Source organism: Endozoicomonas sp. Mp262, from assembly GCF_025643335.1.
In the GTDB taxonomy this organism is placed as follows: domain Bacteria; phylum Pseudomonadota; class Gammaproteobacteria; order Pseudomonadales; family Endozoicomonadaceae; genus Endonucleibacter.
The window spans coordinates 3,971,404-4,029,074 of sequence record NZ_CP092489.1; the positions used below are offsets into that span (position 1 = coordinate 3,971,404).

At 46.3% G+C, this 57,671-nt stretch carries 56 protein-coding genes (1 of these 56 running past the window's edge); 32 read left to right on the forward strand and 24 right to left on the reverse strand.

The window, feature by feature from the left end; genetic code table 11:
* From MJ595_RS17345 to MJ595_RS17365, 5 genes are all read left to right on the forward strand, one after another.
* Positions 1-365, forward strand: the 3' end of a protein-coding gene (locus MJ595_RS17345; RefSeq protein ID WP_263079297.1) for an extracellular solute-binding protein. 1,447 nt of this gene lie to the left of the window's left edge; 365 of the gene's 1,812 nt are visible here — the last part of the coding sequence; its start codon lies beyond the left edge, outside the window; its stop codon occupies positions 363-365.
* Positions 366-573: 208 nt separating this feature from the next.
* Positions 574-2,529, forward strand: coding sequence for an extracellular solute-binding protein (locus MJ595_RS17350; RefSeq protein ID WP_263079298.1), 1,956 nt, complete (start codon positions 574-576; stop codon positions 2,527-2,529).
* Positions 2,526-3,614: a microcin C ABC transporter permease YejB gene (locus MJ595_RS17355; RefSeq protein WP_263079299.1), complete on the forward strand. Its 1,089-nt coding sequence runs from the start codon at positions 2,526-2,528 to the stop codon at positions 3,612-3,614. Before MJ595_RS17350 ends, MJ595_RS17355 begins: the two co-directional genes overlap by 4 nt.
* Positions 3,615-3,616: 2 nt before the next feature.
* On the forward strand, positions 3,617-4,654 hold the full coding sequence (locus tag MJ595_RS17360; protein WP_263079300.1) for an ABC transporter permease: 1,038 nt from the start codon (positions 3,617-3,619) through the stop codon (positions 4,652-4,654).
* A 13-nt stretch (positions 4,655-4,667) separates the two neighbouring features.
* Positions 4,668-6,254, forward strand: a complete 1,587-nt coding sequence (locus MJ595_RS17365) for an ABC transporter ATP-binding protein (RefSeq protein ID WP_263079303.1) — start codon at positions 4,668-4,670, stop codon at positions 6,252-6,254.
* A 279-nt stretch (positions 6,255-6,533) separates the two neighbouring features.
* On the opposite strand, the gene MJ595_RS17370 is transcribed toward MJ595_RS17365, so the two are convergent.
* Both MJ595_RS17370 and MJ595_RS17375 read right to left on the reverse strand, forming a co-directional pair.
* Positions 6,534-6,827, reverse strand: coding sequence for an RNA-binding protein (locus tag MJ595_RS17370; RefSeq protein WP_263079304.1), 294 nt, complete (start codon positions 6,825-6,827; stop codon positions 6,534-6,536).
* Between the two features lie 242 nt (positions 6,828-7,069).
* Positions 7,070-8,455 carry a hypothetical protein gene (locus MJ595_RS17375; protein WP_263079305.1) on the reverse strand — a complete coding sequence of 462 codons (1,386 nt, stop codon included), beginning with the start codon at positions 8,453-8,455 and terminating at the stop codon, positions 7,070-7,072.
* 83 nt (positions 8,456-8,538) lie between these two features.
* On the opposite strand from MJ595_RS17375, the gene MJ595_RS17380 reads away from it, so the two are divergent.
* Positions 8,539-11,349: a hypothetical protein gene (locus MJ595_RS17380; protein WP_263079306.1), complete on the forward strand. Its 2,811-nt coding sequence runs from the start codon at positions 8,539-8,541 to the stop codon at positions 11,347-11,349.
* A gap of 41 nt (positions 11,350-11,390) precedes the next feature.
* On the opposite strand, the gene MJ595_RS17385 is transcribed toward MJ595_RS17380, so the two are convergent.
* Positions 11,391-13,229 carry a beta-ketoacyl synthase gene (locus MJ595_RS17385; RefSeq protein ID WP_263079307.1) on the reverse strand — a complete coding sequence of 613 codons (1,839 nt, stop codon included), beginning with the start codon at positions 13,227-13,229 and terminating at the stop codon, positions 11,391-11,393.
* 123 nt (positions 13,230-13,352) lie between these two features.
* Between MJ595_RS17385 and MJ595_RS17390 the strand changes: the two genes are divergently transcribed.
* The 6 genes from MJ595_RS17390 (at position 13,353) to MJ595_RS17415 (ending at position 19,548) form a co-directional block, all read left to right on the forward strand.
* Positions 13,353-14,366, forward strand: coding sequence for a helix-turn-helix domain-containing protein (locus tag MJ595_RS17390; protein WP_263079308.1), 1,014 nt, complete (start codon positions 13,353-13,355; stop codon positions 14,364-14,366).
* Between the two features lie 254 nt (positions 14,367-14,620).
* Positions 14,621-15,067 (forward strand): DUF2147 domain-containing protein, encoded by a 447-nt coding sequence (locus MJ595_RS17395; protein ID WP_263079309.1) that lies wholly within the window; start codon positions 14,621-14,623, stop codon positions 15,065-15,067.
* A gap of 758 nt (positions 15,068-15,825) precedes the next feature.
* Positions 15,826-16,233 (forward strand): helix-turn-helix domain-containing protein, encoded by a 408-nt coding sequence (locus tag MJ595_RS17400; protein WP_263078176.1) that lies wholly within the window; start codon positions 15,826-15,828, stop codon positions 16,231-16,233.
* Positions 16,217-16,855 (forward strand): IS630 family transposase, encoded by a 639-nt coding sequence (locus tag MJ595_RS17405; protein WP_263322441.1) that lies wholly within the window; start codon positions 16,217-16,219, stop codon positions 16,853-16,855. The genes MJ595_RS17400 and MJ595_RS17405 overlap by 17 nt, the downstream gene beginning before the upstream one ends.
* A gap of 32 nt (positions 16,856-16,887) precedes the next feature.
* Positions 16,888-18,858 (forward strand): hypothetical protein, encoded by a 1,971-nt coding sequence (locus MJ595_RS17410; protein WP_263079310.1) that lies wholly within the window; start codon positions 16,888-16,890, stop codon positions 18,856-18,858.
* A gap of 135 nt (positions 18,859-18,993) precedes the next feature.
* The gene (locus MJ595_RS17415) at positions 18,994-19,548 is read left to right on the forward strand and encodes a hypothetical protein (protein WP_263079311.1); all 555 of its coding nucleotides are present in this window, start codon (positions 18,994-18,996) and stop codon (positions 19,546-19,548) included.
* A gap of 7 nt (positions 19,549-19,555) precedes the next feature.
* On the opposite strand, the gene MJ595_RS17420 is transcribed toward MJ595_RS17415, so the two are convergent.
* From MJ595_RS17420 to sctW, 14 genes are all read right to left on the reverse strand, one after another.
* Positions 19,556-21,607, reverse strand: coding sequence for a hypothetical protein (locus MJ595_RS17420; protein ID WP_263079312.1), 2,052 nt, complete (start codon positions 21,605-21,607; stop codon positions 19,556-19,558).
* A gap of 201 nt (positions 21,608-21,808) precedes the next feature.
* The gene (locus MJ595_RS17425; protein WP_263079314.1) at positions 21,809-23,953 is read right to left on the reverse strand and encodes a hypothetical protein; all 2,145 of its coding nucleotides are present in this window, start codon (positions 23,951-23,953) and stop codon (positions 21,809-21,811) included.
* Between the two features lie 150 nt (positions 23,954-24,103).
* Positions 24,104-24,556 carry a type III secretion system chaperone gene (locus MJ595_RS17430; protein WP_263079316.1) on the reverse strand — a complete coding sequence of 151 codons (453 nt, stop codon included), beginning with the start codon at positions 24,554-24,556 and terminating at the stop codon, positions 24,104-24,106.
* Between the two features lie 38 nt (positions 24,557-24,594).
* Entirely contained in the window at positions 24,595-26,133 is a 1,539-nt protein-coding gene (locus MJ595_RS17435; protein WP_263079317.1) for a hypothetical protein, read from the reverse strand.
* Between the two features lie 217 nt (positions 26,134-26,350).
* Complete coding sequence (sctB, locus tag MJ595_RS17440; RefSeq protein WP_263079318.1) at positions 26,351-27,136, reverse strand: type III secretion system translocon subunit SctB; 786 nt, start codon at positions 27,134-27,136, stop codon at positions 26,351-26,353.
* A gap of 10 nt (positions 27,137-27,146) precedes the next feature.
* Complete coding sequence (gene sctE / locus MJ595_RS17445; protein ID WP_263079319.1) at positions 27,147-28,157, reverse strand: type III secretion system translocon subunit SctE; 1,011 nt, start codon at positions 28,155-28,157, stop codon at positions 27,147-27,149.
* Positions 28,158-28,246: 89 nt separating this feature from the next.
* Complete coding sequence (locus tag MJ595_RS17450; protein ID WP_263079321.1) at positions 28,247-28,759, reverse strand: SycD/LcrH family type III secretion system chaperone; 513 nt, start codon at positions 28,757-28,759, stop codon at positions 28,247-28,249.
* A 51-nt stretch (positions 28,760-28,810) separates the two neighbouring features.
* The gene (locus MJ595_RS17455) at positions 28,811-30,058 is read right to left on the reverse strand and encodes a virulence-associated V antigen (protein ID WP_263079323.1); all 1,248 of its coding nucleotides are present in this window, start codon (positions 30,056-30,058) and stop codon (positions 28,811-28,813) included.
* Between the two features lie 255 nt (positions 30,059-30,313).
* Positions 30,314-30,820 carry a hypothetical protein gene (locus MJ595_RS17460; protein WP_263079325.1) on the reverse strand — a complete coding sequence of 169 codons (507 nt, stop codon included), beginning with the start codon at positions 30,818-30,820 and terminating at the stop codon, positions 30,314-30,316.
* Entirely contained in the window at positions 30,817-32,934 is a 2,118-nt protein-coding gene (gene sctV, locus MJ595_RS17465) for a type III secretion system export apparatus subunit SctV (protein ID WP_263079326.1), read from the reverse strand. The genes MJ595_RS17460 and sctV overlap by 4 nt, the downstream gene beginning before the upstream one ends.
* Positions 32,918-33,262 (reverse strand): hypothetical protein, encoded by a 345-nt coding sequence (locus MJ595_RS17470; RefSeq protein WP_263079327.1) that lies wholly within the window; start codon positions 33,260-33,262, stop codon positions 32,918-32,920. The genes sctV and MJ595_RS17470 overlap by 17 nt, the downstream gene beginning before the upstream one ends.
* A 52-nt stretch (positions 33,263-33,314) precedes the next feature.
* Complete coding sequence (locus MJ595_RS17475) at positions 33,315-33,680, reverse strand: hypothetical protein (protein WP_263079328.1); 366 nt, start codon at positions 33,678-33,680, stop codon at positions 33,315-33,317.
* Entirely contained in the window at positions 33,677-34,039 is a 363-nt protein-coding gene (locus MJ595_RS17480; RefSeq protein ID WP_263079329.1) for a hypothetical protein, read from the reverse strand. The genes MJ595_RS17475 and MJ595_RS17480 overlap by 4 nt, the downstream gene beginning before the upstream one ends.
* Positions 34,032-35,159 carry a type III secretion system gatekeeper subunit SctW gene (gene sctW, locus MJ595_RS17485; protein WP_263079330.1) on the reverse strand — a complete coding sequence of 376 codons (1,128 nt, stop codon included), beginning with the start codon at positions 35,157-35,159 and terminating at the stop codon, positions 34,032-34,034. Before sctW ends, MJ595_RS17480 begins: the two co-directional genes overlap by 8 nt.
* A gap of 267 nt (positions 35,160-35,426) precedes the next feature.
* Between sctW and sctN the strand changes: the two genes are divergently transcribed.
* Genes sctN through sctU form a run of 8 tightly spaced genes read left to right on the forward strand, consistent with a single transcriptional unit; the run spans position 35,427 to position 42,515 of the window.
* A complete protein-coding gene (sctN, locus tag MJ595_RS17490) occupies positions 35,427-36,725 on the forward strand; it encodes a type III secretion system ATPase SctN (protein WP_263322533.1) in 1,299 nt (432 codons plus the stop codon).
* Positions 36,725-37,204, forward strand: a complete 480-nt coding sequence (locus tag MJ595_RS17495) for a type III secretion protein (RefSeq protein WP_263079331.1) — start codon at positions 36,725-36,727, stop codon at positions 37,202-37,204. The genes sctN and MJ595_RS17495 overlap by 1 nt, the downstream gene beginning before the upstream one ends.
* Positions 37,201-38,664: a hypothetical protein gene (locus tag MJ595_RS17500; RefSeq protein ID WP_263079332.1), complete on the forward strand. Its 1,464-nt coding sequence runs from the start codon at positions 37,201-37,203 to the stop codon at positions 38,662-38,664. Before MJ595_RS17495 ends, MJ595_RS17500 begins: the two co-directional genes overlap by 4 nt.
* A complete protein-coding gene (gene sctQ / locus MJ595_RS17505; RefSeq protein WP_263079333.1) occupies positions 38,661-39,704 on the forward strand; it encodes a type III secretion system cytoplasmic ring protein SctQ in 1,044 nt (347 codons plus the stop codon). The genes MJ595_RS17500 and sctQ overlap by 4 nt, the downstream gene beginning before the upstream one ends.
* On the forward strand, positions 39,704-40,354 hold the full coding sequence (sctR, locus tag MJ595_RS17510; protein ID WP_263079334.1) for a type III secretion system export apparatus subunit SctR: 651 nt from the start codon (positions 39,704-39,706) through the stop codon (positions 40,352-40,354). Before sctQ ends, sctR begins: the two co-directional genes overlap by 1 nt.
* A gap of 36 nt (positions 40,355-40,390) precedes the next feature.
* Positions 40,391-40,657 carry a type III secretion system export apparatus subunit SctS gene (gene sctS, locus MJ595_RS17515; protein ID WP_263079335.1) on the forward strand — a complete coding sequence of 89 codons (267 nt, stop codon included), beginning with the start codon at positions 40,391-40,393 and terminating at the stop codon, positions 40,655-40,657.
* Entirely contained in the window at positions 40,654-41,445 is a 792-nt protein-coding gene (gene sctT, locus MJ595_RS17520) for a type III secretion system export apparatus subunit SctT (RefSeq protein WP_263079336.1), read from the forward strand. The genes sctS and sctT overlap by 4 nt, the downstream gene beginning before the upstream one ends.
* Before the next feature lie 5 nt (positions 41,446-41,450).
* Positions 41,451-42,515, forward strand: coding sequence for a type III secretion system export apparatus subunit SctU (gene sctU / locus MJ595_RS17525; protein WP_263079338.1), 1,065 nt, complete (start codon positions 41,451-41,453; stop codon positions 42,513-42,515).
* Positions 42,516-42,561: 46 nt separating this feature from the next.
* Here sctU and cysK read toward each other — a convergent pair whose 3' ends face one another.
* The 4 genes from cysK to MJ595_RS17545 all read right to left on the reverse strand — a co-directional run bounded on the left by cysK (position 42,562) and on the right by MJ595_RS17545 (position 46,304).
* Positions 42,562-43,533 (reverse strand): cysteine synthase A, encoded by a 972-nt coding sequence (gene cysK / locus MJ595_RS17530; RefSeq protein WP_263079339.1) that lies wholly within the window; start codon positions 43,531-43,533, stop codon positions 42,562-42,564.
* A 110-nt stretch (positions 43,534-43,643) separates the two neighbouring features.
* Entirely contained in the window at positions 43,644-44,831 is a 1,188-nt protein-coding gene (gene nhaA, locus MJ595_RS17535) for a Na+/H+ antiporter NhaA (RefSeq protein WP_263079340.1), read from the reverse strand.
* 77 nt (positions 44,832-44,908) lie between these two features.
* Positions 44,909-45,565 (reverse strand): hypothetical protein, encoded by a 657-nt coding sequence (locus MJ595_RS17540; RefSeq protein WP_263079341.1) that lies wholly within the window; start codon positions 45,563-45,565, stop codon positions 44,909-44,911.
* Between the two features lie 7 nt (positions 45,566-45,572).
* Positions 45,573-46,304, reverse strand: coding sequence for a capsular biosynthesis protein (locus MJ595_RS17545; RefSeq protein ID WP_263079342.1), 732 nt, complete (start codon positions 46,302-46,304; stop codon positions 45,573-45,575).
* Between the two features lie 118 nt (positions 46,305-46,422).
* On the opposite strand from MJ595_RS17545, the gene MJ595_RS17550 reads away from it, so the two are divergent.
* From MJ595_RS17550 to MJ595_RS17565, 4 genes are all read left to right on the forward strand, one after another.
* Complete coding sequence (locus tag MJ595_RS17550; RefSeq protein ID WP_263079343.1) at positions 46,423-46,914, forward strand: RimK/LysX family protein; 492 nt, start codon at positions 46,423-46,425, stop codon at positions 46,912-46,914.
* Between the two features lie 2 nt (positions 46,915-46,916).
* Positions 46,917-47,426 (forward strand): hypothetical protein, encoded by a 510-nt coding sequence (locus tag MJ595_RS17555; protein ID WP_263079344.1) that lies wholly within the window; start codon positions 46,917-46,919, stop codon positions 47,424-47,426.
* Positions 47,427-47,565: 139 nt separating this feature from the next.
* Positions 47,566-48,279, forward strand: coding sequence for an ATP-binding cassette domain-containing protein (locus tag MJ595_RS17560; protein WP_263079345.1), 714 nt, complete (start codon positions 47,566-47,568; stop codon positions 48,277-48,279).
* Positions 48,273-49,460: an ABC transporter permease gene (locus MJ595_RS17565; RefSeq protein ID WP_263079346.1), complete on the forward strand. Its 1,188-nt coding sequence runs from the start codon at positions 48,273-48,275 to the stop codon at positions 49,458-49,460. The genes MJ595_RS17560 and MJ595_RS17565 overlap by 7 nt, the downstream gene beginning before the upstream one ends.
* Here the strand turns inward: MJ595_RS17565 and MJ595_RS17570 are convergent.
* Both MJ595_RS17570 and MJ595_RS17575 read right to left on the reverse strand, forming a co-directional pair.
* The gene (locus MJ595_RS17570) at positions 49,453-50,913 is read right to left on the reverse strand and encodes an O-antigen ligase family protein (protein WP_263079347.1); all 1,461 of its coding nucleotides are present in this window, start codon (positions 50,911-50,913) and stop codon (positions 49,453-49,455) included. The two genes, MJ595_RS17565 and MJ595_RS17570, sit on opposite strands and share 8 nt — an antisense overlap.
* The gene (locus MJ595_RS17575) at positions 50,903-52,165 is read right to left on the reverse strand and encodes an undecaprenyl-phosphate glucose phosphotransferase (RefSeq protein WP_263322534.1); all 1,263 of its coding nucleotides are present in this window, start codon (positions 52,163-52,165) and stop codon (positions 50,903-50,905) included. Before MJ595_RS17575 ends, MJ595_RS17570 begins: the two co-directional genes overlap by 11 nt.
* Positions 52,166-52,488: 323 nt before the next feature.
* Here MJ595_RS17575 and MJ595_RS17580 point away from each other — a divergent pair, with 323 nt between their 5' ends.
* Positions 52,489-52,740, forward strand: coding sequence for a DUF6364 family protein (locus MJ595_RS17580; RefSeq protein ID WP_263079348.1), 252 nt, complete (start codon positions 52,489-52,491; stop codon positions 52,738-52,740).
* Positions 52,737-52,916, forward strand: coding sequence for a hypothetical protein (locus MJ595_RS17585; RefSeq protein WP_263079350.1), 180 nt, complete (start codon positions 52,737-52,739; stop codon positions 52,914-52,916). The genes MJ595_RS17580 and MJ595_RS17585 overlap by 4 nt, the downstream gene beginning before the upstream one ends.
* Before the next feature lie 156 nt (positions 52,917-53,072).
* Here the strand turns inward: MJ595_RS17585 and MJ595_RS17590 are convergent, their stop codons facing one another.
* On the reverse strand, positions 53,073-54,221 hold the full coding sequence (locus MJ595_RS17590) for an IS4 family transposase (RefSeq protein WP_263079026.1): 1,149 nt from the start codon (positions 54,219-54,221) through the stop codon (positions 53,073-53,075).
* 162 nt (positions 54,222-54,383) lie between these two features.
* Between MJ595_RS17590 and MJ595_RS17595 the strand changes: the two genes are divergently transcribed.
* From MJ595_RS17595 to MJ595_RS17620, 6 genes are all read left to right on the forward strand, one after another.
* Entirely contained in the window at positions 54,384-54,605 is a 222-nt protein-coding gene (locus MJ595_RS17595; RefSeq protein ID WP_263079352.1) for an AbrB/MazE/SpoVT family DNA-binding domain-containing protein, read from the forward strand.
* Positions 54,602-55,033, forward strand: a complete 432-nt coding sequence (locus MJ595_RS17600; RefSeq protein ID WP_263079353.1) for a type II toxin-antitoxin system VapC family toxin — start codon at positions 54,602-54,604, stop codon at positions 55,031-55,033. Before MJ595_RS17595 ends, MJ595_RS17600 begins: the two co-directional genes overlap by 4 nt.
* Before the next feature lie 145 nt (positions 55,034-55,178).
* Complete coding sequence (locus MJ595_RS17605) at positions 55,179-55,409, forward strand: type II toxin-antitoxin system prevent-host-death family antitoxin (RefSeq protein WP_263079354.1); 231 nt, start codon at positions 55,179-55,181, stop codon at positions 55,407-55,409.
* Positions 55,406-55,801: a type II toxin-antitoxin system VapC family toxin gene (locus MJ595_RS17610; RefSeq protein ID WP_263079355.1), complete on the forward strand. Its 396-nt coding sequence runs from the start codon at positions 55,406-55,408 to the stop codon at positions 55,799-55,801. Before MJ595_RS17605 ends, MJ595_RS17610 begins: the two co-directional genes overlap by 4 nt.
* A 53-nt stretch (positions 55,802-55,854) precedes the next feature.
* Positions 55,855-56,067: an AbrB/MazE/SpoVT family DNA-binding domain-containing protein gene (locus MJ595_RS17615; RefSeq protein WP_263079356.1), complete on the forward strand. Its 213-nt coding sequence runs from the start codon at positions 55,855-55,857 to the stop codon at positions 56,065-56,067.
* Positions 56,068-56,178: 111 nt separating this feature from the next.
* Positions 56,179-57,546, forward strand: coding sequence for a transposase (locus tag MJ595_RS17620; RefSeq protein ID WP_263078002.1), 1,368 nt, complete (start codon positions 56,179-56,181; stop codon positions 57,544-57,546).
* The last annotated feature ends 125 nt before the right edge of the window (positions 57,547-57,671 follow it).

The window sequence follows — 57,671 nt, forward strand, 5'->3', positions numbered from 1 at the left end:
GAAACCAGGACTTTGACCTGGTTATGCATGTTTATCCCCACACCCCCAGCCCCGGTACTGAACAGTCAAGCCACTGGGGTTCCAGGGCAGCTAACCAGCACGGCAGCAAAAATCTTACAGGAGCCAGCCTACCCGCCATTGATGCCATCATTGGGCAAATCCCCAAGGCAAAAAACGTGACTGAGCTGGAAGCAGCCGTCAAGTCCATGGATCGAATTCTACTCTGGCAACAATATACCCTGCCACTCTGGTATCTACCCACATGGCCTGTTATCAAAAGAGACACCCTGCAGACACCTGCACATCCTGCACCCTACGCACTGGATATCATGACCTGGTGGATCGAGACTCCGGGTAAAAAGTGATTTAACAGGTCAGCTACCGACTTGGGCCGGTAGCTGACCTTACGGTTTACAACTTATCCCCTTGACGAATCCCCCCAAAAGCAAGTACTTATTAATCACTAAAATAAAAAAGTGCCAAGTCCCCTACCAAGAATTAAATAACAGCCCCTAACAGGGGGGACTATATTTAAGCACTGATAATTAATAAACCACTCACGTCAGACCCACTATGGCATTAATGATTGTATCAACGATAAAACGCGCACTCCTGACAGTCATACTTACCCCCCTGGTTTTCGCCGCCCATGGCAGCAATAAAGAACCCACCACTCACGCAATGAGTCTTTATGACTTACCAAAGTATGGCCTTGATTTTACCCATTTTGATTACGTCAATCCTGATGCGCCAAAAGGCGGAACAGTGAAAATGCCTGCAACGGGAACCTTTGATAGCCTCAACCCGTACATTGAAAAAGGAACCTCCGCCTATGGCCTCTCCCTTATTTACGACACGTTAATGGTTCCGAGTAAGGACGAGGCTTTCTCTGTCTACCCTCTTATAGCCCAATCCTATGAGCTGGACAGGGAAAAAAGCAGTATCACTTTCCACTTGAACCCTGATGCCCGCTTTCATGATGGAAAAAAAATAACCGCAGAGGATATTGACTTTACCTTTAGCACTTTGATGGAAAAAGGCTCCCCTTTCTATCAGGCCTACTATGGTGGGGTAAAAAATGTAGAGGTACTGAGCCCGCAGACTATCCGGTTTAATTTCAAAAATACCGGCAACAGGGAGTTGCCTTTAATCTTGACTCAACTGCCCGTATTTCCAAAACACTTTTGGGAAAAACCGGAAAATGACTTTGCAACCGCCAACCTCAACCTTCCCCTTGGCAGCGGCCCCTACCAGATAGATACCGTAGATGCCGGCAAACAAATAACCTATAAGCGGGTAAAGGATTACTGGGCTGCCAATCTCCCGGTTAACAAGGGTCGTTATAATTTTGATACCCGCCAGTATCATTATTACCGGGACCAGAATATTTCCATAGAGGCATTCAAGGCAAGAGCTTACGATATCCGCTTTGAAAATGTCGCAAAAAACTGGGCAACAGCCTATGACATTGATGCCGTAACATCGGGGGAACTCATAAAAGAGTCTATCCCCACCCGATCACCCGCCGGCATGCAAGGGTATACATTCAATCTCAGAAACCCGTTATTCCAGGATATCAATGTTCGGAAAGCCATCAGCTATGCCATGGATTTTGAGTGGCTGAACCGCAACCTTTTTTACGGAAGCTATCATAGAACCTCAAGCTACTTTGCTAACTCGGAGATGGCATCAACAGGCCTTCCTTCAAAGGAAGAGCTGGAACTTCTGGAACCTTTCCGCCACCAGCTTCCCTCCGAACTGTTTACCAAACCCTATGAATTACCTGTAACAGATGGCTCTGGCAATATCCGGTCGCAACTGGGCAAGGCCCTGGCCCTGCTCAATGATGCCGGATGGAAAATGACCAACGGCAAGCTCCTGGATAGCAACAACAAACCCTTTGAGTTCGAGCTTTTAATAGAATCCCCTGCCATAGAGCGCGTTGCCCTTCCCTTTAAAAAAAACCTCGAACTTATGGGAATTACCATGACCATTCGTCATGTGGATATTTCACAGTACATCAACCGGCTAAGAAAATTCGATTTTGATATGCTGGTTTCTGTGTTCCCCCAGTCAAACTCACCTGGCAATGAACAAAAGGAGTTCTGGGGTTCTGACACGGCCGATATTCCCGGCACCAGAAATATCATTGGTATCAAATCACCAGTTATTGATGCACTGATCAATCATATTATCAAGGCACCTTCACGACAGGCGCTGGTAACCGCAACAAGAGCCCTGGACCGTGTATTACTAAGGGGCGAGTACAGTATTCCACAATGGCACCTGCCCGGAATACGGGTCGCCTACTGGCAGACACTCCAGCACCCTGCTACAGAGCCTCTATACTCCATGGACTTTGAATCATGGTGGTACCAGCAACCAACCCTCAAAACAACGGACATCACAGAAACGACATCTGCTAGTGAGCAACCCTCCGGTCAAACAATGACTATTATTACAGTGCTAATAAGCTTACTGATTATTATTGGCCTTATCGCCTCAAGACGGCAGAAAAAAATACCATGATGGATTACATATTACGCCGGGCGTTTCTGATGATCCCCACCCTTTTCGGCATCATGCTGCTGAATTTTATTATTATCCAGGCTGCTCCCGGCGGTCCCGTCGAACAAATGATCGCCAAGCTGGAAGGTTTTGATACCAGTGCTATCAGCCGAATCAGCGGTTCCAGCAACGCTGAAATGCAGCAGCTCTCCTTTGATGAATCAGGGGAATACCGGGGACGCCGGGGGCTTGATCCCGAGTTAATCAAGGAAATCGAAACTCTTTATGGCTTTGATAAGCCTGCCCATGAACGCTTTATCCAAATGATAGGCAATTATTTATCCCTGGAGTTTGGCGATTCTTTTTTCCGGGATGCCAAAGTCCTCGATCTTATCAAGGAAAAACTGCCTGTCTCTATCTCATTAGGATTATGGAGCACTTTACTTATCTACTTAATATCCATCCCCCTGGGAATCAGAAAGGCGATCCGTCATGGCAGTCGCTTCGATATCTGGTCCAGTGCCATAGTCACCACCGGGTATGCCATCCCCAGCTTCCTCTTAGCCATACTCCTTATCGTACTTCTGGCGGGAGGGAGTTACTGGAATATATTTCCCCTCAGGGGATTAACCTCTGATCACTTTGACAGCCTTTCCTGGCCCGGGAAAATAACCGACTATCTATGGCATATGGTACTGCCTATCTTTTGCATGGTTATCAGCGGCTTTGCCACCTTGACCATGCTCACTAAAAATGCCTTTCTTGATGAAATCCACCGACAATATGTGCAAACTGCCAGAGCCAAGGGGCTGGATGATAAGGGCGTTTTATACGGTCATATTTTCAGGAATGCCATGCTCATTGTTATCTCCGGCTTTCCTGCGGCACTGGTGGGCATTCTGCTCACCAGCTCTTTGCTGATAGAAATCATATTCTCCCTGGACGGTTTAGGGTTACTCAGTTATGAGGCGGCCATTAATCGCGACTACCCTGTGGTGTTTGGATCGCTTTTTATTTTCACACTCATTGGCATGATTGTTAAATTGCTGGGCGACCTTGCTTACATGCTGGTTGATCCTCGCATCGATTTTGACGCTAGGGACTAATAATGAAAGGTCTGCTGACTTTAACCCCACTTAACAGACGTCGCTGGCATAATTTTAAAAGCAACCGACGAGGCTATTATTCACTATGGATTTTTTCCTTTCTTTTTATCCTGACCCTCTGTGCAGAACTGATTGCCAATGATAAGCCGCTACTGGTCTATTTTGACGGTGGTTTTTATACCCCGGTGCTCAAGATTTACCCTGAAACCACCTTTGGCGGGGATTTTGAACTGGAGACAGACTATCGACAGGAATACGCAAAGGAACTCATTGCAGAACAGGGCTGGATGCTATGGCCCCCCATTCGCTACAGCTACGACACCATCAACTACGCAAGAATGGCACCTGCCCCACCCTCAACAGATAACTGGCTAGGTACTGATGACCAGGGGCGGGATGTGATGGCCCGGGTTATCTATGGTTTTCGGGTATCTGTATTATTTGGGTTAATTCTGACATTGGTCAGCAGTGTCATTGGCATCTTTGCCGGGGCCATCCAGGGCTTCTATGGCGGCAAGACTGACCTGATCGGCCAACGGTTTATAGAAATCTGGTCAGGTATGCCCAGTCTTTATTTATTAATCATTCTTTCCAGCTTTATTGAACCCGGTTTCTGGTGGTTACTGGGCATTATGCTGCTGTTTCAATGGATGACCCTGGTGGATGTTGTCCGGGCTGAATTCTTGCGGGGCAGAAACCTGGAATATGTTCGTGCCGCCCAGGCTCTGGGGATGGACAATTTCCGGCTGATGTTCCGGCATATTTTGCCCAACGCCATGGTGGCCACCGTCACCTTTATGCCTTTTATCCTTACCGGAGCCATTACCACATTGACCTCCCTGGATTTTCTGGGATTTGGTCTCCCGGCTGGTTCTCCCTCCCTGGGTGAATTGATAGCCCAGGGAAAAAATAATCTTCAGGCACCCTGGCTGGGAATCACCGCATTTCTGGTTATGTCCATCATGCTTACCCTGCTGGTTTTTATTGGCGAAGCAACCCGCGATGCCCTGGATCCCAGAAAATACTATCAAATTAACTAAAAACGCATATGCTATGGATAACCCATTACTCACCATTGAAGACCTGCATGTCAGCTTCCATCAGGATCACTCCATTGTCCGGGCCGTCCGGGGCATTAACCTATCCCTGCAGGCAGGAAAAACCCTGGGACTGGTGGGTGAATCCGGTTCCGGAAAATCCATAACGGCGTTAACCACCCTGAAACTGCTGCCAGAAAATGCCCGGATTAACGGCCGTATTCACTTTGATGGCCAGGAACTACTGGGATTATCAACGGAGGGTATAAGACAAATCAGGGGACATCAAATCAGTATGGTATTCCAGGAACCCATGTCCTCACTTAACCCCCTCCATACCATTGAAAAACAGATCAATGAAGTTGTTATGCTTCACTTGGGACTGCCCGCTGCCCAGGCCACCAGCAGAACCCTGGAGCTGCTGGAACTGGTTGGTATAAAAAATGCCCGATCACGCCTGAGGTCATATCCCCATGAACTGTCTGGAGGCCAGAGACAACGGGTTATGATTGCCATGGCCCTTGCCTGTGAGCCAAGGCTGTTAATTGCTGATGAGCCTACCACTGCCCTGGATGTCACCGTTCAGCGGGAAATCCTGAAGCTACTGAAAAACCTGCAAAATAAATTAGGAATGGCCATACTCTTTATCAGCCATGACCTTAATCTGATCAAACATGTCTCAGATGACATCTGTGTCATGAAAGACGGGTTTCTGGTAGAACAGGGTTCAACGCAAGCCCTCTTTTCAAACCCCCGGCATCCCTATACAAGACAATTATTGAATGCTGAGCCGTCCGGTCAACCTGCCCCACTGCCAGAGTCCCCTGCTAACCTGCTGGACTGCCAAAACATCCGGGTCTGGTTTCCCATAAAACGGGGCTTTTTCAAACGGACAGTGGACCATATCAAGGCCGTGACAGACCTCAGTATCTCAGTTAGACAAGGGGAAACCCTGGGCATCGTTGGCGAATCAGGATCGGGCAAAACAACCCTCGGGCTAGCTATTTTGAAGCTGATAAAGTCTGAAGGACGGATCTGCTTTCTGGGGAATACCCTGAATACCCTCAGTCAAAAATACTATCGCCCCTATAGAAAAGCCATGCAAATTGTCTTTCAGGATCCCTATGGTAGCCTCAGCCCACGAATGACTATAACTGACATTATTGGGGAAGGACTTGATATCCATAAATTAGCCGATGGCTTAGACAGAGAGGCCGCTATAACAGAGGCATTAAACGACGTGGGTATTGATCCAGCCAGCAAAAACCGTTACCCCCATGAGTTTTCAGGAGGACAACGGCAGCGGATTGCCATTGCCCGGGCCATTGTTCTTAAGCCCAAACTGATTATCCTCGATGAACCCACCTCGGCACTTGACCGAACCGTTCAATCCCAAGTTATTGAACTGTTGAGAACGCTTCAAAAGAAATACGCCCTGACCTATCTCTTTATCAGTCATGACTTGGCCGTGGTTAAAGCCATGAGCCATAGAATACTGGTGATGAAGTCCGGAAGGGTTGTTGAGGAAGGAGAAACTGATTCGATTTTTACATCACCCAAAAACGAATATACAAAAGAACTGATAAAAGCCGCATTTACCTGAATTGCACCCGATTGGAAAACCGTCATTTGATAAACCCGGGCAAAACACGCTTTAGAAGCAGCTGCGATGACTGGGCATAGCACAAAAATCCGGTTTTCAGACTGGTTATGGTTTAGCACGAATACATTCCCAGCGGGGAGAGATTGTTGCGACATCCTCGGGACGCTGGGAATGAGGCATTTATCTTGTACAGATATTAATGCTTGGGGTACATAGGAAGAATAATCATCTTCCTCCTGAACAACACCGGGGAGCCAACAGAAAGGCGATTGCTATTTATCAGAACCGTCTCTGCTGATGGTTATTATAATTGGGACGAGCAGGCTTCTCACGGGCCAGGTTTACCCGTAGTGGTCGACCGGCAATATCTTTACCATTCATATCCAGTGCTGCGCTGGCCTCGGAACCCGTGGCAAAGGTAACAAAGGCAAATCCCCTGGATCGGCCCGTTTCCCGGTCTCTCATCAATTTAATGTCATCAACGGAGCCATACCCGGAAAAGGCGTTTTCCAGATCATGCTCATCCGCACTATAAGCCAGGTTACCGACATATAATGTCTTATTTTCTTCCATCGAAAGAGAACTCTGATTAGACAGTTTTATTAGTAGCTATGCCTTTGCATAAATTCCCCTGACTGGACAAACAACCCATAGTTATCACAGTTATTTACGTTGACATCAGCTTTATAAACTGATTACCCAGCCAAGTTCACACACAGCCTCGCATAAAAGCACAATTTTGTCCATCAGTGACTCATGAAAATTACAAAGTCTGGCAGAGAACCTGCCAGACCCAGGATGCATCACTCTATCTTTTACCGCCCATAGACAGCAGAGTAGGTGATTTTTTTCTTACTATTGGCAGGCACTGAGACTTGAATGGTTGAGGTATCCCGCAGCTTGCCACCCTGTACATCAGACAGTTTCAAAAGACTTCTGTCCCGGTCTGAAAGCCGGAATGTAATCATGTCATTACCACCATTGTGAATGGTAGCTTGCCATCGAATATGAAGCTCATCCCCCTTTTGCTGGCTATCGATTTTATTCCGTTCAACCCTTACTGCCAGCGCTTCCCCCATGGTCAGTTTAGCCCAGTCACCCTTGATGGTTTCTGGTAGCCATGCACCACCGGTTTGCAGGGCAAATCCCTCCTTGTCTTTTTCATACATTTCCACTCGTCCTGAGGCCAGGTCAGCCTCAGCCTTGAAAGCCAATACCAACCTGGGACGCTCCATTGAGGGAGCCCTGCCCCCGTATGACCGACCGTAAATATCCAGCATATAAAATTTTTCAAAATCTATATCCTGCTTATAATGCGTCAATTGCAAGCTTGAATGACGCTTTAAACGTACAGGCTCAGGCAATTTGGTAACCAGTATCTCCCCCACTCTTTGCTCTGATGACTCTTCGGCCTGTGCTGGTGCGGCAGCATCAAGCATCATATGCTTTCTGGAGTGGGAGGCCATTGTTGTATTCATATCTCCAGCCACCAGCCTGACTGTTGATTTTTTATAATCTACGTTGGAGTCATTCATCAAAATAATATGGCGCTCAAGCCTCGCCATTCCCCCAGCCTCCCGGGTTAACCGATACTGACTGGAATACCTTAAGGAAGGGGTCAGATAAGACATTTGCAACGAGCCTTTAGTCGCCTGCTTGCCAAAGTCTGCAGTGAGCCGGGCAATATAATCCTTTTCTGTAAACACCGGTTCTTTTGAAGCCAGCCTTATACCCTGGCTATCATTCCAATCCACCACATATTGACGGCCATTATGTCCCTGAACCAGGGCAACCCCATTATCATAAACCAGCAACTCGCCCTGGACTGGCACATTCAGCCCTCCACCCACTAACTCAACGGCTTTCCCTACCAGCTTGCTATAAAGGCTATCCCGATCCAGCCCCCCTCGCCGCCACCAAATCTTTTCAGGGAAAACTGGCTGATGATCATCGCTATACTCCAGTTCCAGGCTATCTTCACGCCAGTTCGAACCAATACCTTCCAGTGTCAAAATACCATCGGCATTAGGCTTTGCATTAAAGACCTGACGCACCAGTGCCTTATCGGTATAAAGGGTAATATCACTGCGAACCGCTTTATCTAACTCCAGCACCCCTGGTTCCACAGGAGCACTCGCAGTGGCATTTAAACTCACTGTAGAAAGAAAAACCGCTCCAAAAAGCCATGATCTGCTTATCATTAATCTGTTCTCCTGACTGATTCCAACAATTTACCAGCCCTATGTTAGCTATAATAAATTAATAACCGACAGGGAAGGTTTCAATGAACTCAGGCGCCGGGGGCGCAGGATCTACACCTGGTGGAACCCCAAACTATCCACAAAACTCAGGCACCCCAGCCACTAAGGGTTCGCCGGATTCATCCCAAGTACCTGCCACTCCCGTTACTGCCCATAAAAATATTCCTGTTGCAGACAAAAAATTCCAGGATACACCGCCACTGAATCAACGCTCTACAGAAACGAGTCCCCCCAGATCCCAACTCAATCCCCAGCCTCAACTTCAGCACCTGGATCGGCAGGCAGAGCAGACCCAACATCAGCTGAATAGAGCCAGTAGCCTGATTAACTACAGGATGGGTCAGCAGAACCTGATCAACAACTTTGGCAATATTAATTTCACGCCCCAAACACCACAAAACCTGGGTTTTTCTATCGGCTATACAGGACAACCACAACCTGCTGATTTATCACAGGGGCTGGCCCAACAGCTTAGCATTTACCCCCAATCCTTTGGAATTCCAGCCCTTCCCATCATTCAACAGCAACTTTGGTTTGCCTGCAGTCAAATGCTGGATCAGCTGAATAAAATCAACCAGCTACAAGCCCAATACGCAGCGCTCAGTCAATCAATGCCGCCATTACTGGCAACACCAACAATGATGCCGCTGCACAATGTCCTGCAAGATATCCAGAGCCTTTCCGGGGTGGGCATACCACCTTCACCCATCATGGCCTATCCCCGGAACTGGGCCGGGAGTATGGGCCAATATCTTTTCATACCCGCCTTTCAACCATGTTTTAACCCTGAGTGGCTGCTGGCCCAGTGCCCCGGTTATGGAACCATGCCCTTGCCTGCCATGACCGGCTGGTACCAATATTCTAACTGCTACAACACCATGCAAGGTAGCGGGGGAATGTTCGGTTCACCGGCGGAACATTCAGGTGACCATAAGCAGCAAAAAGAATCCCGGACTCCACCTCCGGATAAACCACCTGTCAATGATGTCAAACCCGGGGAAAAACCCGGAAAAGACCATCAACCCACACCAGAAAACCACCCACCAGAACCTGACACCAGGAATCGTTTAAATGCCGCAGACTATCCCATTAAAGAAGGGAGTGCCCCCATTGCTCCGGAAATCATCATTGGTACCACCGCAGGAGCAGGGTTAGCTGCAGATATAGGAGTGACAGGTGCCGCCGCCTATCATCAGCTGGCTCCGTCAGCCACCGCCTCTCTCACAACAGAACCCATAGAAACCCTTACAGATCACCTGACACCCGAACAGGGTGCCCAGGCCTTTTATAATCACCTGGGGATACAGGACACCCACTCCAACCCTTTAATTGATGCCCTGTCAGATCAGGGTAGTTCTCCCCCTCCCCCTGAAACGGCTGGCGCACTGGATGCCATGGGATTTGACCTTAGTAATGCCATAGATCCTCTAACCCTCGGCATTGACGCTGGAGCATCGGTTGTAGAAAACGCCTTTATTTTCGGCTCGTCCCAACGGAAGTTCATGAAAGTCAGAAGGCGCCGGAATAATATCATCAAGTCTCACCAGATAAGGGAGTCATGGACCAGCGGTGCCGCTGATTTTCAACCGGGAACCCCTGTAAACCGGAAACAATTTAAAGATCTGTGCCACCTCTGCTTTCTGGAAGATGAACTGGGGAATCAACAAGACAGTAAAAGCAGCCTGGATAAAAACATAAAAGCCATTCTGAAAAATGATGATTCTTATGTTACAGCTGGCGAATTCAAGGCCACACGTGATGCATTATTTAATTTGGTTGAGGAATATGAAACTAAACTGGCCGTAGAAAAAGGTGAAACAATAGACAAAGCAAAATTAAAGCAAGAACTGGAAAGTTTTATCCCCTCCATGCAAGAGGCAGACTTTAATAAAAAGGAGCAGGTGAAGCACTTTAACCAGATTTTTGAGAGCCTGGATATCGGGATAAAAATCTCCTATAAAAAACAATTAGGACTGTGGGGTAAATTTAAAGATAAAATAGGTAGACAAAAAGATGTTAAAGTCTTTGATCATAAAATTAAAATAAATAAAGAAAAATTTCATGCCTTCCTTGCAGGCATTAATAAACAACCTCCCACAGATGCCGTGGTTGAAATTCTACAAAACCACTCTGAAAATATAGATGCCCTTTACCAACTTAAAGATTATGACAAATGGAAGCTCTACCAACACAAACGGGATGCTTCCCTGAAGGCAGCTGCACTAGCCGTTAGCCCTGTACCCCTTCCCATTGATGAAGTACTAAAAAGTGTTGCTTTTGGAAAGGAAGCAAAATATCGAGTCAAGAATAAACAGCGCATGGAGAGCCGAATCACCCAGACGGAAAAAGCACTTGATGAATCGGGCCTGTCTGAGGAGGAAAAAGCCACTTTAACCCAACTTCTGGAGAATGCCCGGGACGTCAAAAATGCCCATATAGGCATTAAATCCAAAAGTAATACCGCCAATAGTGTCATTCATGGCACCTCTGCCGCGCTATCTATCCCTTCAAAATTGCTGGGTCCTGTTGGGGTTGGCGTGAAGGCGGGTGTTAAAACGGCTGCCAAGGTATCAACGGCAGTGGGCGCATCCGTTGACCGCTTCAGAAAAGATAAGGCACTAAAAGAACAGCAAGGCGGTTCCCTCACAGGGGCAAAAGATATCTATCAATTCTACAAGCAGCTGTACTTACAGCACGAAAAGAAGCGGGACGCCGTAGCACAGCTTGCAAACATTACCTTTGGCCTCCCCCCCGAATCCTTTGAAACACTGGTTAAAACCAAATTAGTGGAAGACAACAAATTCAAGCTCAGTTTCTCCCAAAAAACCAAATAGAACAGGGAGTGATTATTACCACTCCCCTTCCCTGGTTTCTATTAAAATTTCCAGAAAGGATTATCCAGCTCAAGATCCACCGGCTTGCCATAACCGGGAACCGTTATCCGCTGATGATCCATCTCCAAGTCCTGTTCAGATAGAACCCCACTGCCAAACTGATAAATAGGATCAGGAATCTCCTGACGGCAGCGATCCAGATAATCTCCCTGAACCACCAAGGTTTTTTCCCTTTCCTGCTGCCACTGCATCATGGTACGGGAGCCATGCTTGGCCTTCAGCATTTTTTCAGTGAGCTGGGGACTTAGCATCAGGGCTGTTGCATTGTTTCCCCCAAATCCCTTGGAGTTCACCAGTGCCAGATTCATATCCGCTGGATCAATCTGAAGATGACTCAACAAAATATTCAGCTGATTGGCGTGAACATCATCGGCCAGGCCATCAATGGTATTTATTCCGGGAATCAAGCCATAGCGCCAGACACCCAGGGTAGACATCAGCTGGTCTCCTGCGGCTGCACCTAAAGAGTGTCCTACATAGCTCTTCACGGCAGAAACAGGCCAGTTCTTAATGCCGAATACCCGGGCCACCTCATCCAGAATATGAGACTCTGTCACCCGATTTTGAGGGGTTCCCGTACCATGGGCCTGCACAAAGCTTTCAAACCTGAGCGCCTCTTCACCGGCAATAGCCCTGCCCAATGCCGCGGCCCTGGCCACGGTTAAATAATTACCAGCCCCTGGCGCGGATATGGACTTTTTATAACCATCGGCATTGATAAAAACATCACCCACAGCACCCAGAATCTCGGCACCACATTCCAATGCCAGCTCATCATCCATCAGCACAAAGTATTGGGCTGATTCAGCCAGGGTAAAGCCACAATTATTGCCAAAAGGACGGCAGGCTTTACGCCAGTCCGGACAACTCTCCGACCCCAGTTGATCCAACGCTCGCAGGGCCTGGTCACTGGCCAGGGCCCCCATGGTGGCATATCCGTCAATAATCTCGGGGGTTATTGGTGCCTCACTGTTACCTACAACAACAAGCCGGTGTTTACCACTACGAATATCCGCCACACCCTGCTGCAAGTTATAAAGCAGGGTCGCGCAAGCCCCCATACTGGTGCCTGTTGTTCCCAGGGAACCCAGAATATAGGCATTAATAAAATCAGCTGACATTTCTGCAAACCCGAGGGGACATTGCTTGGATGTCACCCTTTTGCCTAACAGGCGGGCTTGCAGCATTCCACCATTGCCGTTGTAATCCAGTTGACTCATGGCGCTGCCAGCATAGACCGCTATCTGTTCAGGAGATAACCGCTTTTTTAGCAGGCTCCAGTCAAGCCCTGATGAACCAATGGCATCAGAGGCACCAAAGACAGTCATTGCCAGAGCCTTTGGATGATGACGGGACTGATACAGTTTTTCCGGTTTGAACCCTGTAGGAAGTTGTCCTGCAGCATTCACAGGAGAGGGACGGGATGATGGCAGCATCAGTGGCTGGTTAGCCGAGATGCCAATGGTCACTCTGCCATTTTCCCGGTGTTTAATTTCCCAGCCTTCCGGCAGTGGATCAGGTAATCTTCGGCCCGCAAGTACTATCTCTGAATCTTGCTGCAAAGTCACCGGGTGATGATAATAAATAGCATCACTATTAAACGATTGATTATCGAGGCGACGAATCAGGCTGTTAGCAAGAATACTTTGCTCACCGGCTTCGGGATCCCCCTCAAAAAGGCTTGCCAGAGCTTCCAGTGTTTCTACTCGATCAGCCCTGCCAAGCTTATCAATCACCAATCTCCGGTAACCATAGAATCCGGATGTTCTTCCAGCAGAGCTAATACCACCCTGAGCGACAATAACAGGCAATCTGGACAAGTGATCTGCTCCCTGTAACCGTATTTCAACAAAATAAATACTATTTTACCGTCGAAACAGGGAACCAAACCCTATAAAACTGTCAAAATACCTAATTATTTAGCCATAATGTCAATTAGTTGTATGACTCGACTGGAAACACGCACCTCTTTTATAAAAGTCATGGTGCCACTGCTTGACCACATGATTGCCACCAGCATCACCCTCCCCCTGGAAATGCTTGAGGCTGCTTCAACCTATAGCCATCTTGAAGGGAAAAAAAAGACATTTCAGATCCACTTTTGCTCTCCCCACCAAAGACCCATAAAAGCCATCGGAGGACTGATACTCCACCCAGAGTTAACCCTCAACCAAACGGGACAGGCTGACCTGGTTATTATTCCTGCCCTTTGGCGAAACCCTATGCCTATGGTCAAAAAGCATCACCAACTTGTTAACTGGATAAGAAAACAGCATGATGGCCATGCGATTTTTGCCGTAGGGGGAACCGGTGTTGCCTTTCTGGCAGAATCCGGTTTACTGGATGGAGAACCTGCCGCCACCCACTGGTATTATCTGGAACGATTGCAACACCGCTACCCTGCCGTGGATTTCAAGCCTCACCATTTAATCACCCGTGCAGGACACATCTATTGTGCCGGAAGCGTCAACTCCGTGGCTGATCTCATGGTGCACTTGATAAAAATTGCCGTAGGGCAATCAGTGGCCCTGAAAGTAGAACAGCAGTTTTCCCACGAAATCCGTAAATCCTATGATGAAACCTATTTCGCCAATGACCAGGTCACCCCTCATCGAGATGAAGCTATTGTGCTATTACAGGAGTGGTTACAAAGCCACTATCAGGAAGAGGTTACCCTAGCTGATATGGAACGGGCATCGGGTCTTAAAGGTCGTACTTTAAACCGGCGCTTCAAACAAGCTACCAATATGCCTCCTGTAAATTACCTAAAGAAGCTCAGACTTCGCCAGGCAAGAGAGCTTCTAAAGAGTACAAACCTGAACATCGCCGAAATTACATTACAGGTAGGCTATAACAGTCCCGACTACTTCAGTCGTTTATTCCTGGAACAATATCAACTCAGCCCAACAGATTTCAGAAAAAGCGTGAGAGAAAAGTTGTTTCAACTAAACGACTAACTGAATAACCGGTTAATAGGGGTAATAATTCATTCCCAGCGTCCCGAGATGAGGCAAAGCTGAAATAGACCCCACTGCATCATTCTGTGCAAGAATTGTACAGAATGACCGCAGAGAACACTCAGGGTTTTTATTAGAAACATTGAGTTACATAAATTTTACTGGATAATAGCTTTACCCGATAAATCAATCATCATATGCTTCTTTCGCTATTAAACTATGTTCTACTAATAACTATTATGGGGATTTCCATCGTGCTGATAAAAACAGCCAGAATGTTGTTGGCTTCTGCTGCACTTGCCCTTCCACTTAGCGCCCTGGCATCAACACCCGTAGGAATCTGGAAAACTATTGACGATGCCACAGGTGAAGCCAAAAGCCTGGTAACCATTCGGGAAGAGAATGGCCAACTAACAGGGGCTGTCACCAAAATTCTTAATGAAGCCAAACGGGATGCTGTTTGTGAAAAATGCGATGATGCACGTAAAGGACAAAAGGTAGAGGGAATGACCATTCTTTGGGGGATGGAAAAGGATGGAGATAAATACGATGACGGTAAAATCCTTGATCCGGAGTCAGGTAAAATTTATAGCGCTAATATGAAACTGCTGGACAAGGGGGAGAAACTGGAAGTTCGTGGCTATATTGGTTTTTCCCTGATCGGCCGCTCCCAGGTTTGGGAAAGGGTTGATAAGATTTGATGTCCTCCTCCAGCCAGGTTGCTGGAGGACTCCTGTTTCAATACATCTGAAAATATGGTTTGATCTGCCCTCCCAATACCGTGCAAAAAAGCAGCAGGGATGCAGTTAAACCATACTAAAAAATACCCCTCTTCGACCAAACGAGCAGAATTAGAGATGACTATTCCCAGGTGAAGCAGTCATCAATCTCTGGTACTGCGAATAAACTAATTTTGAGAATTTACAAAGATTGCTAAAAAAAATAGTGAACAAGCAATCATATCCAATGGTTACGGATATAGTTCAGTGCACAGTTTTTTACACCCAATTCTAAAACAGCAGTGCTTCCATCAATATAACAGACCTTTCACTTAATTTTAGCGATAGCCCAATTTATACGACAATAATTCAACACTTAACCTGATATTTCCCTGGAATTTATTATTCGGAACGCATTGATATATTATTAATTTTGACGATACTTTTCCTTATAATCTATACTCTATCCACCATAGAGCTTATATTGAATTAAAAAGAAAAAGCAACTAACAACCCTACAGACAGATAAGAAGTTAATTTGTGATTTGGAATAACAAATGATGGCTCCTTCGTTACTCACTCTATTAAAAAAAACATCCAACATGATGCATTGGTAACCTGGTCACTAAGTACTCACGCAACCGCTAATAGATAAAAATAACTGTACGACCGTTTAATAACTCCCCATTCCAATTTGGCTATACTCATTGCCTAATATCGTTAATTTCGCTGTTGTCACGATGAAAACTGTTGATCCAGTAACCGATGTCGCTGTCATAAAAACATTGAGAGAAGCTATTCGACATGGGCCATATCCGTACCTAAGGGAAAGGGCTCATGCTATTTTACTCAGCATACGTGGTTATTCTATGAGCGAGATTGCTGCAATATTTGAAGTTCGATATCAGACAGTCTCTGACTGGATTGATGCCTGGGATGATTATGGCCTTCGCGGCTTGTACAAAAAACATGAAGGTGGAAAACCACCTATCTATACTGACCAGGAAGCACAACGCATTAGAGAGATTGTCTCCGAGGAACCTCGCAGGCTGTCTTATGTTCAAACAAAGATTGCAGAGGAAACCGGTAAGGTTGCCTCAAAGCAAACCCTGTCGAGACTTTTAAAAAAAGCTGGGACTTGTTTATAAGCGGTTTCGTAAAGCTTGCAGCCATAAGCGCGATGAGGAGCAATTCAGATGTTGCCAGTCTGCCTTGAAAGAGGCCCAATATGCTGAGGATAAAGGGCTTGTCAATCTGTTTTACTTTGATGAATCTGGTTTTAGTCAAGAGCCTTGTGTCCCCTATGGCTGGCAAGAAAAAGGCTCACAGCTAAAAATACCCTCTGTAAAAAGTAAGCGTATCAATGTGCTGGGATTTATGAATCGTGCCAATGACCTTTTCTACTACCCAGTAACAGGTTGTGTTAACAGCGAAACAGTTATCAGTGTCTTTGATGATTTTGCCGCCAGGATGGAAGAACCCAAGTACAGCTCTAATGAGCGCTATACCATCGTCATGGTGGATAATGCCAGCATTCATACCAGCAAACTTTTCAGAGAAAGAGTAATAGACTGGGCAATTGAGAAAAAGCTCTTAGTCTGTTTTTTACCAACCTATTCACCTGAGCTAAACCTGATAGAAATATTGTGGAGAAAAGTGAAGTATGAATGGCTGAACCTGCTGTCAATAATGGATTTCAAGGAATTCGAACAAGAGGTCAAACGTATATTTGATCTATTTGGTCAAAAATATCTGATTTCGTTTGAGTGACTACTTATTTATAACTTACTTACGGAGTACTTATGTTTATAAATTATAGATACGCTTTTATTGCTTTTATTACGTGTTTTATAAATGCAGTAGTTGCTGCCCCTCCTAAGTATCCTCCCTTTTTTTTCCACATGACGGATTCTCCAACCATAAACCAAGTAACATCATGGAATAAATTTTGTACTGGACAGGATTCTTGGGGAAACCCAGCAGGACTTAATAAAAAAGACCACTGGGATTTGGGGGTGCGTTTTAATATGAATGCCAGAGAAGATGAAAAAGCATTATTCCCCTCTGTTTGCAAAGAACACTCCCCGGAAAGTTATTACAGTTTTGATGATGCAGCTAAATTTAAAGATATTTTCTTTGCAGATGAAAACAATGCTTATCTGTTTTTTCTTTTGATGCTTAAAATAGATCATACTCTGGCATTATTGGTTAGTCAGCACCCTGGTTTGGCATCTGGAGAAACTGGTTTTGTGCAGGTTTTAGGTAGCACACAATTGACTTATACTGCGCCAGCTCGACCTTATAACAGGGGAATAAGTAAAACATTGGCAGAGTCTTTTGCCTTTCCCGCTGACACACTGGAAATTAAAATCGATATTACTCAAACTGATATGGGAGCCTTATTATTATTGGCTCCCAGGTATTTTGTTATGAAACTGAATAATGAACCCTATGGACTGGATAAAATATGGCAGGTTATGGAAAAAATTAGTGAAATGTTTGTTGAAAAAGCAATTTTCAATAACCTGGTTAAATATTTTAAAAATGAAGACCCATACAGAAATACATTCGTTCTGATTCCTTCCAGCCAGGAGATGCGCTTTTTGATATCACAATATACTAGTGTGTTATGGTTAAGAGATTTATTATCTGTGCAATCCAGGGGAAGAGAAGTACCTGCGTTTTCTACATTCCCGAGAAAAATGAAAGATTTAGCCATGGGAGGAATGAAAGGGACTGTATTAAAAGCTGGTGACAATCTATTTAAAAAACAATCATTGACAGATGATATTAAAAAAAGAATGTTCAGATTAAATCCATGCTGCCATATTTCTGAGGAAGAAATAACTTCGCTCCATGAGGAATTCCACAAACAAGTTGAAGACTACGATTTATTCAAAAAGAATCGTTTTGAGCAGATGATGATTTTATTTGGTAATGAAATGAAAAACTTATGGTCAACATTTAGTTCCGATAATGATCATGAATTAATAGAAGCCCTGTCACTGACCAGCGTGCTACAAAGTAAACTTAATGAAGCAGAAAATCAGATTGCTCAGCTAGAACAGGATAAGAAAAAGCTTCAGCTTGAAAAAGAGCTCATAGAAAGTGAAAAAAAACGATTGAGAATAACCCATGATCATCAGATGGCCATTAAACTGCAAGCAGATGAAAAAGCTAAAGAATTTGAAATAAAAGAACAAATACAAAAAGATCAAGCGATGTCATTGCAGCTTGCTGAAGATGATCATAAAGATCTATTAAAACAGTTACAAACATCACGGGATTCTGAACTTTCTGCTCTTGAAAAATTAAAGCAAGCAGATAGAGAGATTAGAAATGAGAAGAATAGAAGCCAAACCTTACAGAGAAATATTGATAAGCTTGAAGAAGAAAAAAAGGTCTTGGAAAAACGTGTTACAGAATTGAATGAGCATCTGAAAATAATAATGACCCAGCAGAAAAATACTGTGACTGCTGATGAATCAGGAGAAGATTGCATGGTATGTCTGGATACATTAGAAGAAAATAAAACTAAAATGATACGGTTCAAAACCTGTACTCATTACTTAGATGAAAAGTGTTGGGATTCATTGAATGCACATCAAGTGGGTACAGTAAAATGTCCTATGTGCAGAACACCTGTTTCAAAGGGTGTTATTCAGTATACTTATGGACAAAGTCCAGCGATAAGTTCCGGGAATACGAGTGGCACAAAATCATTACCAGAGCATGAACACCAAAATACACGGGTTCAATGCTCTCAACAGTGATTCATATGTATTAATCACTACCCGATGTGATAGCACCCCTAAAAACTCAGGAGGCACTTTCTTAAGTGCCTCTGTTACACTGCCAGAGGCCACCACTCCCTTTTATCAGACGGGGCCAGGCGTTATAGTCGTTAGATGAATTTAACGACTGTGCTTACCTTTATTATTATTAGCTGCCTGGCATTGCTCACTATTTCCCTGATTTACTGGAGCCTTCGCCTGGGCATCACCCCAACCCCCACATCCCCCAAAGTCAAACAGTCCCTGAAATCTATATTACCCACCCCGGTTCATGGGGAAATACATGAACTGGGCTGTGGCTGGGGGACATTGCTGCCATTACTCCTTAAAACCTATCCCAACAATAACATTCTGGCTTATGAGCGTTCTTTTTTACCTCGAAGTATCGCTAAACTGATAGGGCATTTTTATTACCCATCAATAAAGATAACAAAGCAAGACTTCTTTCAGGCCGACCTGTCTAAAGCGGGACTCATCGTTTGCTACCTCTACCCCAAAGCCATGGAGAAACTAGCCAGCCACTTCAAAAACACACTGCCTGATGACTGCTGGGTCATAAGCCATACTTTCAGAATCCCGGGCTGGCACCCTGTCAAGACACTAAAGGCCAATGATCTTTATAAAACACCATTATACCTTTATCGAACCCCTTCCTGCCCAAAAGAATGATGATGCATTACTCATTATTCTCATCTACGGTTTCAACGGTAGCCCAATCATCATCGTCGTCGTCACTCTTATCCTCTTGATCTTCAGGCATCCTGCTATTTTCAAAGTCATTGCTATCGGGTTTTGAAGCAAAAGACTGATCATCTTCGGTGTTGGAAGATTCGTTATTTAAAGGCTGATCAGCATCTTCCCGTTCCTGTTGAAAGACGTTTTTTATAGTGCTCCAAACTGCATTAGCTGGCCATTCAACAGTGCTTTTTATTACATTTTTAACAGGGTCATGAATAGAAGACTTTTGCCAGTCCCTAAACGGCTGTATGGACTGATCTGTCCACTGTAGCCCCTGATATGCATAATAAGGTGAACTGATTGTCCAGGTTATCGCCGGAGCAATCATATTTTTCGCAGCCCACAAACCAGCATGAACTGGAAGTTCCACGCCAGTTTTAACCACATATTTCAACGGATCAAAAACATAAGCCTTCTGGGCATCCCTGAAGGACTGCATGGACTGATTAAGCTTAACTGCTCCCGTATAAGGCGATACCAGCCAGGAAAGAATTGCTGATACTCCCTGCCCAGTGCCATTTTCCTCTTCTTTTGTCTCCGCCTGTCTCTTTTTATTGATGAAAACCTGTTCCCACTGGCTATCATAGTGCTCCAAACCCTGTTCCAGTGCCTGTTTCCTTTTCATTTTTTGATCTCTATATTCCAGTGCAGCTTGCCTCGAATAATAGCGATAATGCCAATCAGGATTTTCAAGTGCACAACGAACGTGCGTTAACCCAGGGAGGTGATAACAATTGAGTCCACCAATCCCAAAAAGCTGAACATACTTACTTTCCGTTATTTCAACTCTTTCTAATGGTAAGATATAAGTATGAACAGCTCCATCATCTACCTCTGCTACTAACTGGTCATCTCCCTTGTCAAAATCATATTCAGTATTGTTGTTATCAGCCCGATATTTTTTTATGGCCTCTGAAATATTACCCATTTCATTAAATACTGAAATCACATGTTTGCCTGGCTCGGGTTTTTCAGCTCTTTTATTATCCCTAAACCAACCATACCATGAGTTTCCTTTTTGAAATTGTTGCTCTTTAAAAAGTGCAAAACAGTTTTTATGTTGACCTTCTGATGATTGATCATGATTTTCTTTCGTTAAAAAGGAACATGGCCACTCCTGGCGTTCTTCATCAAAAACAGGCAGCCCATTTTCAGCCAAAAAACTTTCCCAGATAATACTATTTTCCTTCCAGTCCCTTTTCATTGCTAACAGAGGGCTACTCCTGACAACACCTGATTCGGAGTTTTTATCCACAATGGCAAACCTCAACCGGATAACATCATCATCCCCTTTATCAAATAAAATATATAACTTCTCATTGGCATTAATGGATTTAAGTAAAAATCCAAGCCTTTTAATAAAACAGTTTTCCTTATTACGCACACTGCAGAAATTTTCTCTATTCTCCATTGTTAGCTCGTCAGCTTGCTCCGAACCAGCGTTACGATTTAGCGCCTCACTGGCATGCTCTACAGTAATATAGTTTTTTTTGCCTTTAAGATAACAATTCGTAAGCCACTCCCCCATGGATTCCTGATCACCTGATTCAGGAGCCGATTGCTCACAGAGGGTAGGACTATAGTTAACCACCAACTGAATATGTGCTTTTTTACTGATTACTTGATTTTTATCATCAACAATCAAGCTAAATCCTGCCGTTCCATTTTCTATTTTTTCCCACTCATTATGAGAAAAAGAGGAGGAGTTGCTGTTATTAGCCTTACCAAAAAACTTTGATTGATAATAATAGTCACTGGTTACTCCCATCAATACAACAGCGCCAGTAGCTACAAGCCACTGGTAATAATCATAAAGATAGTTAAATTTATAATGATGTTTACCATATACAGAATACCCTTCTATCGGGCACAGACTGGCAAAAGCCACAAGTATTAAACATATTAGCTTTTTTTTAATATTTTCCAAAACATCGCCCTCATAATAAACATCTCTTAAAACAAAAAAGAAATGAATAGAAAACTCAGACAATAAAAAATATTAAAAATTCCACACATCTTAATAAAAATTATTTTATATATTATCAATACTGTTAGCATCAAAAAACGATTAAATAACAATATGATATCTTATATAATCATACAATCCTGATAATAACTAAATGATATTTTATATAAATCACATACTATGAGATAAGAAGTTCAAGAGAACATCCTTGTTCTCCTCCCCTATTTAAACTGAAACAACAGTATCCTTTGATAAGTTATTTAGTCTATCCTGATCCATAAAGTTAAATACATGATCTCGACGATCCAGTTTTGGATTACTGGCCTTCTCACTATTTTGCTGATCAAGCTCCTGCTCGGACATTGCTAACAGCTTACTCTGGAGTCCAGCCTGATCAAGTTTTCCCAGTTTATCCAGGCCAGCATCTGCGGTGACATCACGGAGTTCATCATGTAAACGAATATCGCCATTCAGCGCTGAATCCACCTCTTTTTCATAACTGGCAAAATAGCGTTCTACTTTATTATTGAGTTCTTTTAGCAATAAAGTATTCTGCTGTTTTATTGCTTTCTCATCAAAAACATTACTTAGCTCATGGTCAAACCGACTAAAGGCCTTGGCCAGTGCAGCATTACCACAGGCCAGCATCGCCAGGGGGTTCACGGCAGTACCAAAACCCGCTCCACCACCGACCCCAATAGCTCCTGAAGCGGATGCGCCTATTTCAATATTTTCAGTGGTAAATTCAGCCTTGGCAGAGGCTGACCCACCGACACCCGCCATTCCTTTTGCTTCCACATGGAGTTTCAGGGCATGACCGATAAATTCAGTGTTAAAGAACTGAGCCATAAATTTGGCACTTCCCTCAACCCCGGCAAAACCAGAGGCCTTGACCTCAGCCTTCACACCCGCCGGACCGCCCGCATTTAATCCGGTGATACCAGCGGATGCTTTAGCTTCACCCCTGACCCCGGCAAACCCTTCAGCACTGGCTTCCAGATTCAGGTAATTACCAACATCCAGAGAAGCGGAATCTTTTACATAGAAACCGGCCTTGAATGCGGCCTGGGCTTCAACCCCCGTGGTAAACCCTTGCGCACCAGCATCTCCGAATTTATAGCTAAATTTTTCAGGATTAGTAACGGATGAGCCCGCTGATGCACTGGACTTAAATAATGTCGTACCTCCTTTGGCAGATAATGCTGCTTCAGCAATAGCCCCATGTTCATGGGTAGCCTTATAGGTGACCCTGGAACCAAGTTGCCCCTCTTTCTCTGCCTTAATCCCCGCCTGTACGGTTACTTTGGCACTGGCATTGCCCTCAAATAAATTGCCATCGGCTTCGAGGCTGGCCTTGCCTTCCGCCTCTGCCTTAACAATGGGCTTAACCGCACCCTTGACGTTGCCGGTATCAAGGCTGACTCCCCGGGTACTATTAACCTCAACCTTAGCACCATAATTACTGTCTTTAGTTTCATGGGTTTTAGAGGTCACCTGCCATTGACTGTTTTTTTCCGGCTGACTATTCACCACCCAGTCAGCATTATCCGTGGCTTTATGCTCCACCCACATGTCGTTCATGGTATCCAGCATGGCACTAGCCATCAGCAACTGAATACTGCCTGTCCGGCCATTATCAAGCCAGTTTTTCCCTTCACCCTTGATGATATCGTCTAATTGACAAACCTGGGCATGCATCAGTGAGGCTTCCTGAACCCTCACCCCCATTTCTTCAGCGGTAAAATTGGGTCTCACCACAGGTGTCTTAAACTGTTCCGAGACAAACTGGCTAAACTCTTTCCAGCGAGAACTTTCTAACACGGTTGCCCTGTCAGCCAACTGACCATCTTTTCCCAGCTTGCTTTCATAGTGATTATAAACATCCGTGATCCCCTGCTTAAGCAACTGTTGCTTACGCTCGGGGTTTTTCATGGCTTTTAACTCACTGGCCCAGGTTTTTAAATTAACATTAGATGCTAATCTGGCCACCGAACGGTCAAATTGTGCCGGTTTTAAATAACGGCTTTCCAACTGCTCCCTGGCATTGCCCAGGTGGTAATCAAGCATTTTCACCTGGCTGGTATTTAATGTATGGGCACTATTCAGCTTCATCTTTCCCAGTGTTAAATCCGCTAGCTCAGCCCCATAGTTTTCCTGGAGGCGCTCCTTAAAAACCGCCAATGCTTTTTGACGTCCTGAACCCGGCCCCGGACCTGCAATTAATGACTGCCCCAATAACTTTCGTTTGGCAACCTGAAGCCCACTGGCTTTCAGGGTGATATCACCCTGGTGTTTATCAGCTGCTAATGACCGGAACTGATCCAGGCTAACCCCAGAGGCATTAGACTGAATACCCGATGAATTTGACATAGTTTCACCCACTAACCGGCAGCATTCACCACCGGCTTGCTTACATATAATGGTTGGAATTGTTATCTGGTGCGTGCAATAAGTCTGTGCGCTTTTACCGGATTCATTATCGTAATGTCCTTATCCCGCCCAGACTATTTCACTTACAGTTCAAACAGGAATCCCTGACATTGGCCCAGGATTCCTGATTTTTTCCGCTGCCGCTTTTTCGGAAACCGCTGATGGGTCAAGGTTAATAAGGCGTAGCCAGTGGTTAGCCACTTCCACAAAGCTTTCCAGTGTCTGCTGAAACTCGGGAAAAGAGCCAAGCACTGCCCGTCGGTGAACATGAATGGCTTTACTATCAGGCTGTATGGAAAACCAGATATCCAGCTCACGCCACATATTGGCCGCTTCCATAAGGGTTTCCATTAACTGTATTTTATTCTGTTGCCCGGGCCGACCTAAATCTGCATCCAGGGTTAACAGTGCCTTTTCAAAGTCGAAATGAAGCAAAACAGGCAGCTTTTCATCAAAAACCAACAGGGTTTCATTATTCTCATCCAGCTTAAAGTCATCCAGCCCCATATATTGGGAAAACTCTTCAAGTAGTGTATTTTTCATAATTTAAACCTCATCAACCACACCCGGTTAGAAACCCATCAAACCTTATTCACAACACCCCGAACCGGCTTTGTGGAAATATCACCGCCAAAACTGCCACTGTCTTCAAGTAATGCCTGGGCTGAATTTAACACCGCTTGCAAACTGGCTGCCGTTCCTGCAACGCCTTCCTTCAAATTCGCCGCAGTTATCTCACTGGAAAAACCCTCATCCGATAACCTGCCATTAGATGCCTGACCAGCATCCAGTGGGTGGGACACCATTCCCGAATTCATGGCAGCCACCTCCTTGAGCTTACTGGCTCCAAACACACTAAATGCAGCCACTGTACCAATAAAGAGCTGAGCCAGATCAGCCGACAACTCAGCCTTCATAACATTTTTTTCAGCCTGCTCCGCTTGTTTAACCCGCTCTTCACTGCTGGCCGCCTGATTAATCAGTTTCAACTTAGCGCTATGGGAAAGACCATTCTGGAAATCACTGGATACCGTATTCTCTAAAATGATGCTGGTGAGTGCTGCCGCCATGGCTGAACCGCTGGTGATCAGGTTATTGAGCACAGCAGAAGCTCCCGTCGTATCCTGTTTGGCAATATCACCCAGCGTTGTCTGCAAACGCTGCTCTATACTGCTCATCACCGAGTTATAGGCATAATTGGCTGCCTGCACGTTGCTTTCAGCCTCTTCTACATCTGCCTCTGCCGATTTCAGATGTTCAGTAGCCGCATTATGCCCAGCCGTCGCCGTTGCAAGTGTGCTCTTGGCCTCTGATAATGCAGCCGATGTCGTCTCTTGATCTGACTTCGCCTTATTAACCGTTACTTCCTGTTGGCTAACAGCTGTTTTTGCCTGATCCACCGCAACCATTGCCTGGGCTTGGTGATCCTTAGCATCCCGCAGCCGATCTTTCGCTTGATCCGCCTTTAGCCCTGCCGCTTCCGCGGCTTTTTCCAAAGACTCCTTTTCCCCAGGAGAGGCATTGGCAGCTTTTTGTGCGGCCTCTATGGCAGCCTTTCTCGCCTGTTCAGCAGCCTGCTCTGCCCTTTGAACCTGTTCATTGGCCCTGGTGGCAACCTCTTCTTTTTCCTGCTCTGTTTGTTTTAGCCGCTGGAAATTCTCCTCAGCCGCCTTCAGGGCAGAATCGGCTTTATCCAGGTTTTTCTGTGCTTTTTTTACACCATCCTGTGCCTTGTCCTTTTTCTGTCTTGCTGCCTTCTCTACATCACTGGCACTTTCCAAAGCCGTTTTTTTAGTGGTGAGATTTTCACTGGCTTCATGCAGCTGATTTGCAATTGATGATTTATATTGGATATCCAACCCAGAGGATTCCAGTTGGTTCGACCTGATTTTTTCCTTAAGTGCCATTAGGGCCACTAATAGATCTTCAGTGGAAAAATTACTGGCGCTATCCAGGATAATTGCAGAATGACCCGCTTCTGAAACACTATTATTTTTTGTTGCTTCCACCGGAGTAGTCAGGACGGAAATGGCGGGTTTACCAGAGGATTCAGCAGAATCTGAAACCACAGGGGTCAGGACAGGTGCATCAGGCCTGCCCAGACTATTGAGAGTATTCATAACATCATCTCCCTTAGAAGCATTCTTGGCGCCTGCTTCTCAATGTACCAACGGGAGGCTTGTGTGGTGAGTACCATAGGGTTATCGATAACCCAGCGGTCTCAGACAAACCACCCTGGTGGTACAGGATTTATTGACCAGGATGGTTATATAAACGACAGCATCTTATTAAAGCCATGTCTGGTTTTTAAGCTGCTATCATATGGCTTTAATAGCCTCAGGCCTTATTAACCACACTGCGAACAGTCTGGTTGGAATCCTGGTTAATCTGGGCAAACAGACTCCGCAGTTCGCGAATCATACTGGTGTAATGTTGAATAAAATCATTAGCCTTTTGCATATCCGCCTGATGCTTTGCCTGGTTTGCCTCTTCCTTCTTGGCATCAGCCTGCATTATTTGCTGGGTTGCAGAACCAATACCTTCACCCATCTTGCCAACACCACCAATGGATTCTCCCATCATATTGCGCCTGCCAGCCTGCTGGGTAAGCAGCTGCTGCTTGCCTTCAGTTCCGCCAGATGCATTGAGGCTTTTTTGTTTACCAATACTTTTACTGGCCCCACCAATACTAACCAGGCCTCCTATCACATTAATGGCACCAAAAACAACGCTCATCACCAGCCCCACAATAGCAGCATCATGCATTTTTTCCGCTTGCTTATTAATGCTGGAAACTTGAGACTGAAGCTCTGACTCACGGCTATCCATATTCATCTGCCAGCCTAACTGACCGAGTTGTATGAGTAGCTTAATCAAGCTGCCCATTGACACTGACAGGTCAGAATCCTTGGTAATAGAAGCCAGTCCTTCCATATCAGGCGTTGCAGAGGGTCTATCAAGTTCAGGTTTTAAATCACCCTGTTTTGCAACGGGATCACTTGCAGAAAAATGTGTCTTTCCTGCGGCAGAAGAACCTGTATGGCCTGCCACCCCAGTCAGAGTACTGCCATGAATACCAGTAGGGTTATAGCTGCTTATTACAGTTGAATTAAGATCAGTCATAACAAATTCCTTAAATCATCGCCCGCTTGGTCATCCTGGTGGAGGAATCTGCGTTGCTATTCATCATCTCCAGAATCATCTGGAACAAACTCTGCATCTCATCCATGATATTTTTGATCTTATCCTTGGTTTTGTCGGTCTGAGCCTGTAACTGCTTCATGATGGCCTTGAGTTTCAAGCGATCAACCTGAGCTTCACTTGCCTCATGATTTTTCACACCGGCTGCAATTCCGGATGCCCCACTACCTACAGTGGCAGCCCCACTGGCTAAAGCCGTCACATTCTTCACCTGGTTCACAGTGGTACCCAGGGAAGATACGGCGGAAGTCCCCATACTGGCTACCGCCCCGATAATGGCCAATGCCAATTGGATCGCCAATGTAGAATACGTAGCGCAATCCTTGGCCTTATCATCAGACATATTGTTTTTGGCTGCCTGATACAGGGCTGCGGTGAAGGCTCCCATCTTCACACCATCCACTTCTACTTGCACTTCATTGGCCGCTTGAATTGCAGCACTGGCCAGAACCGTTGCCAGGACAACACCTGCGCAGATCATTGCACCAACACCTGCACCCGCTCCAAAAGTAGCCACCGTTACAATAGCTGCAACAATCACACTCAGAGCTGTAGCAACCCAGCCAAAAATTTTCTTGGCCAGGCCTGCCTTTTCGGCTTCCTGGGCTTTCTTCTGGCTTTCCTTAAGCTTATCAATGTTTTTGGTATGCTCCTGCTCATGGCGAGTCTTGGATAATTCAATATCCTTTTTAGCATTCAGCAGCTTGTTACGACCCAGCTCTTGCTCCAACGTCATCAGCAGCAACATAAAATCATCGGATGATTTCCCTGAAGCGGCCGGATCCAGTGTAATTGCATTACGGTTAACGGTGGGCTTTGCCTCTCCCGGGGCAACACCCGCCGCTTTTTTAGCTTCTGCAGTGGCATGGCTTAACTGACTAGCCAGCACTTCAGTAGTCCCTGTCATCACAGGGGAAGTACCTGCGCCATTGACAGTAGTCATGAATTTCTCCTTTCTCTATCATCAGAAGGTTGTTTGAATACCCTGGCCGAAAATATCCGGCCAGAATAAACACCAATTAACCTTCCGGGTTATCTATCGTCCGCTTTCGCGACCGTATCCATTTTCTTGGAAACCAGGGCATACATAGCCCGTGCCCGTTCCCTTAATTCCTTAAAGCGCTCACCACCACCCTCAAAATGGCTGGCTGCATAAAAACCACTTTTAGCCTCTTCCAATTTTCCCAACGCCATATGGCATTCAGCGGAATGAAAAGGAGGCCGGGGATCATTACAATCCAGCACGGTGACAAAACTGTAGCTTTCTATGGCCTGTTCGTATTGCTCCATTTGCTGGCGGCACGCGCCAAGCCCCATAAAAAAGCGAGGATCGTAATGATCCAGCAAACACAGTAACTGAAAGATTTTTTCACTATCCTTCAGGCGACCATTTTCATAAAAGTTCAATGCTGTGGCATAACCACCTTCGATAGCTCCCGGTGGAATATCCTTCAGGGTTTTTACTGTGCCCCCGGAACCAAAGAACTCAATCAGGGCTTCAGAAATTTCTTCTGGATTAGACTGCTCAGAAACTGCTGTATTCATAAAAATAACCGCTAAATAATTTTTAATCCGTGGATAGACCCATCAATAAAACTAGTAAAGCTGAGCCTTACTGGCTTCATACATCTGTTGCAGAAATTTATTAATGGCCTCAACTGTACTGTTGTATTTACTATTGGTGTCCTGAAGGTCGGTGGTTTTTAACTGGGAACTATCCCCTTTCTTTTTTACTTCGTTACTCAGTTTTTCAGAAAGTATATCAAGCGCACCTTTAGTACTTGCCCCGGCATAGCTAACGCCAAGCGTATTCATTAAGTTCTTCTCATCCTGAGTAAAATCGGGTACTCCTAAAGATGTAGAATTCTTAGTAGAATCTGTGGACTTAAGTTTTTCAATTACTTTGGCTCGGGCGCTATTTAAAAGAGCCTGTTCATCGGCCAGTTTTTTAACTTCATTGTATTGAGTCTCTCGTTTTTTTGTGAGTACATTCAACCTTTGCTGATAAATCTCTAGAACATTTCGACCACCAGTTGCACTAATGGAATCCCGCCATCCGGTCAACTCAGCGGTTTTATCTACCAATGTCCCCAATACTTTTTTTTGAATGGAAACTAATTCATTAAATGATTGCTCATCATATCTCCCCGGATAAAAACGCTCGAATCCCGGAAAAAAATCTTTCAGAAAATTAACCATATGCTGATATCTAAGCTCAACCTCACCGGATGAGTCTCTCTTTACCTGGCCACCCTCTCCTACGGGAAAGTCCCCAGCCATATCCGAAATGGGGTAACGTGAATCAGGCGTTTTATCATGCCCTTTCTCATGGGCATCACGAACAGCTTGATTAATTTTTTCGTAACATTTCCACAGGTTATTTAAAATAACCTGTTTATCGGCAAGCTCCTTACCAGCAATATCACCCACAGCCCTGGTATTGGGTGCATAGGCAGCATAATGAAAATTTTTCGGTTTTGATGCTGTCAATTCGTCTAGCTGAGACATCCATTTGACAGGATCCCGGGCTACTTCCGGAGTTGCCTTTAGCAACATTTCAGCCTTTCCAACAAACTGTTCTATAAAGCGACTTTCATCAATTTCAGACAGTTCACCCTCCACTCCCAGTTCGGTTTTATAGTTGTCCAAAGCCTTTTGGAGAGACTCTGCCAATTTTTCCGGAAAACCAACCTGATCCAGGTTCAGGCCATACCCCCTTCGTTCAAGTGCCCTGAGCGGACCGTCTGCCTCTAACATCAGGGCTGCCATATTCGTGGCATCATGGCCTGAAGCACTGTATTCCTGGGGGATAACAGGTGCATTTGAATGGATAGCGTTGATCATGACAAAAACCTTGAAATGCCGGTAGAGTGTGATTGCACCGATTTAACCTGCCTTCGATCATAGCCACTTACCCTGGCAGGTGTTATCAATTTCAGATGAATGTTTTCAGGATCAGGTCAAACCCGTATAGAAAAACCCAGTAATAAAAAAAGGGCACTATACGCCCATAAATAAAAGACAGATATATACTTTTTTCATAAAAAAAACGGGCTAAAAATACTTGCCATCGTTTACCAAACTACTAGCCCGGATATTTCATAAACTGCCATTCACAACTTTCGTTATCCAGGAATAATCCGCCGTATATCTTCTTTTTTTCTCACGATACCGTTTTAAATCAAAATAAACACAACCATCGCGCAACTCCATGGCAATATAGCGACGATACATGGCTAGCAAACGCTCGGCAGCAATGCCACCCTCAGCAGCTGTTAAGGTGGGAATCGTGGTGCCTGTGACAGTATTAATTTCCGGGACATGGCCTGCAATAAAATCACAAAACCTGACCAGATCCCTGAAACTGTTTTTTAGACCCGCCCGCTCATGCAGGCGCTGAAAAAGCACAATAATCAAGGTATCAGCAGGCTCGACACGATACACGAGTTCACAGTCAACCCACTGGATACGCCCACCAATAACAATTGAAGTGCCTGCAAGATAGTGGTTATAAACCTCATTCCCCTGCCCTCTCAGCATTTCAGTAACAGGATCAGGCTCAATATAAGGCTTTGGTGAGCCACTGACTGGTATCTCATGCATCATGATGCCAGCCTCACCCGCCCCATAGGCTGGGCATTTATCTGGCGGGTCATTTCCTGAAATGACAATACCGGCAAACCATCCAGTTCTCCTTCCAGCAACTTGCGGACATACCGGCGAATATCCATAGATACCATCAACACAGGCTTCCGCTGCAACTGCTCAATATTCCCCACGGTATTTTTAACTTCTGCAACAAAGGCCTGGGTCACAGAGGGATCAAGGGCCAGATAACAGCCTCCGGAAGTCTGGCGGATGCCTTCCCGAATAGTATCCTCAAGACTTGGGTCAAGCAGATAAGTGGGTAAAACATTCTGACCATTACTGTACTTGTAACAGATATAACGTTTCAGGTTACAACGAATATATTCAGTCAGCTGAACCACATCCTTCTCTTTCTGACCCCATTCCACCATAGCCTCAAGAATGGCTCTCAAATTACGGATAGAGATATCTTCCGAAACCAGCCGTTGCATAATTTCGGTAATTTTCTGCAGTGGTAACAGACGCTGGACTTCTTTTACCAGCTCACCATAGCCACCTTCCATCTGTTCCAGCAGATAACGGGTTTCCTGGATGCCGATAAAGTCATCAGCATGGGTTTTTAGAACATGAGCCAGATGATAGGTTAAAATTTGTACGGGTTTCATATAACCAATACCCGCCATATCCAGATCTGCCCCATGCTCACTGGCAACCCAATAAGTTTCTTTCCCTGGCAGGAACTGATCCCCCTGCTCTGCATCAATACCCAGAACAGTCAAGGTGTTCGAAAACTCATTCAACAGCAAGCTGTCAGGACGCAGCACTCCGCTGGCCACCGGTACTTCCTGTAACTGTACCTGATAACAGCCCGGCTGCAGGTTTTCATTAAACCGCAAATGAATACCCGGAAAGGGAATGCCCAGGTCCATGTAAAGCGCCTTCCTTAACTTGGCCAGCTCATCATCCAACCGAACCTCTGCCAGCAGGGGTTGCAGTGAAGACGACACATCCAGCAGTAGTGGCACGGTCAGGGCAAAGGCATCGGGTTCATCAGACACAGGTCCAGAACGAGCCGGGGTATGCCCATTATCAGCGCTGGCAGTATGGGTAATCAGGGAACGGTTATCCGGAGCCTCTTTCTGCTTTTTACTCTTTCTGATCATAAACAAGCCACCACCGCCCACAACAACAGCCAGGGAAAGAAAGGTAGCCACTGGAAAGCCAGGAATAACAGCAAAGATCAGCAATAAAGAACCACCAATAAGCAGCGCTTTGGGATGGCCGGTTACCTGCTTGCCAATGGTGTTACCCAGGTTGGAGTTATCCTCATCATCACTCCCTACCCGGGTTACAATAATACCGGCGGTAATGGATATCAGCAGCGCTGGAATCTGGGCGATCAAGCCATCACCAATAGTCAGAATTGCATAGGTATCCAGGGCTTCCGCACCACTCATACCATGCTGCATCACCCCTACCCCGACACCGCCCAGCAGGTTTACCGCAGTGATAATCAGGCCAGCCATGGCATCACCCTTGACAAACTTCATGGCACCATCCATGGAGCCATAAAGCTGACTTTCCTTTTGTACCCGGGAACGACGACGCTGGGCCTCCTGCTGGTCGATCACCCCGGCACGCATATCGCCATCAATACTCATTTGTTTACCGGGCATGGCATCCAGGGAAAAACGGGCACTGACTTCTGCTACCCGCTCCGATCCCTTGGTGATAACCATAAACTGAACAATGGTAATAATCAGGAAGATAACCAGGCCAACCACCAGGTTCCCCCCCACAACAAAGTCACCAAAGGTGTAAACAATTTGTCCGGCATCAGCCTGCAACAAAATCAACCGGGTAGTGGTAATGGAAAGGGAAAGCCGGAACAGGGTTGTCAACAGCAAAACCGAAGGAAAGGCGCTGAACTCAAGAGGACTCTGGATATAAATAGCCAGCATCATCATAATTACGGCAATACCCATATTGGTGCCGATCAGCACATCCACCAGCATAGTAGGCAATGGCAGTATCATCAGGAATACCACCATCATCAACATCACTGCCAGCATCACATCACTGCGCTGGCCTATAAGGTTAAGCAATCTGGCTGGTTCAGCCCTGAAGTTCATTCAGTGTCTCCTGGTAAAGGCGATAACTGGATTTGGCCTGTTCTACTTCTCCCAGCTTTAACAAGGCCTGGGTGCGACATAAGTAAACCGCGGCTCGCTCGGATAATGCCAGCGACCTTTCCATCAAACTATCCGTCATTACCACCACCTCGGAGTAATGTCCGCATTTCAGCAAGGCAATTAACAGCATTCGCTCTGCCGGAAGAAAATCAGGAAAATACTCCAGCAAACAGCGTAAAAAGGTAGAGGCCTGTTCTGGCTGATGATATTTTAGACAGGTCCAGGCGCGATTAAGCAACCACTGTCGTTCAGAAGAAGATAAGGACATTACGAGACAAACCTGCGGCATGTTACATCTTAAAGCGCTCTTTTACCGAAAATTACGCTTGAACAAGGTTTTTAAGGTTAGCCTGCAAATAGGCAAGATCCATTTGCTGCTCTTTTAATAGTGTCAATGCTGCGGCAGCCGCACTGTTTTCAGGAGCCTGACTTAGTGCCTGCATGAGGGAATCAAAGGTGCGGCAACTAATAGACGGTGCATGCAGCATGAGATCATCGGTGTCCGGGCGGGCAAAGTTTTCCAGCAAAAGCTCGCCCCTGCCTGCCGGATACATGTTGGCCACATGGTCAGTGACTGCCTGACCATCTGGCGGTAGCTCCTTTTGGGAAGGAAATTCTTTCAGAGGCGCTTGCTGAGGCCCTAACTGAACCTGGTCAAGCCCCCTGTTAAGGGGAGAAATTTTCATAGTAACTGATCATGCATTCGCGTTAGCCATTTCACCACCCGTTCAAGATTGGTGACAGAAATATCATCCCCTTCAAGACGGGCAATAAATGCAATTCGGTCATCACCGTGCATGGCGGCCTGAATAGTAAAAAATGATTGCCTGCGATAATGGCACAGGGACATCGCCTTACGCATATGGTCTGCCAGCACATCCTGAAATACAGGCCTGGTCATAATAACCAGCAATTGTTCACCATGACCCTCAATGCTCAATGTCCCACGCTTTTCAAACTCAATCATCACCGGCAGGGCTTCTACGGAAAAGCCCATTAACCGACAAAAATCAACCACTGTCGCGGTCAGCCACTCGCTAGACATGAGCTTCCTCCTCTTTCCTGATATGGTAATCCTGACACGCCTGGATACGATCAAGAATATGTTCACGCTGCTCATCACCACTGAAATTTTCAGCGGGCAACAGATTGAAAGTACCTTTCAAGTCCCGAAGGAAACCAATAACCGCTTCACTGCCATCAGCACCCGACCGCAGGGTAAAGGCCCTGATTGCGGCATCTTCCAGCCATTGACTATCCTGGATATCCAGCACATCCTGCATAAATTGCTGCGCGGTATACCCCATTAATTCATCCCGGCGCTGTAAAATTTCAGAACAATGCTCATAAAGCGTATTAAGCAATCTAAGCTGATGCATATCCTGCATAATCATCGCCAGGTGATTCTTATCAATAGAAGAACCCTGCGCACGATAGTCCGCTGCCAACGCCTTCAACAAAAATCGGAAACCCTGGTCAACACCAGCGGAGCCATGCTGTTCCCTGATCTTTCCATAAGTCTGGGCCAGCCCACCGTAGTCCAGCACAGCACTGCGGTAAAAGCCCTGTAGCTGGCGATCATCAATGGCTCCATTAGTTATGGCAAAGTCATCGGCAACACCCTGAATATTCTGGCCTGCCCGAATGCTTTCCCCATAAGTAGTTTCCAGCTCAGTCTCGGCCTGATGAATCAACTCCAGCAAGGCCTGGTTAACAGGCTGGCCTGACAGCTGTTTTTTGGCATGCCTCAAGAGTTGGTGCTGCCGGTAGGGGTCGCTGTCGTAAGCTTCAAGAAAAGCGCGCATTTCACGGATATTTCGCATGGAGCGCTTTTTCATTTTATCGGTGCTGTCTTCAAGCTGCTTCCGACGCTCCACTTCTTTAACCAGCTCTTTCTGAATGCCCAGAGCCTCTTTCATTTCCTTTTTATTTTTTTTGCGGGTACGGTTATCACCTTCCCGATCCGCCAGGCCAAAGGTTAACTCCTCTGCCGCTGACTCAATCAATGACTGGGGATTCTGAACCAGCCTTGCCTGCTCTCCGTGGTAGCGTCCACTCTGCTCCTTGATATCCACCTGTTGTGTATAGTGGCTATGGGAATCAATATCGTTGGTATGTAGGCGGTCAATCACTGGTTTCATGGGAATTCCGGCATCAGGAGCCATGCCTGAAAAAATTTTCGGTTTAAGTTTAATCCAGATTTTTCCATAGTCTATGAAAAATAATGGCTAATGATTTTATATTTGAGTTATGAATTTTTAGGTAATGAATAGACAATAGGGAACCAACCAAAAATATAAAATATCCGCCGTATTTTTCTATACTGATAAGCCAGCAACTTGCTAGATTCCCCCTTTTTTAAACTCACACTCGAATCACCCTTAATAATGACCAGCCAAACACTTAGCCCTGTTAACCCGGAACAGAAACTAATGACGTTATTTGATAACGCCAACCTGTTTCCTGTTCATGGTCGTGTGGTTCAAGTGGTTGGCGCCATTGTCAAGGCACTGGTAACCGGCGTTAAAGTGGGTGAGCTATGCACCCTGGCCAACCCTGACGGCTCCCTAGAGCTTCAGGCAGAAGTGGTTGGATTCCAGGAAAAATACGCCTTACTAACCCCCATGGGCGACATGCTGGGCATTTCTTCACAGACTGAAGTCATCCCTTCAGGCAAGAAACACACCATTGCGGTTGGCGATCATTTGCTGGGACAGGTTCTCGATGGGCTGGGAACGCCAATGGAGCAAACCACCGGCCTGGACACAGACAGCCACACTGAATGGCGTCCGGTTTATGCAGACCCGCCCTCCCCACTCTCACGACCCACTATAGATACAGCTATCCCCATGGGGGTGAGAGCCATAGACAGTATGCTGTGCTGCGCCGAAGGTCAGCGTCTTGGCATATTTGCTGCTGCCGGCTGTGGTAAAAGTACCCTGTTGAGTATGCTGGTCAGGTCCGCACAGGCCGATGTAACAGTACTGGCCCTGATTGGTGAGCGGGGACGGGAGGTTAGGGAATTTATAGAGCATGACCTGGGGCCAGAGGGCATGAAAAAGTCTGTGGTTGTTGTATCCACGTCAGACAGTCCTGCGATGGAACGGGCCAAGGCAGCCTGTGTAGCAACAGCTATTGCGGAATATTTTCGTGACCAGGGCAAACGGGTTTTACTGCTGATGGATTCAGTGACCCGCTATGCACGGGCCCTTAGGGAAATAGGGTTGGCTGCCGGCGAGCCTCCAACCCGGCGGGGCTATCCCCCTTCTGTATTTGCCAACCTGCCTCGCTTGCTGGAACGTGCCGGGCAATCCAGCAAAGGCTCAATTACCGCTTTCTATACGGTACTGGTTGAAGGTGATGATATGAACGAACCCATTGCTGATGAAACCCGTTCGCTACTGGATGGTCATATTATCCTTTCCCGTAAACTGGCAGCATCCAGCCATTACCCTGCCATTGACGTTTTGCGCAGTGCCAGCCGGGTCATGAACCGCATTGTGGAGCCACCTCACCTCCAGGCAGCCGCCAGGGTGCGTGAACTGATGGCAAAGTATGAGGAGGTTGAACTACTACTCCAGATCGGCGAATACCAGCGGGGAGCGGACCCCCTGGCAGACGAAGCAATTCAGCGCATGGATCAGATTAACGCCATGCTGCGCCAGGGCACCCATGAATTCCAGGCATTTTCTGATACCCGGGCACAGCTCTTCGCCATTGCAGGCATCTGATGATTACCCGCCTGCTAAGCATTGCCAAACGACGCGAGAAAACGGCATTAAGCGAATTAAGCCGCCAGAAAGCTGTTGTTGATCAGGCTTCAACGCATGTGGAACAGTGTCGGCAGCTATTGGCTGACTTTCAGCAGTGGTGGCCAGAGGAAGAAAACAGACTATTCAGCCAACTCTGCACTGATCTTCGCACATCTAAAGATATTGATGATTTTCAGGCTACATTGGCTAAATTACAACAGCTGGAAAATGACCGGGCAACAAAACTGGCCAGTGCCAAAGTCGAACTGGAAAACCAGCAGCAGCTCTTGTTACAGTCCCGGAATCACTATCAGCATACCCGTAAAAAACTAGAAAAATTCCAGCAACTGCAAACACGCGAGCAAGATGAAGCGCGTATTTATGAAGCCACCATGCAAGAGCTTGAACAAGAAGACAGGCCTTTTGGTAATGCTAACGACGAAAACTTCCTGCCATGAATATTCAAAATCCGTTTGATTTAAGCCCTGTTACCCCCAATGGCGAGAATGCCATTGATACAACGCTGCCATCACAAAAATCGTTTTCTCAAAGCGTGCAAAACCATTTCCACAGGCTGATGGAAAAACCTCTCCAGGAGAAAACCAGCGAGACCAAACACAGTAACGGTTCTGACAAACCCGAATTAAGCAACCATCAAAACCGCGCTCGAAAATCAGAAAAAGCTGACTATTTAAATGCTCAAAATGAGGAATTCCAGCAACCTGCCATAGTTGTTAATGGTTCAAATATTATTGAGCCGGGCATTACTCCAAATCCTGTTAATGAAACCAGTGCAACCCGTATAAAAACACCCGGGTCGGCCACCATAAACAAAGATAACAGTCTGGCAAAAACAGCCCGCAAAATGACACCAGGAGATAGCAGTCAATCTCCTCACCATGAAAAACAAAAGCCCACTGAGAAAAAAACACTGCCCCACTCAGCTCTACATGAGCATCAACTTCAGTCAGCTAAGCTCCCCAGGGAAGACACCAGTTTTTCGGAATTGCGCAAGTCTAGTCGCAACCCAAAAATAGAGGGTATCCAGGATTTACCGGGAGCAATACCTGACCTGAATAGAGTACCTGCCGGTGATAGGTCGCCTATACATGATGCCAGTGAAAACACAGGCAAACTAAAGACGTCATTTGAGCCTGCACATTTAAAACCCGGTGCTGAGCTCCAGCCCCCCTCTACACCTGCAACAGTTCCCGAGAGGGACAAAATAGATTTGGCAGCCAATAAAGCCCGGGCCGTAACGCCCTTCCCTGAAAAAGGGTTATCTACCCGTTTTAAACAGGATAAGCCGTCTATTGCCGGGACTGATAAATCCCCTGTCAGTGATCAGAAAGTCACTTCACCCAGTGAAGAGGCAGTACCTAATGCCAATCCACGTTACACCAAGACAGATTCTCACAAGCATGAGCCTGCTACCGATAAACGGCCAGCAAACTACATATCCACTCAGAAAACCGAAGCACTGGATAAGGTGATCTCCGGAGATGCCATTCTCCAAAGAATGCAAACCCAAGCGCCATCAGTCAATGAAACAGCCACAGTTCACACACAGAGTGCCGGGCGAATTGAGCAAATTAACAAGCTGGTTGAATCCATTCAGGTATCAGCGGCCCGTCTTGCCGATCAGGGACTTGTGCATATCCAGATGAAGGGCAGTGGCTTGCAGGGGACAAGCATTCAACTCAGTCTCTCCGGCAATCAGCTGCACGTGGAAATTCTGGCGACCCGGGAAAACAGCGAACTGCTCTCAGCTGGTAAACAACAGCTCACTCAGCAATTAAATGAAGCCTGCCCCCATTTACGAACATCCGTTGCGGTTTTATCCGGTCAGGATAACCCGTCCGATGGCCGCTCCCGGCAACAATACGTCGCCAGCATGGATGAGGATGATATGGAATGATCAATATTGAGACTTTTTCACTGACGGAAATTCCTGAAGAACAGGTGGCTATTCGCAATGGTATTACCCAGGTAAAAGTACCGGTATCCATCGTAACCCCACCCGGCTCTTTTTCGCTGAATAACCTGTCCATTCAGTCATCTTTGCCTGCCGAGTGCCTGTCCTTGAGTATTCAGCTGGGTAACCACTCCCTCCCGGTGTGGCTTACCTCCTCACAACTCAACCACTGGCTCCAACAGACACTGGCAGTAACCTTGCCCCACAAGGTTCCTGAACCCTTGCGCCTTGCACTTTTGGAAAAAAGCATCCTGAGCCTGCAGTCCTCTATCCACCAAACCATTGGGAACAAGGTTCATTTTAACAGTAATACGGATACAGTAGCCCATTCAAAGGGTGACTATTACCTGAGCTGCCAGATAGTCTTTGCATCTGAAGCCAACCACTTCACAGCCCTTGACCTGTATTTTTCCAGTGAAAATACTGACTTGCTGCTGGAGCTGCTCAAACAACTACCCAGAGTACCACCAGCTCCATCGTTAGATAGAATACCTGTGGCTATCAGCCTCTGCGGTGGCTACACCGACCTGGACAGTGCCGATTATCGTCGATTAGCGTCAGGTGACATCATATTATTCGACAATAACCTGATTGCCCAAAATAAACTGGCCCTGTCTATTAATAACACCCTTATTGCTTCTGGAAGCCTGCTGGATGGCAGGATCACCATTGAATCAGTCGAAGGAACTCCCATGGATCACTATTTGGACAATAACCAAAACATTCAGCCTGAGACAAACCAGCCACTGGATACCCTGCCAATCAGGCTGAATTTTGAGCTTGGCTCCACAAACCGCACCCTTGCCGAAGTAAAAAACATAACGGCAGGGCATGTTATTGAGCTGAATAACCCTCTTGATGCGCCGGTTCTGATTACTGTCAACGGCCAATGCATTGGCCGTGGTGAACTGGTGAAAATCGGTGACCATTGTGGTGTTCGAGTACTCTCCTTTACTGGAGATCATGATGCCGGGGAGCCTTGATGAACGGCTTACCCGATCCGGTTACCCTGATAACAGGCCTGCTGGCCCTATCACTGATTCCATTTATGGCTGTAATGGCCACATCATTTATTAAGTTAACCGTGGTTTTCTCACTGGTCAGAAATGCCCTGGGGATTCAGCAGATTCCTCCGAATATTGCCCTCTATGGCATGGCCATTATCCTGAGTCTGTATATCATGGCACCCGTGGGTTTTGCCGTTTATGACTATTGGGAATCCCATGATATCAGCCTGGAAAATAAAACCTCTGTGGTGGACTTCTGGAATGAGGGACTCACCCCTGTCCGTGGCTTTCTTCAATCCCATACCCGACCCCGGGAAATAGCGTTTTTTCAGGATACAGCCACCAATCTCTGGCCAGAGAACTACTCAAAGCGTCTTGATAAAGACAGTCTGCTGATTCTGCTACCGTCCTATACTGTCAGCGAGTTGACCCTGGCCTTTGAAATCGGTTTTCTGCTGTATTTACCCTTTATCGCCATTGACCTTATCGTCTCCAACGTATTGCTGGCCATGGGCATGATGATGGTCTCCCCCATGACCATATCACTGCCTTTTAAACTACTGCTATTTGTCCTGGTAGACGGCTGGACTCGTCTGATCCATGGCCTGGTTGGCAGTTATTTTTAGTTTACCTGATCTCCAAACGAAAGAAGTATCTCCTCAATGACCGCTGCCCAGATTATTCAATATAGCGAACAGGCTCTGGTGCTGATTCTACTCCTGTCCATGCCTCCCATTGCCGTGGCGGCAATAGTAGGCACCCTGGTCAGCCTGGTGCAGGCACTGACCCAGGTTCAGGAGCAGACATTAGGCTTTGTGGTCAAGCTGGTCACTGTCAGCATTACCTTGCTGGTAACGGCCCGGTGGCTGGGTACCGAGTTATTCAGCTTTGCCTTGGCACTGTTTGACACCATGCCGGGGCTAACATGATTGAGCTGGACTCAATAAAGGAAGCGGCCACCGCATTCACCATCAGCCTGCCCAGGCTAATGGCTATTTTTATCATGCTGCCAGTCCTGGGTAAAAAAATGCTGGGCGGCCGCTTAATTCGAAACGGTGTTGTCTTTAGCCTGGCTGTTTTTATCTGCCCTATGGTGCTGGGAACCATGCCTGACTTACCCGCCAGTATCAGCGGCATTCTTGTCACCATCCTTAAAGAGACAGCCATTGGTTTAATCGTTGGGTACTGTGCCTCTGTACCTTTCTGGGTAGCAGAGGCCACAGGTTTTTTGATTGATAACCAGCGGGGCGCCACCATGGCATCATCCATGAACCCAGCCCTGGAAACCCAATCATCGCCCTTGGGCATTATGCTAACCCAGGGGCTGGTCACTCTGTTTTTTGCTGGGGGGGGACTGCTAATCTTGCTAGGTGTGGTTTATAAAAGCTACCAGTTCTGGCCAGTGACGGCCTTCTATCCCACATTTGGTATAGAAAGCGTTGACTTTCTGATCAGTCAGCTTGGCTTGCTGGTTAAACTAACGGTCATTCTTGCGGCTCCTATCATTATGGCCATGTTTCTGGCCGAGTTTGGCCTGGCACTGATTAGCCGGTTTGCTCCCCAACTCAATGTATTTTCTCTTTCCATGCCTATTAAAAGTGGTGTGGGGGGAACTCTACTCATACTTTACTACAGTCTGCTGATGAGCCGCCTTTCTGAACCCATGTACAATATATCAGAAATGGTCGATCAGTTACTGGGCTTGCTCTCTGGATAACGGTTATGTCTGAAAAAACGGAACAGGCGACGCCGAAAAGGCTGCGGGATGCCCGAAAAAAAGGACAGGTGGCAAAAAGTAAGGAAATCCCTTCGGTCATTATTATTCTGGCGATTGTGGGAACCCTTTTTGCCTTTGACGATTTTTATCTCGCACATCTGGAAGCCCTGTTAATACTTCCCATGGACTTTATTGACCAGCCCTTCGCTGAAGCACTAACACGGGTTGTTCCCGCAATCCTGCACGAAGTATTAATACTGCTAGCCCCGCTACTGGCAGCTGCGCTTATTGCAGCGCTCGTGGGTAATCTCGGGCAGATAGGCCTCCTTTTTTCCATAGACCCCATTCTTCCAAAACTGGAAAAAATTGACCCCATGAAAGGACTTAAGCGCCTGTTCTCCATCAAAAACCTGATGGAACTGTTTAAGTCCCTGCTAAAAGTCACAGTACTAACTACTCTGGTCTGGTGGGTACTCCATGACAACCTGGGCTTATTACTGCAAATGCAGCATTGCGGAGAGCAGTGCCTTCTGCCCATTGTGGGCATCCAGATAAAACAGCTGTTGCTCTATGCTGCCGTTGGCTTTGTTCTGGTGGCAGCTGCCGACTTTTTATTTGAACGCTATCAGCACAGAAAACAGCTGCGGATGAGCAAGGATGAAGTAAAGCGGGAATACAAAGAATCAGAGGGTAATCCTGAAATAAAGGGTCGCCGTCGTCAGCTACATCAGGAGATGCAGTCGTCTGTCCGTAAAAACGTCAAGCAATCCAGTGCTATTGTCACTAATCCCACCCATATTGCTGTAGGCATCCTTTACCAGCGGGGTATGACCCCACTCCCCATAATTACCGTTAAAGGTTCGGCAGAAAAAGCCCGGCTTATTCGCCGCATTGCGGAAGAGGAAGGTATTCCGATCATGCAGCAGGTTCCGCTGGCAAGAGCGCTATTTGCCGATATCGATCCCGGTGACTATGTCCCTGCAGATCTTATTCAGCCGGTGGCAGAAGTATTACGCTGGGCTGAGCAGGTTAATCAGCACAATGGGAACAAAGACAATGGCTACTCCTGAGTTTTACCACTTCTCTCGCCGAGAGCGAGAGAGTGGGCACCTTAATTTACTGCACCGTTTCCAATTCGGTAAACATTCCCTCAAATAGTGCCGTTGTTAGATAGCGCTCCCCGGAGTCAGGCAACACAACGACAATGGTTTTACCCTGGTTAGCAGGCTGCCTTGCCACTTTCAGGGCGGCAGCAACGGCGGCACCACCGGATATACCGGATAAAATCCCTTCCTTTTTCATGAGTTCGTGAGCCGTTGATATCGCCTCTTCATTAGATACCTGCTCCACTTTATCAACCAGTGTCAGGTCGAGGTTGCCAGGAATAAACCCGGCACCAATACCCTGGATTTTATGGGGTGCTGGCTTGATTTCATCACCGGCAAGGGTCTGGCTAATCACTGGCGAGGCTTCTGGTTCAACGGCAACGGATAGTACAGGCTTGCCCTGTATTTTCTTAAAATAGCGGGATACCCCGCTGATAGTACCGCCAGTACCCACACCGGCAACAAAAATATCCACTTTGCCATCGGTGTCATTCCAGATTTCAGGTCCCGTGGTTTCTTCATGGATTTTCGGGTTGGCCGGATTCTCAAATTGCTGCAGCAAAAGGTATTTAGCGGGATTCTGGCTGGCAATTTCCTTAGCCTTGGCCACTGCCCCAGTCATACCTTTAGCCGGTTCAGTCAGTACCAGACTCGCCCCCAGGGCCTTCATGATTTTTCTACGCTCCAGGCTCATGGAAGCAGGCATGGTTAATGTCAGGGGAATACCTCTTGATGCGGCCACAAAAGCAAGGGCAATACCGGTATTGCCACTGGTGGGTTCCACCAGCTCCATTCCGGGTTTCAAGCGCCCTGAAGCTTCAGCATCCCACACCATACTGGCACCAATACGACACTTCACGCTATTAGCCGGATTCCGTGACTCCAGTTTAACCAGGATACTGTAACCCGGAGCCAGCCGGTTTAGCCTGACTAACGGTGTATTCCCAATAGATTGCGAGTTATCGTCGTATATTCTAGCCATGACCTTCCTTACGAAGCCTGAAATAAATTTCCAGCTGAAACAGTAGCCCGTAGCAATATATAGGGTAAAGTAATTAATTTATATTTATAAATAACTATTTAATATAACGCTTAACCTTTATTAACCCCCAGGCTCACGCGAAGTATGGCATAGCCAAGCAGTCCAGAGGCAAGGGAACCCAGCAAAATCCCTAATCGTTCATCAAGCAACAGGTTTTTTCCTGTTTCTTCAAATGCCAGTGATCCAATAAACAGGCTCATAGTGAACCCTATTCCACAAAGGGCAGCCACTCCATATAAACTCAACCAGTTCATCCCTCTGGGCAAACAGGTTACCTTTAACTTCACCAATAACCAGCAAAAGCAAAAAACCCCTATTTGCTTGCCCAGGAAGAGACCCAGAATAATTCCCATGGAAACGCCATGAAATAATTGTTCCAGGGTAACGCCACTAAAGTTAATTCCCGCATTGGCAAATGCAAATACAGGGAGTACAAAAAATGCAACGATAGAGTGTAAATCCTGCTCAAGACTTTTAAGCGGTGAATCATCAGGGTCAGACTTGCATCGAATAGGGATAAACATAGCCAGCACAACACCTGCAAGTGTTGCATGCACCCCTGACTTCAAGGTTGCCACCCACATAATAATGCCAATTAAAATATAGGGACTCCTGGCAATCACATTGCGATGATTCATATAGGCAAGAACCGGTATGCACAATCCCACCACAATAAGAGCCACCAGAGAAATCTTTGAGGTATAGAAGAAAGCAATAATCAATATCGCTCCGATATCATCGAATATAGCCAGCGACGTAAGAAAGATTTTTATAGAGGCGGGAACACGGGGCCCCAGAAGTTTTAATACCCCAAGAGCAAAGGCAATATCAGTGGCCGCCGGAATCGCCCAGCCTTTTACCGCACTGGGATCATCGTAATTAAAATACAGATAGATTAAAGCCGGGATCGCCATCCCGCCAATAGCACCCACACCGGGCAGTATTATCTTTTTCTTGTCTGAAAGCTCACCTTCAACCAGCTCCCTTTTTAGTTCAAGCCCGATCAGAAAAAAAAATACTGCCATCAAGCCATCGTTGATCCAAAGTAACAGTGGCTTGACTATTTTAAAAGAACCAACATGTATCTCAACGGAGGTGGTAAGAAATAGCTGGTAGTATATATCAAAGGATGAATTTGCCAGTATGATAGCTATAACTGCCGCTATAAACAGCAAAATTCCACCCGCTGACTCCAACCTTAAGAATGATTTAATAAAAGAGTTTGAGCTTACCTGCATAATTTTTCTCAGTGAGAATTGCCTGTCCCGGACATTTCATATTTATTACATATTTAGAGGCTATTTGAAAATAGATTTCAAACAGCCTCTGACGCTTTCTTTTTTCCCAAATCCCTCTCTATTTTTCTGGCTTTTCCCGGATAGGCACGGCGAAAATTATCCCAGTTCAGCTGCAATGCTATTTTAGCTTCCGGGCTTAGCCAGCTATGGTAATATTTACCCAGCTTACCGGCCTTTTCCATAATATCTGCTTCCCAGGGCCCCAGTGTCACTGCCTGTACCAGCGCCTTGTTAAACTCATCGTCTATCTGGCCATAGCGTGCTTTTGCCCCAGCAAGAGCCATCCAGCTGTAAGGCCAGGCAGGCCGCAATGAGACTGCCTGCCGGATTAAATCAAGCTCGGCTGTCAGGCTGCCAAAAGGGTTAATCCCCTCCGCTTCAAGCAATGGACGCCACTGGTAAACAGTAGCCAGTTGCAGCAGTTGCACTGGATCATCCGGCTGTTTTTCCCGTGCTTTTCTGGCGCTGGCCAAAGCGATGTTCATCTCATGGGCAGGAATTGAGAAATGATCCTGCCGCTCTTTATACCCCTTGGCCCAATAATCAAAATAATAATTGACATGTTTATGGTATATATCTGCCATCATCATAGAGAAACCCGCTGTTAAGCAATAAGCCAGCAACAGCAGCAAAGGAACCACCAGCAGCCACCGTTTACTGATTGAGGCGCGCATTGGCTTGTTACTCCTGATTAAAGAGGCTTGCTGTCAGTTTACGGGGATTGATAACCGTCAGCTGCCGGGCCATTACTTCACCGTATCGCTGAACCACATCAGCATATGCCTCTCCCATAGCAGGAGCCCGACGCGCTATACGGTGTGCATCCGATGCCATAAAATGCACCAGATTCCGGGTTAATAGCCAATGCGCTGTTGCCCTGGCACTCTCTCCAAACTGCCCTGTCACTGAGCCGGCGGTCAACTGAAATAAAACCCCTCTCTCAGCCAAAGCCAACGCTTCCTGGGGTACTTTTATAATGTCCTTATTGCGCTCAGGGTGGGCAATGACCGGCTGGTAACCCTGCTGTTGCAACCACTCAATCAGCCTGTCGATACCCGGAGGAATATGGGCATGGGGCATTTCCAGCAAGATGGCAGACCGCCCTTCCCACTGGCCGATAAAAGGCACCTTTCCCTGTGTTAATTGATACATAAAATCATCACTGATACGCACTTCGGCAGCCATGGCAAGCTCAATGGACAGTTCCGAATGGCAAAGGGCTTCCAGCAACCGGTTAAAATGCTTCCTGATAGTATCAATGTCATTGTCATACCGCCCGGCGTGCATATGAGGTGTGCAAACCAGATGGGTAACCCCCTGCTCCTGTGCCATTTGCAGCATGGATAGCGCCATTGGCAGATCAACCGCGCCATCATCAAGGCCGGGGATAATATGGTTGTGGATATCGATCATTATTATTTTTACCACTGGATTGTTATCAGTATTAAATTTATCCACTCAGACCCGATAAGGATAAACAGGCACTTTTGGATAATCCCTAATGAACAGGCTCTCCCGATTTTTAGGGTTAATGGCATTGTTAAGCATTGCCCAAATGGTTTCTTTCAAAACAATCGCATCCTGCAATTGTCCGCAAGGCATGGTGATATTTGGCACCTATGAAAAAGCCACGCTGGAAAATATCCGGCAATTACAGGTCTCGGCATTAATCGACAGTGGTGCCACTACAACCGCCCTGGATGCCCGAAATATCAAAATGTATGTCAACAGGCAGGGAGACCGCTGGGTGTACTATGACTTTCATCATAAACTGACCGGGGAAACCGTGTCTATGCATCAACCCGTCAGCCGGGTTGCCCGGGTGATCACCCACTCAGGCAAACCGAAAGAACGGGCAGTGGTGATGAATACTGTAAGTATTGGATCAACCTATAGATTTCTTGAAATGTCATTGATCAACCGAAGTAATTTCCCACAGCAATTACTGATTGGCAGAAACTACCTGACCAATACCGCCTTGATAGATTCTGGCAGAGAGTTTTTACAGAACGGGAAACAATAGCCATGAAGGTATTCACAGTTGCCACTTGCGTTTTTTTTGGATTATTTTGTTTAATTCCCCAGTCGTGTTTTGCCCAGCCTGTGATTCACAGGGCGATTGAACCCGCACAGGTTTTACTGGATTTAGTCCTCAAGGAACAAAACCTGACGCTTTATTTGACCATACCCGGCTCAGCATTGCCGCTGTTGTCTTCCTCTAAAAATAATAATGAGCTTGTTAACCGCCTTAATGAAACCCGTAGCCTGTGGCAGATTAACCCTGAAGCCCAATGCACTTTGGCCAGCCAGCGAATAATTACTACCCCGGATAATAATCAGAAACATGGCAACACAGATATTCAGGGCTTTTTTGATTTCAACTGTCAGTCACCCGCTGCCATTGAGTCCATCACGCCCAATCTGGAAAAAACATTGCCTGGAGTTAAGCAGTTAAACCTCTGGCTCACAACAGATGACTGGCAAAATAAACAGGCCATTATGATGCCCGGCGGCATCATCATAATGCAGCCTTAGAGGAACACAGCATCCTCTCGTTCCCGGCGTCCTCGCTGGGAATGCATACGAATACCTCTAGCGGTTACAGCTTGGGGAGGTATGCATTCCCAGGCTGGAGCCTGGGAACGAGTCTATATCTGGCATAGAGGAATACATAATGAACAACGCTCTGGCCATCAGTATTGAAGAGCTGAAATTGAGTTTCAATGAACATAGCTGCATTGATATACCCTCCCTGCAGATTAAGCGGGGAGAAACGGTTCTGCTATTTGGTGAAAACGGCTCAGGAAAAACAACACTGCTAAAACTGTTTTCCGGTCTGTTAGAACCTGACTCCGGAAAAATCCAGGTGTTAGGAAGAAACCTGGGTTCAATGACTCGCAATGAAAAAGATCATTTCAGAGCAGATCATGTGGGTTATGCTTTCCAGAGCCTGAACCTGATACCCTACCTGACTGCCCTTGAAAACATTCTGCTGCCCTGCGGTTTCTCCCGGCGAAAAAAGCAAAACATAGGCAACACCGGCATGACCGGAGAATACGAAGCTTATCAGCTCATGGCCCAGCTAAAAATGGAAGACCCGGCACGGCTACGTCATAAAACCGATAAACTCAGTAAAGGACTGCAGCAGCGTATTGCCATTGCCCGGGCACTTATTGGCAATCCGGAGCTGATTTTAGCCGATGAACCTGCTTCGGCCATGGGGAGCTACAGTCAAAGGCTCGTCTATGAGTTACTGGTGAACTATGCCAAAACCCAGGGAGCCACCCTGATTTGCATTAGCCATAACAAAGAGGCGAACCAGTATTTTGATCGCCACCTGAATATGAAAGAAATCAACAAAAATGCGGAGACCAATCCACTATGGTAATTCTGCAACTGGTCAAGAACAGTCTGGCTCGCCGGAAAAATAAAGCACTGGTTTCAATGATTGGGCTGGCATTCAGTATTAGCCTGTTACTGCTGCTGGTTTATGTAAAAAACAGTCTGCACCACACATTGAACCGGGCCATCTCCCAGTCAGACCTGATTGTTGGTGCCCCTTCCCAGCCCGTTCATCTTGCACTGTTTGGATTGTTCCGCATTGGTAATACGCCGCCTGCCATAAGTCAGGGGATTTACGAAACCCTCAGGGAACACCCGGAAATTGCCTCGGCCATTCCCCTGAGTATCATGGAAAGTCACAGGGGCTTTCAGGTAACCGGAACCACCAATGATTTATTTGCGCACTTTGACCCCCTTAAACCTTTAGCCTTTGCCGAGGGAAACGGGTTTACAGCGCCATACAGCGTTGTACTGGGTGCTGAAGCTGCGCTGAAAACCGGCTATAAAACCGGCGAACAGATGACCATAGCCCAGGGAAATGAACCCACCATTGCGGATGAATATAGCCAGCCATTAACCATTTCAGGTATTCTGGCCGCCACAGGCACAGTTCTGGATAATGCCATTCTGGTCAACCTGAAGGATCTTGAGCAAATGCGCTCCCGGCATACTTCAGGTGCCTTACAAGCTGAATCTATCAACCTGGTACTGTTACGGTTGCATAATCGCCAGGCGTTGCTGCCCATGGAAAAACAGATCAAAACGCTGGTTTCCCAGCCTGTGGAAGTAGTCATTCCTAATCAGGAATTGAGATTTATCCAGCGGGCAGGCAACCAATTCACCAACCTGATGATTGCCATTGTGGTGATGACAGCAGCAATGGCCATGGTCAGTGTGTTTTTCAGTGTCAGTGGCAGCCTGGCTGAACGACGCTATGAAATAGATACGTTAAGAATGCTGGGAGCAAGGTCTTACCACGTAATCGTGGTGGGGTTGCTGGAACCTGTGCTGATTATACTCACAGCGACAGTGGTAGGCTTTCTGGCATTTAAGGGAGTTATTTCAGGGCTGGAGGCATTTCTGCCCGGAGAGTGGCGTGCATGGATTGCGGGACATCCGGCAACCCTGGGGGAAGTGAAATTACTGCTGTTTATTCTGCTGGCCGGTTCGTTCCTGGCAGCGATACCGGCATGGAAAACTTATGGCCAATGCACCCGCATTAAATAATCTTTCTTTTGCGGTGCACCCGGCAATATCTGGAAACATAGGCCAGGGCCATCAGACAGACAAATAACGAGGCATTGGCTGGAATCTGTAAATTAAAATCCACCGATGAATGAATCATGATGGCCAGCATGCCCATAAATACCCCGAAGCCCAATCCTGTCATTAACCGGTTCTTTCGATACCTGATAGTCATAATCGCTTGCCAGAAGGCCATTAATACCATCACAACCAACAACACAAATGCAGGTATTCCAAACTCCAGGGAAAACTGGATAAAATCATTATGGGCCAGGTCATAAAACCCCTTCCAACTGCCATTATGATAATTAGGCAATGCGGTATAAAAACTTCCGCCCCCGGTTCCCGTTAATGGGTAATCCTCAATAATATTCAGTGAAACCTGCGAGACATCCGGACGACTCTCCCGTTCCAGTGAGGTTTGCTCAATCCGTTCCACAACCTTTTCAATACCAAACCACTGGCTGACAATAACCACATCAATCAGGAGCATGCTACCAAACAAAACAGCCACACCTTTGGAAAATTGCCTGCGTAATACCACATACAGAAAACCGGTAATCATCAAGCTACTGAAAAAGGCAGTATTTCCCATACGGGATCGGGACAAAACCAGTCCAATGACCATAATGGCCAAAGCACTTCTAAGGAGTACTTTACTGCTCATCATAGTCACCAGAAACTGCCTTAATTTCTCCCGCCAACCTGCCACACTCCCTCCATCCAAACGGGAAATCAGCAGGCCAATGCCCAATGCCAGGGTCATTTCAAGGAAACCGGCAAAGCTGTTGCGATTAATAAACGTGCCGGTGGCAACCCCCAGGTAAGCCTCTTTTTCACCAAACAGCAAAATTTCCAGACCAGATAACGTACTAAGACTGCCAAACAACGCCTGGAATATTCCGGCAGCAATCAACACCCACAACAGCTGCCGGACACGTTCCGATGAATCCACCAGCAGCAGTACCAAACAAAACAGCAGATAGTAAGAAATGGACAGCAGAAACGTCTGCTCCGTTGCCTTGGGATCAATACTCAGGGTCAACACACTCTGCCCCGGTTTTGTCACCAGCTCCGAAGCCTGCCACAGGGCATGGGCATTTGGCGAAAGCCCCTCCAGCCAAGACTCGGGTATTCCCAGGCCTTGTAAAAACAACCAGCAGCACACCAAAACAAACCCGAGATGAACAAAATAAGCTTTTCGAAAGGATTCTGTGATAACCAGTTTTCCCGCACCAAAACCCAGGCACCAGAGTGTTCCCAGCAAACAGGTCAATACCACCAGAATAGAAGAAGACCACAGTGGCTTGCTACCAAAAGGTAGCGGTAGCCAAAATAGCAGAATGAGCAAGCCGGTGAATAGTATCCGGGAATAACTCAGGCTGTTAGTTTTATTGTTTGTTAAAGGAAAACTCATCATTGGATTAATACGCATTAGGGTCGAAGAACCCTCTGAAAACAGTGAGGATAATAATTTTCAAATCGAGGAAAACAGACCAGGAGTTAATATAGGCCAAATCCATTTCAACGCGCTTTTGCATTTTATCCAGAGTTTCAGTCTCTCCCCGTAAACCATTCACCTGGGCCAGCCCGGTAATGCCGGGTTTGACCTTATGGCGCTTCATATAGGAATCCACTCGCTCTTTATACTCTTCATTATGTGCCAATGCATGGGGGCGGGGACCCACAATAGACATACGGCCGGTGAGTACATTAAAAAACTGCGGAAGTTCATCAAGGCTGGTCCGACGTAAAAAACTGCCAATGGGTGTTAATCGAGGGTCGCCCTTAATTGCCTGGGTGACTTTTCCAGCCGGTTCACTATGAACTTTCATGCTGCGAAATTTATACACGTTAATGATACGCCCATTCACCCCCAATCGTTTTTGCTTGAACAATACAGGGCCTTCAGAGGTCAGTTTCACCGCAACAGCCACTGCAAGCATCACCGGTGAAATTAAAATCAGAATCACACTGGACAGCAAGACATCTTCCAGTCGTTTAATGGTCTGATTAACATCAGCCATGGGCGAGCAACTTAAATCAAGGGAATAGAATCCGCCAATGGGCGTCACCTTATGGTTAAGCAAGGGCATATCACGCACCCCCGGCATATAACGGATATCCATGGTATGGTTGCGGAGCATATACATAATATCCTGTATAACCGCACTGTCTTTCAGGGGTAAGCAAAGCCAGCACTCATCAAAATGGTCATCCCTTGCTAACTGGTCTTCCAATAGGGCCTTGATTTGAGCCATGTTGTTATACTCAAGACAAACATCCAGCCGATACCCCCAGTCATTCCCCGGTGCCATATCTTTCAGCACCCCGTGAAAATTGCGGCCATTACCCAAAACAAGCACCCGTTTGCTATTTCGGCCATGACGCCGGAAGTATCGCAACCCCCAATGAATAAACAACCTTGAAAAAAGGCTGGCGACTAACCCTGTAATAAACCAGGTTCCCACCCAGATTCTGGAATAATTTTCGGAAGCTTTTAAAAAAACCAATATGGCAAACAGGATGGAAAAAGACAGCCACCAGCCTGCAAACACTTTCAATAGAAATGGCCTCAGGTTTTGCCCTCGCAATGGTTGATAAACACCCAGTGTCCAAAAACAGACCACCAGCAAAAACGCCAGAACCAGAGCCAGTAAATGATAGGCAAGACCCTGGTCAATCATACCAAAACGAAAGATAGCCGAGAGTTTTGCAGCCCCTGTTGCCACTATTAAATCCAGCATAACAAATAAATAAGCCGGTAACCCGGAACGGCTCACAGAGAAACCGTAATACATAATGTAAACCTTGTAATTATTTTTGGTTTGGTTGTTGTTTATAAGACCACTTCACTGCAAGCTATAAGCACTTAACTTAAAGTCTATAGCTCCTACCCCAGTCCCCCCTAAACCATGCCCACCATCAAATAGCAAGAAAAGACAAATCACCTTGCCCTGTTAAGAAATACGTACTAATTCATAAAGTTAACATGTATAGGAGTTTAGCCATGAGCAAACTAACGCTCACCGTCGACCCTGATGTTATTAAACAAGCAAAAATCTACGCAGCGAGCCAGCAACAGAGCTTGTCAAAACTGGTTGAGAATTACCTGAAAACACTGCCACAAACGGCAGTTACCGATAGAGCCACACCAGAACTCACAGGGCTTGTAGCAGAGTTAGCAGGTATGCTTGATCATGAAACATGCATTACGAAGGACTCAGGCTATGCAGACTTCCTTCAGGAGAAGTATAAGTGACCAAAACACTATTTCTCGATGCTGATGTCATTCTGAATCTTCTGGCTCTCAGACACCCGTGGTTTAAAGACAGTGCGACTGTTTTTCAGGGAATACAGGCAGGCAATTTTCAGGGAGTCACCTCCGTTACCCTATTTGCCAATATATTCTGCATTCTCAGAAAAAGCCGGGTGTAAAAAGAAGCAAGGCAGGCGCTATTGAAACTTAAAAGCCTGCTGAACAATGTCGCCTTGCGGGGCTTGCACCGGGAGACGAATTCGAAAGCTAAATGGATAACCAGGGGCATATTACCATTTTTCAAGAATCAAGACCTCTGTAGGGGACAATTATCCCTAACTCTTACTGTCGCAATGAGTGGCTGGCCTTACAGGCTGGCCAAACATCTCAATATGAAACATTAATTCTGTACTGGATGAAGTACGGTCAAACAGAAGGCTTGCCAGCCACTCCAGTCCATATCGAAAAATACTATTGGCAAGGCGTCCATGTTTTAGCCTTTTGATGGGCTTAATTTCAGCACGCCATTCTCCTGTGCAGTAAGCCCAACAATAGGCAAGGGTTACAATTCCCAGCAGGCGCTCAATACGCTCTCTGTCTGACAGGTGTGTACTCTCCAGATCGAAACCTCTACCCTTTAAAGCTTGGAATAGTGTCTCAATTTCCCATCGCCTCATGTAGTCACCCAGCGCCTCCTGACCTGCTTCATTGCTGATAATGATGACGCGTTCCTGCTCTGAGCGATAACAGGAAAGAAATACACGAACACCCCAGAGTTCCCGTGCATGATTCAGATGCATGCTTTCTCCCACTTTCAGACTGAAAAATCGATACGCTTTCAATTTTTCCGTTCGATGGCGGTTCATTGTGCGGGTGTCGTTTGGAATGCGGATACGGAAAGGAATTTTCTGCGCTATCAGCCACTTTAACCATTTTTCACCCCGAAACTCACGGTCTGCGGTTAAATACTGTATACGCTCTGTACCCAGTAAGTTGATAAAACGCTTCAGCAGCGTGATTCGTTCCTCCATGCTGGACATGCCCTTTTTGGGAAGGAGCGTCCAGACAATAGGAATGGCAGTGCCTTTATAAGCAATTGCCACCATCATGATATTGATTTTGAACTTTCCAAACTGCCAGTTGGAGCGATCCAGGCACACAATCCAGTTGCCTTCAGGCACCATCCAGTCAACAACCATTCGTGCCACACAATCCAGCTCGAAGCCTTTCCACATCAGGAAACGTTTGAGGCGCTTACGTCTGGAGTCTATTTCAGTGTGGTGCCCCATCGTTTGAGCTATACGGGACAAACTGACCGTGCCAACCTGTATAAGGCCAAAGATGGCGAGAGCCATAAGGTTAATACGGGATTGATGCCAGTTAAAAGAAGCTTTAAGCTGTTTTTCCAGAGAATGAGTATGCTGCACAAAAAGTAAACTGCTTGAGGTAAAGGACTTGCAGAATACTGATTGAAAGCAGCTCATTCTCCCTCATAGATCAACGTTTACCTCAGAATTGTCCCCTACAGAGAATCAAGACTTAATCATGGTTTTCTCTGGCTCTTACCCAAACCCACTACTCACCTTGACCCAGCCTGCTACCAAGACTATCTTTACATTTTAATAAAAAGTAAAGAGTAAAAGATCATGCCTGTCATCAGTGCCAAAAGACAGATCACCCTTCCCGCCGAACAATGCCGCCTGGCGGGGCTTGCGCCGGGAGATGAGTACGAAAGCTATATCGATAACCAGGGGCATATTACCATCGTAAAAAAAACCAGGGGGGCAGCCAAAGGCTTTCTCAAAAACACCAAAACCGATAAACGTTTTTCAGACGACACCTCAATGCAAACCGGCATGAATCCATGATTGCCATTGATACAAATGTGCTGCTGCGTTATTTGCTGGATGATGACAGGCAGCAATCGCCCAAAGCAGATCGACTGGTTAATGGCCCACAAAAAGTACTGATCACGGATATCGTCCTGGTTGAAACCCTGTGGACACTGCGGGGCAAAAAATACAACCTCGATAAAACCCGGTTAATAGATGTTATTCATCAATTATTTGCCGAACCCAATCTCTGCTTTGAAGACGGGCAAACCGTATGGCGGGCATTACACGATTACCGGCTGGCGACACCGGTAAAAGTAGGTAGTAAACGAAAAACTGCAGATTTCCCAGATGCGCTGATCATTAATAAAGCAGCGTACTGCACAAAATTGCCAGAGACCCTGAAGGGAGTTTATACCTTTGATAAGGCAGCCCTGATGATTGATGGGGCTTGTGAGCCGTGAGGTATAGCAATGAAGCCATGTAAGTGATGAGTTGTGGGTTGTGAGGCTTTAGTTATGAGCCTTGAAAGCACACTACTCACAACCTATAACCACTCCCCTAAAACCTGCTATATTGTACAAAATAACCGTACAAATAAAGAGCACTATGGAACACATCAATATCAGTGAATTACGGGCTAACCTGCTGAGTTATTTAAAAAAAGCACAGGCAGGTCAGCCGTTTACCGTCACGTCCAATGGCGAAGTATTAGCCACTATCGCCTCACCTGATGCCCTGAGGCAATCAGCCAGAAAGGCGTTGGATGAGCTGGCTTCTGACGCACAGGCCGATGACCTGATAGAGTCTACCAATGAGCCATGGAAAGCCATGCGATGATCATACTGGATACCTGTGCTTTTATCTGGGATGCCCTTAACCATAAGAAGTTAACAGAAAAAGCCAAAAAGCGGATTGAGCAGGCAGACCAGCAGCAATGCCTGACAATTTGCGATATCACCCTTTGGGAAGTAGCCATGCTGACTAAAAAAGGCCGGCTCACTATTAACACAACAGCAAACCACTTTAACCAGCTGGCGATACAAGCCAGAAATATCAATGTGCTGCCCATCACCCCAGAGATAGCTGAGCTATCTGTCAACTTTGACGGCAGCATCAATAACGATCCTGCAGACCGACTGATCGCGGCCAGTGCCATTATAAACAACGCAGAAATCGTGACAGCTGATCATAACCTGCGGGAAAGCCTACTTTTGAATACGGTTTGGTGAGTTGGGTAGGAGCGACTGGTTCTAATAAAAGTAATACTTCAAACAGGTTCAACATGCCCAAATTAACAGCCAAACGGCAAGTAACCATCCCTCAAAATATCTGCCATAAGCTCGGGCTGGAACCCGGCGATTTTATACAGATATTCGAGCGGGATGGTGTGGCCCATCTGGTAAAAATGACCGCTGATGACCTGGAAGGCACTCTTTCATTCCCCAAAGATAGCGATAAAGAGTCAAATAAAAGAGTTGATCAGCTATTCCCGTGACATCAATTAAATCACTGCAACAGCAAGGCTTACAGTAAATTCCAAATGGAGTGATTTCGCACAAAATAACGTCTACTTTTGATAGGGATACTTTATCAATGGCTGTCTCTCATGGCTTATCCATTCCAAAAAAGTCGTAAGCATCTTTGTGCAAACAGTTTAATTACTACGATTTCTGAAAGTTATGAGCAAATTCCAGATGTCCGACCAAACAAGGATTCCAGAAAAATAACAATACATGATGCCTCCATGTCCGCTTTTGCCATGATGCATCTCAAGTACCCATCGCTCCTCTCGTTTGAGCGTGATAAAACAGAGCAAGAAGTAAGGCATAACCTTGAGCACCTGTATCAGATAAAAAAACGTGCTCCCTGTGATACCAGTATGCGGGAAATCCTGGATCCAATAGATCCCGTAGAGTTCAAAAAGCCTTTTAAGACATTGCTGTCTAACGTCCAAAGGGGCGGATTACTGAAGGCATTCGAATTTCACTGCGGGAACTTGAAAAATCACTACTTGCTCCCGATCGATGGAACTGGGCTATTTTACTCCTGCAATAATAAAAAACCTTGTCAGGAGTGCTGTACTAAAAATAAGGGAAAGGCCAACGAAGCTCACTACCACCAGTTAATGGCAGCATGCATTGCTCACCCGGATCAAAAAACAGTCTTGCCATTGGCACCGGAAGCCATAGTTTGCCAGGACGGTTCGACCAAAAATGACTGTGAAAAAAATGCCATTAAACGGTTGTTTGCCACCATACGAGAGCATCACCCACGTCTAAAGTTCGTTATTCTTCTGGACAGTCTTTATGCTGACAACCCCACTGTCCAACTGATTAAGAGTTATGGCTGGCATTACATCATTGTCGCGAAAGATGGCAACCATGCCTCGCTGGTTGAAGCGATGGATGAGCTGGATAAAGAAGGAAAAGTTCACCGTGCTGAAAAAGTTAATGAAGAGACTGGAATTAAGTGGTGGTTTCGCTATGCCAATGACGTCAGGCTGAACAAGGCAAAATATGCAGAACAGGTTAATGTGCTTGATTTTGTCGAAACCGATAAAAAAGGTAAACAGCATATCTGGTGCTGGGTGACTGATATTCCGCTTAACGAAGAAACCATAGAACCCGTCATGAAAGGAGGGCGCTGCCGATGGCATATTGAGAACCAGACGTTTAACACCCTGAAAAATCAAGGCTACGATCTCGAACATAACTACGGTCACGGTGAGAAGCACTTAGCCACAAATCTGGCCTATCTGACGATGCTTGCTTTTCTCGTAGATCAAATACAGGAACTGTGCTGTCCCCAGTTTCAGGAAGCTTTAAGAACCCGCTCAAAAGGAGTCCGTATAGCATTATGGAAATGGATACAGGGCTATTTTTTGCATTGGCTGATAAAAACGTGGGAGGGGCTTTTTTACACAGTAACTCATGGTATTGAAGAGAAAAGGGTGATTCCATTCGATACATCATAACCGGCCATATCGTAGCTACGTTCAGGGGTGACATTTTTTCTTTAAAGCTCCGCTTTGTTAATTGGCGGCTCAGTTTTGATCGGCTTCATTATTTTTGCTGCCTTATTGTCAATACCAACGATCAT

What these genes read in the sequence shown, in the direction of transcription:
- MJ595_RS17555 (WP_263079344.1), top strand. Translation starts at nt 46,917, where the DNA reads ATGAAGGTATTCACAGTTGCCACTTGCGTTTTTTTTGGATTATTTTGT.
- sctB (WP_263079318.1), bottom strand. Translation starts at nt 27,136, where the DNA reads ATGACTGATCTTAATTCAACTGTAATAAGCAGCTATAACCCTACTGGT.
- MJ595_RS17365 (WP_263079303.1), top strand. Translation starts at nt 4,668, where the DNA reads ATGGATAACCCATTACTCACCATTGAAGACCTGCATGTCAGCTTCCAT.
- MJ595_RS17460 (WP_263079325.1), bottom strand. Translation starts at nt 30,820, where the DNA reads ATGATGCATGAGATACCAGTCAGTGGCTCACCAAAGCCTTATATTGAG.
- MJ595_RS17360 (WP_263079300.1), top strand. Translation starts at nt 3,617, where the DNA reads ATGAAAGGTCTGCTGACTTTAACCCCACTTAACAGACGTCGCTGGCAT.
- MJ595_RS17615 (WP_263079356.1), top strand. Translation starts at nt 55,855, where the DNA reads ATGCCCAAATTAACAGCCAAACGGCAAGTAACCATCCCTCAAAATATC.
- MJ595_RS17580 (WP_263079348.1), top strand. Translation starts at nt 52,489, where the DNA reads ATGAGCAAACTAACGCTCACCGTCGACCCTGATGTTATTAAACAAGCA.
- MJ595_RS17565 (WP_263079346.1), top strand. Translation starts at nt 48,273, where the DNA reads ATGGTAATTCTGCAACTGGTCAAGAACAGTCTGGCTCGCCGGAAAAAT.
- MJ595_RS17350 (WP_263079298.1), top strand. Translation starts at nt 574, where the DNA reads ATGGCATTAATGATTGTATCAACGATAAAACGCGCACTCCTGACAGTC.
- sctN (WP_263322533.1), top strand. Translation starts at nt 35,427, where the DNA reads ATGACGTTATTTGATAACGCCAACCTGTTTCCTGTTCATGGTCGTGTG.
- MJ595_RS17470 (WP_263079327.1), bottom strand. Translation starts at nt 33,262, where the DNA reads ATGTCCTTATCTTCTTCTGAACGACAGTGGTTGCTTAATCGCGCCTGG.
- MJ595_RS17430 (WP_263079316.1), bottom strand. Translation starts at nt 24,556, where the DNA reads ATGAAAAATACACTACTTGAAGAGTTTTCCCAATATATGGGGCTGGAT.
- MJ595_RS17410 (WP_263079310.1), top strand. Translation starts at nt 16,888, where the DNA reads ATGTTTATAAATTATAGATACGCTTTTATTGCTTTTATTACGTGTTTT.
- MJ595_RS17610 (WP_263079355.1), top strand. Translation starts at nt 55,406, where the DNA reads ATGATCATACTGGATACCTGTGCTTTTATCTGGGATGCCCTTAACCAT.
- cysK (WP_263079339.1), bottom strand. Translation starts at nt 43,533, where the DNA reads ATGGCTAGAATATACGACGATAACTCGCAATCTATTGGGAATACACCG.
- sctS (WP_263079335.1), top strand. Translation starts at nt 40,391, where the DNA reads ATGACCGCTGCCCAGATTATTCAATATAGCGAACAGGCTCTGGTGCTG.
- MJ595_RS17590 (WP_263079026.1), bottom strand. Translation starts at nt 54,221, where the DNA reads ATGAGCTGCTTTCAATCAGTATTCTGCAAGTCCTTTACCTCAAGCAGT.
- sctU (WP_263079338.1), top strand. Translation starts at nt 41,451, where the DNA reads ATGTCTGAAAAAACGGAACAGGCGACGCCGAAAAGGCTGCGGGATGCC.
- MJ595_RS17415 (WP_263079311.1), top strand. Translation starts at nt 18,994, where the DNA reads ATGAATTTAACGACTGTGCTTACCTTTATTATTATTAGCTGCCTGGCA.
- MJ595_RS17455 (WP_263079323.1), bottom strand. Translation starts at nt 30,058, where the DNA reads ATGATCAACGCTATCCATTCAAATGCACCTGTTATCCCCCAGGAATAC.
- MJ595_RS17380 (WP_263079306.1), top strand. Translation starts at nt 8,539, where the DNA reads ATGAACTCAGGCGCCGGGGGCGCAGGATCTACACCTGGTGGAACCCCA.
- MJ595_RS17500 (WP_263079332.1), top strand. Translation starts at nt 37,201, where the DNA reads ATGAATATTCAAAATCCGTTTGATTTAAGCCCTGTTACCCCCAATGGC.
- MJ595_RS17435 (WP_263079317.1), bottom strand. Translation starts at nt 26,133, where the DNA reads ATGAATACTCTCAATAGTCTGGGCAGGCCTGATGCACCTGTCCTGACC.
- MJ595_RS17605 (WP_263079354.1), top strand. Translation starts at nt 55,179, where the DNA reads ATGGAACACATCAATATCAGTGAATTACGGGCTAACCTGCTGAGTTAT.
- sctW (WP_263079330.1), bottom strand. Translation starts at nt 35,159, where the DNA reads ATGGCTCCTGATGCCGGAATTCCCATGAAACCAGTGATTGACCGCCTA.
- MJ595_RS17550 (WP_263079343.1), top strand. Translation starts at nt 46,423, where the DNA reads ATGGCATTGTTAAGCATTGCCCAAATGGTTTCTTTCAAAACAATCGCA.
- MJ595_RS17375 (WP_263079305.1), bottom strand. Translation starts at nt 8,455, where the DNA reads ATGATAAGCAGATCATGGCTTTTTGGAGCGGTTTTTCTTTCTACAGTG.
- MJ595_RS17620 (WP_263078002.1), top strand. Translation starts at nt 56,179, where the DNA reads ATGGCTTATCCATTCCAAAAAAGTCGTAAGCATCTTTGTGCAAACAGT.
- sctT (WP_263079336.1), top strand. Translation starts at nt 40,654, where the DNA reads ATGATTGAGCTGGACTCAATAAAGGAAGCGGCCACCGCATTCACCATC.
- nhaA (WP_263079340.1), bottom strand. Translation starts at nt 44,831, where the DNA reads ATGCAGGTAAGCTCAAACTCTTTTATTAAATCATTCTTAAGGTTGGAG.
- MJ595_RS17480 (WP_263079329.1), bottom strand. Translation starts at nt 34,039, where the DNA reads ATGTCTAGCGAGTGGCTGACCGCGACAGTGGTTGATTTTTGTCGGTTA.
- sctV (WP_263079326.1), bottom strand. Translation starts at nt 32,934, where the DNA reads ATGAACTTCAGGGCTGAACCAGCCAGATTGCTTAACCTTATAGGCCAG.
- MJ595_RS17560 (WP_263079345.1), top strand. Translation starts at nt 47,566, where the DNA reads ATGAACAACGCTCTGGCCATCAGTATTGAAGAGCTGAAATTGAGTTTC.
- MJ595_RS17575 (WP_263322534.1), bottom strand. Translation starts at nt 52,165, where the DNA reads ATGATTGACCAGGGTCTTGCCTATCATTTACTGGCTCTGGTTCTGGCG.
- MJ595_RS17390 (WP_263079308.1), top strand. Translation starts at nt 13,353, where the DNA reads ATGACTCGACTGGAAACACGCACCTCTTTTATAAAAGTCATGGTGCCA.
- MJ595_RS17570 (WP_263079347.1), bottom strand. Translation starts at nt 50,913, where the DNA reads ATGCGTATTAATCCAATGATGAGTTTTCCTTTAACAAACAATAAAACT.
- sctE (WP_263079319.1), bottom strand. Translation starts at nt 28,157, where the DNA reads ATGACTACTGTCAATGGCGCAGGTACTTCCCCTGTGATGACAGGGACT.
- sctQ (WP_263079333.1), top strand. Translation starts at nt 38,661, where the DNA reads ATGATCAATATTGAGACTTTTTCACTGACGGAAATTCCTGAAGAACAG.
- MJ595_RS17595 (WP_263079352.1), top strand. Translation starts at nt 54,384, where the DNA reads ATGCCTGTCATCAGTGCCAAAAGACAGATCACCCTTCCCGCCGAACAA.
- MJ595_RS17540 (WP_263079341.1), bottom strand. Translation starts at nt 45,565, where the DNA reads ATGCGCGCCTCAATCAGTAAACGGTGGCTGCTGGTGGTTCCTTTGCTG.
- MJ595_RS17355 (WP_263079299.1), top strand. Translation starts at nt 2,526, where the DNA reads ATGATGGATTACATATTACGCCGGGCGTTTCTGATGATCCCCACCCTT.
- MJ595_RS17475 (WP_263079328.1), bottom strand. Translation starts at nt 33,680, where the DNA reads ATGAAAATTTCTCCCCTTAACAGGGGGCTTGACCAGGTTCAGTTAGGG.
- MJ595_RS17370 (WP_263079304.1), bottom strand. Translation starts at nt 6,827, where the DNA reads ATGGAAGAAAATAAGACATTATATGTCGGTAACCTGGCTTATAGTGCG.
- MJ595_RS17600 (WP_263079353.1), top strand. Translation starts at nt 54,602, where the DNA reads ATGATTGCCATTGATACAAATGTGCTGCTGCGTTATTTGCTGGATGAT.
- sctR (WP_263079334.1), top strand. Translation starts at nt 39,704, where the DNA reads ATGAACGGCTTACCCGATCCGGTTACCCTGATAACAGGCCTGCTGGCC.
- MJ595_RS17545 (WP_263079342.1), bottom strand. Translation starts at nt 46,304, where the DNA reads ATGATCGATATCCACAACCATATTATCCCCGGCCTTGATGATGGCGCG.
- MJ595_RS17400 (WP_263078176.1), top strand. Translation starts at nt 15,826, where the DNA reads ATGAAAACTGTTGATCCAGTAACCGATGTCGCTGTCATAAAAACATTG.
- MJ595_RS17495 (WP_263079331.1), top strand. Translation starts at nt 36,725, where the DNA reads ATGATTACCCGCCTGCTAAGCATTGCCAAACGACGCGAGAAAACGGCA.
- MJ595_RS17425 (WP_263079314.1), bottom strand. Translation starts at nt 23,953, where the DNA reads ATGTCAAATTCATCGGGTATTCAGTCTAATGCCTCTGGGGTTAGCCTG.
- MJ595_RS17450 (WP_263079321.1), bottom strand. Translation starts at nt 28,759, where the DNA reads ATGAATACAGCAGTTTCTGAGCAGTCTAATCCAGAAGAAATTTCTGAA.